This is a genomic window from Clostridium mobile (genome assembly GCF_018918285.1).
In the GTDB taxonomy this organism is placed as follows: domain Bacteria; phylum Bacillota; class Clostridia; order Clostridiales; family Clostridiaceae; genus Clostridium_AW; species Clostridium_AW mobile.
This window is the reverse complement of record NZ_JAHLQF010000004.1, coordinates 288,357-346,027: the sequence shown is the minus strand read 5'-3', so window position 1 is coordinate 346,027 and position 57,671 is coordinate 288,357. Positions and strand designations below refer to the sequence as shown.

At 28.2% G+C, this 57,671-nt stretch carries 62 protein-coding genes and 1 pseudogene (1 of these 63 only partly in view); 57 read left to right on the top strand and 6 right to left on the bottom strand.

Going from position 1 to position 57,671, the window contains the following annotated elements:
• Both KQI86_RS16890 and KQI86_RS16885 read right to left on the bottom strand, forming a co-directional pair.
• On the bottom strand, positions 1-597 hold the 5' portion of the coding sequence (locus KQI86_RS16890) for a GIY-YIG nuclease family protein (RefSeq protein WP_216440593.1). 492 nt of this gene lie to the left of the window's left edge; 597 of the gene's 1,089 nt are visible here — the first part of the coding sequence; the start codon lies at positions 595-597; its stop codon lies off the left edge, out of view.
• Positions 598-684: 87 nt separating this feature from the next.
• On the bottom strand, positions 685-1,548 hold the full coding sequence (locus KQI86_RS16885) for an AraC family transcriptional regulator (protein WP_216440592.1): 864 nt from the start codon (positions 1,546-1,548) through the stop codon (positions 685-687).
• Between the two features lie 143 nt (positions 1,549-1,691).
• On the opposite strand from KQI86_RS16885, the gene KQI86_RS16880 reads away from it, so the two are divergent.
• A complete protein-coding gene (locus tag KQI86_RS16880; protein ID WP_216440591.1) occupies positions 1,692-2,942 on the top strand; it encodes a dicarboxylate/amino acid:cation symporter in 1,251 nt (416 codons plus the stop codon).
• A 68-nt stretch (positions 2,943-3,010) separates the two neighbouring features.
• Here the strand turns inward: KQI86_RS16880 and KQI86_RS16875 are convergent, their stop codons facing one another.
• On the bottom strand, positions 3,011-3,688 hold the full coding sequence (locus KQI86_RS16875; RefSeq protein ID WP_216440590.1) for a GntR family transcriptional regulator: 678 nt from the start codon (positions 3,686-3,688) through the stop codon (positions 3,011-3,013).
• A 379-nt stretch (positions 3,689-4,067) separates the two neighbouring features.
• Between KQI86_RS16875 and KQI86_RS16870 the strand changes: the two genes are divergently transcribed.
• The 12 genes from KQI86_RS16870 to KQI86_RS16820 all read left to right on the top strand — a co-directional run bounded on the left by KQI86_RS16870 (position 4,068) and on the right by KQI86_RS16820 (position 16,029).
• Positions 4,068-5,075: a M42 family metallopeptidase gene (locus tag KQI86_RS16870; protein ID WP_246582867.1), complete on the top strand. Its 1,008-nt coding sequence runs from the start codon at positions 4,068-4,070 to the stop codon at positions 5,073-5,075.
• Positions 5,076-5,336: 261 nt separating this feature from the next.
• Entirely contained in the window at positions 5,337-5,468 is a 132-nt protein-coding gene (locus KQI86_RS20425) for a hypothetical protein (RefSeq protein ID WP_281417309.1), read from the top strand.
• A gap of 120 nt (positions 5,469-5,588) precedes the next feature.
• On the top strand, positions 5,589-6,860 hold the full coding sequence (locus KQI86_RS20540; RefSeq protein WP_216440589.1) for a sensor histidine kinase: 1,272 nt from the start codon (positions 5,589-5,591) through the stop codon (positions 6,858-6,860).
• A 36-nt stretch (positions 6,861-6,896) separates the two neighbouring features.
• Positions 6,897-7,472 (top strand): accessory gene regulator ArgB-like protein, encoded by a 576-nt coding sequence (locus tag KQI86_RS16860; protein ID WP_216440588.1) that lies wholly within the window; start codon positions 6,897-6,899, stop codon positions 7,470-7,472.
• Positions 7,473-7,657: 185 nt separating this feature from the next.
• On the top strand, positions 7,658-9,166 hold the full coding sequence (locus tag KQI86_RS16855) for a DUF1846 domain-containing protein (RefSeq protein ID WP_216440587.1): 1,509 nt from the start codon (positions 7,658-7,660) through the stop codon (positions 9,164-9,166).
• 116 nt (positions 9,167-9,282) lie between these two features.
• The gene (locus tag KQI86_RS16850) at positions 9,283-10,233 is read left to right on the top strand and encodes a tyrosine-type recombinase/integrase (protein WP_216440586.1); all 951 of its coding nucleotides are present in this window, start codon (positions 9,283-9,285) and stop codon (positions 10,231-10,233) included.
• A 2-nt stretch (positions 10,234-10,235) separates the two neighbouring features.
• Positions 10,236-10,718 (top strand): helix-turn-helix domain-containing protein, encoded by a 483-nt coding sequence (locus KQI86_RS16845; RefSeq protein WP_216440585.1) that lies wholly within the window; start codon positions 10,236-10,238, stop codon positions 10,716-10,718.
• A 585-nt stretch (positions 10,719-11,303) separates the two neighbouring features.
• Positions 11,304-13,004: a hypothetical protein gene (locus KQI86_RS16840; protein WP_216440584.1), complete on the top strand. Its 1,701-nt coding sequence runs from the start codon at positions 11,304-11,306 to the stop codon at positions 13,002-13,004.
• Between the two features lie 88 nt (positions 13,005-13,092).
• Positions 13,093-13,233, top strand: a complete 141-nt coding sequence (locus KQI86_RS16835) for a hypothetical protein (protein WP_216440583.1) — start codon at positions 13,093-13,095, stop codon at positions 13,231-13,233.
• 1 nt (position 13,234) lies between these two features.
• Positions 13,235-13,513, top strand: a complete 279-nt coding sequence (locus KQI86_RS16830) for a hypothetical protein (protein WP_216440858.1) — start codon at positions 13,235-13,237, stop codon at positions 13,511-13,513.
• Between the two features lie 354 nt (positions 13,514-13,867).
• Positions 13,868-14,188 carry a hypothetical protein gene (locus KQI86_RS16825; protein ID WP_246582866.1) on the top strand — a complete coding sequence of 107 codons (321 nt, stop codon included), beginning with the start codon at positions 13,868-13,870 and terminating at the stop codon, positions 14,186-14,188.
• A gap of 248 nt (positions 14,189-14,436) precedes the next feature.
• Positions 14,437-16,029 (top strand): hypothetical protein, encoded by a 1,593-nt coding sequence (locus KQI86_RS16820; RefSeq protein ID WP_216440582.1) that lies wholly within the window; start codon positions 14,437-14,439, stop codon positions 16,027-16,029.
• Between the two features lie 39 nt (positions 16,030-16,068).
• Here KQI86_RS16820 and KQI86_RS16815 read toward each other — a convergent pair whose 3' ends face one another.
• Positions 16,069-16,284, bottom strand: coding sequence for a helix-turn-helix domain-containing protein (locus tag KQI86_RS16815; protein ID WP_216440581.1), 216 nt, complete (start codon positions 16,282-16,284; stop codon positions 16,069-16,071).
• A gap of 370 nt (positions 16,285-16,654) precedes the next feature.
• Here KQI86_RS16815 and KQI86_RS16810 point away from each other — a divergent pair, with 370 nt between their 5' ends.
• The 31 genes from KQI86_RS16810 to KQI86_RS16660 all read left to right on the top strand — a co-directional run bounded on the left by KQI86_RS16810 (position 16,655) and on the right by KQI86_RS16660 (position 44,693).
• Positions 16,655-16,954 (top strand): hypothetical protein, encoded by a 300-nt coding sequence (locus tag KQI86_RS16810; RefSeq protein ID WP_216440580.1) that lies wholly within the window; start codon positions 16,655-16,657, stop codon positions 16,952-16,954.
• Between the two features lie 13 nt (positions 16,955-16,967).
• Positions 16,968-17,165, top strand: a complete 198-nt coding sequence (locus KQI86_RS16805; RefSeq protein ID WP_216440579.1) for a hypothetical protein — start codon at positions 16,968-16,970, stop codon at positions 17,163-17,165.
• A gap of 1,546 nt (positions 17,166-18,711) precedes the next feature.
• Entirely contained in the window at positions 18,712-21,987 is a 3,276-nt protein-coding gene (locus KQI86_RS16800) for an RNA dependent RNA polymerase (protein WP_216440578.1), read from the top strand.
• Between the two features lie 79 nt (positions 21,988-22,066).
• Complete coding sequence (locus KQI86_RS16795; RefSeq protein ID WP_216440577.1) at positions 22,067-22,261, top strand: hypothetical protein; 195 nt, start codon at positions 22,067-22,069, stop codon at positions 22,259-22,261.
• 8 nt (positions 22,262-22,269) lie between these two features.
• Positions 22,270-24,324, top strand: a complete 2,055-nt coding sequence (locus tag KQI86_RS16790; protein WP_216440576.1) for a hypothetical protein — start codon at positions 22,270-22,272, stop codon at positions 24,322-24,324.
• 446 nt (positions 24,325-24,770) lie between these two features.
• Positions 24,771-25,025 carry a hypothetical protein gene (locus tag KQI86_RS16785; RefSeq protein WP_246582865.1) on the top strand — a complete coding sequence of 85 codons (255 nt, stop codon included), beginning with the start codon at positions 24,771-24,773 and terminating at the stop codon, positions 25,023-25,025.
• Positions 25,026-25,096: 71 nt separating this feature from the next.
• A complete protein-coding gene (locus KQI86_RS16780) occupies positions 25,097-25,309 on the top strand; it encodes a hypothetical protein (RefSeq protein ID WP_216440575.1) in 213 nt (70 codons plus the stop codon).
• Between the two features lie 129 nt (positions 25,310-25,438).
• On the top strand, positions 25,439-26,029 hold the full coding sequence (locus tag KQI86_RS16775) for a hypothetical protein (protein WP_216440574.1): 591 nt from the start codon (positions 25,439-25,441) through the stop codon (positions 26,027-26,029).
• 64 nt (positions 26,030-26,093) lie between these two features.
• Positions 26,094-26,504 (top strand): YjcQ family protein, encoded by a 411-nt coding sequence (locus KQI86_RS16770; protein ID WP_216440573.1) that lies wholly within the window; start codon positions 26,094-26,096, stop codon positions 26,502-26,504.
• Between the two features lie 123 nt (positions 26,505-26,627).
• Entirely contained in the window at positions 26,628-27,194 is a 567-nt protein-coding gene (locus KQI86_RS16765; RefSeq protein ID WP_216440572.1) for a hypothetical protein, read from the top strand.
• Between the two features lie 136 nt (positions 27,195-27,330).
• Positions 27,331-28,281, top strand: a complete 951-nt coding sequence (locus KQI86_RS16760; RefSeq protein WP_216440571.1) for a hypothetical protein — start codon at positions 27,331-27,333, stop codon at positions 28,279-28,281.
• 141 nt (positions 28,282-28,422) lie between these two features.
• Positions 28,423-28,839: a helix-turn-helix domain-containing protein gene (locus tag KQI86_RS16755; RefSeq protein ID WP_216440570.1), complete on the top strand. Its 417-nt coding sequence runs from the start codon at positions 28,423-28,425 to the stop codon at positions 28,837-28,839.
• Between the two features lie 139 nt (positions 28,840-28,978).
• Positions 28,979-29,551: a tyrosine-type recombinase/integrase gene (locus tag KQI86_RS16750; RefSeq protein ID WP_216440569.1), complete on the top strand. Its 573-nt coding sequence runs from the start codon at positions 28,979-28,981 to the stop codon at positions 29,549-29,551.
• Positions 29,552-29,689: 138 nt separating this feature from the next.
• Entirely contained in the window at positions 29,690-31,423 is a 1,734-nt protein-coding gene (locus KQI86_RS16745) for a terminase (protein ID WP_216440568.1), read from the top strand.
• Between the two features lie 16 nt (positions 31,424-31,439).
• Positions 31,440-32,711, top strand: coding sequence for a phage portal protein (locus KQI86_RS16740; RefSeq protein ID WP_216440567.1), 1,272 nt, complete (start codon positions 31,440-31,442; stop codon positions 32,709-32,711).
• Positions 32,704-33,579 carry a minor capsid protein gene (locus tag KQI86_RS16735; protein ID WP_216440566.1) on the top strand — a complete coding sequence of 292 codons (876 nt, stop codon included), beginning with the start codon at positions 32,704-32,706 and terminating at the stop codon, positions 33,577-33,579. Before KQI86_RS16740 ends, KQI86_RS16735 begins: the two co-directional genes overlap by 8 nt.
• A gap of 77 nt (positions 33,580-33,656) precedes the next feature.
• A complete protein-coding gene (locus KQI86_RS16730; protein ID WP_216440565.1) occupies positions 33,657-34,274 on the top strand; it encodes a DUF4355 domain-containing protein in 618 nt (205 codons plus the stop codon).
• 90 nt (positions 34,275-34,364) lie between these two features.
• On the top strand, positions 34,365-35,174 hold the full coding sequence (locus KQI86_RS16725; RefSeq protein WP_216440564.1) for a phage capsid protein: 810 nt from the start codon (positions 34,365-34,367) through the stop codon (positions 35,172-35,174).
• A gap of 52 nt (positions 35,175-35,226) precedes the next feature.
• On the top strand, positions 35,227-35,544 hold the full coding sequence (locus KQI86_RS16720) for a phage head-tail connector protein (protein ID WP_216440563.1): 318 nt from the start codon (positions 35,227-35,229) through the stop codon (positions 35,542-35,544).
• Between the two features lie 4 nt (positions 35,545-35,548).
• A complete protein-coding gene (locus KQI86_RS16715) occupies positions 35,549-35,851 on the top strand; it encodes a phage head completion protein (protein WP_216440562.1) in 303 nt (100 codons plus the stop codon).
• The gene (locus KQI86_RS16710) at positions 35,841-36,164 is read left to right on the top strand and encodes an HK97-gp10 family putative phage morphogenesis protein (protein ID WP_216440561.1); all 324 of its coding nucleotides are present in this window, start codon (positions 35,841-35,843) and stop codon (positions 36,162-36,164) included. The genes KQI86_RS16715 and KQI86_RS16710 overlap by 11 nt, the downstream gene beginning before the upstream one ends.
• Positions 36,164-36,553 (top strand): hypothetical protein, encoded by a 390-nt coding sequence (locus KQI86_RS16705; RefSeq protein ID WP_216440560.1) that lies wholly within the window; start codon positions 36,164-36,166, stop codon positions 36,551-36,553. Before KQI86_RS16710 ends, KQI86_RS16705 begins: the two co-directional genes overlap by 1 nt.
• Positions 36,554-36,571: 18 nt before the next feature.
• Positions 36,572-37,159, top strand: coding sequence for a hypothetical protein (locus KQI86_RS16700; protein WP_216440559.1), 588 nt, complete (start codon positions 36,572-36,574; stop codon positions 37,157-37,159).
• Positions 37,160-37,219: 60 nt separating this feature from the next.
• A complete protein-coding gene (locus tag KQI86_RS16695; protein WP_216440558.1) occupies positions 37,220-37,552 on the top strand; it encodes a hypothetical protein in 333 nt (110 codons plus the stop codon).
• Positions 37,553-37,581: 29 nt separating this feature from the next.
• Positions 37,582-37,842, top strand: a complete 261-nt coding sequence (locus KQI86_RS16690; protein WP_216440557.1) for a hypothetical protein — start codon at positions 37,582-37,584, stop codon at positions 37,840-37,842.
• Between the two features lie 42 nt (positions 37,843-37,884).
• A complete protein-coding gene (locus KQI86_RS16685) occupies positions 37,885-39,753 on the top strand; it encodes a hypothetical protein (RefSeq protein WP_216440556.1) in 1,869 nt (622 codons plus the stop codon).
• Positions 39,754-39,764: 11 nt separating this feature from the next.
• Positions 39,765-40,592 (top strand): distal tail protein Dit, encoded by an 828-nt coding sequence (locus tag KQI86_RS16680; RefSeq protein WP_216440555.1) that lies wholly within the window; start codon positions 39,765-39,767, stop codon positions 40,590-40,592.
• A 57-nt stretch (positions 40,593-40,649) separates the two neighbouring features.
• A complete protein-coding gene (locus tag KQI86_RS16675; RefSeq protein ID WP_216440554.1) occupies positions 40,650-43,259 on the top strand; it encodes a phage tail spike protein in 2,610 nt (869 codons plus the stop codon).
• Positions 43,260-43,273: 14 nt separating this feature from the next.
• Positions 43,274-44,200, top strand: a complete 927-nt coding sequence (locus KQI86_RS16670) for a hypothetical protein (RefSeq protein ID WP_216440553.1) — start codon at positions 43,274-43,276, stop codon at positions 44,198-44,200.
• A gap of 18 nt (positions 44,201-44,218) precedes the next feature.
• A complete protein-coding gene (locus tag KQI86_RS16665; RefSeq protein WP_216440552.1) occupies positions 44,219-44,455 on the top strand; it encodes a hypothetical protein in 237 nt (78 codons plus the stop codon).
• Entirely contained in the window at positions 44,442-44,693 is a 252-nt protein-coding gene (locus tag KQI86_RS16660; protein WP_216440551.1) for a hypothetical protein, read from the top strand. Before KQI86_RS16665 ends, KQI86_RS16660 begins: the two co-directional genes overlap by 14 nt.
• A gap of 12 nt (positions 44,694-44,705) precedes the next feature.
• On the opposite strand, the gene KQI86_RS16655 is transcribed toward KQI86_RS16660, so the two are convergent.
• Entirely contained in the window at positions 44,706-45,674 is a 969-nt protein-coding gene (locus KQI86_RS16655) for a hypothetical protein (protein WP_216440550.1), read from the bottom strand.
• Between the two features lie 116 nt (positions 45,675-45,790).
• On the opposite strand from KQI86_RS16655, the gene KQI86_RS16650 reads away from it, so the two are divergent.
• The 13 genes and pseudogenes from KQI86_RS16650 (at position 45,791) to hydG (ending at position 56,760) form a co-directional block, all read left to right on the top strand.
• Positions 45,791-45,958 carry a hypothetical protein gene (locus tag KQI86_RS16650; RefSeq protein ID WP_216440549.1) on the top strand — a complete coding sequence of 56 codons (168 nt, stop codon included), beginning with the start codon at positions 45,791-45,793 and terminating at the stop codon, positions 45,956-45,958.
• Between the two features lie 150 nt (positions 45,959-46,108).
• Positions 46,109-46,267 (top strand): annotated as a pseudogene (locus tag KQI86_RS16645) (DUF1846 family C-terminal domain-containing protein); the annotation flags it as partial.
• Between the two features lie 308 nt (positions 46,268-46,575).
• Positions 46,576-47,127: a DUF5317 family protein gene (locus KQI86_RS16640; RefSeq protein ID WP_216440548.1), complete on the top strand. Its 552-nt coding sequence runs from the start codon at positions 46,576-46,578 to the stop codon at positions 47,125-47,127.
• A 112-nt stretch (positions 47,128-47,239) separates the two neighbouring features.
• The gene (locus KQI86_RS16635; protein ID WP_216440547.1) at positions 47,240-47,707 is read left to right on the top strand and encodes a hypothetical protein; all 468 of its coding nucleotides are present in this window, start codon (positions 47,240-47,242) and stop codon (positions 47,705-47,707) included.
• On the top strand, positions 47,700-48,350 hold the full coding sequence (locus KQI86_RS16630; protein WP_216440546.1) for an accessory gene regulator ArgB-like protein: 651 nt from the start codon (positions 47,700-47,702) through the stop codon (positions 48,348-48,350). Before KQI86_RS16635 ends, KQI86_RS16630 begins: the two co-directional genes overlap by 8 nt.
• 22 nt (positions 48,351-48,372) lie before the next feature.
• Positions 48,373-48,507: a cyclic lactone autoinducer peptide gene (locus KQI86_RS16625; protein ID WP_216440545.1), complete on the top strand. Its 135-nt coding sequence runs from the start codon at positions 48,373-48,375 to the stop codon at positions 48,505-48,507.
• 61 nt (positions 48,508-48,568) lie between these two features.
• Positions 48,569-50,263 carry a bifunctional diguanylate cyclase/phosphohydrolase gene (locus KQI86_RS16620; protein ID WP_216440544.1) on the top strand — a complete coding sequence of 565 codons (1,695 nt, stop codon included), beginning with the start codon at positions 48,569-48,571 and terminating at the stop codon, positions 50,261-50,263.
• 294 nt (positions 50,264-50,557) lie between these two features.
• Positions 50,558-51,067 carry a GNAT family N-acetyltransferase gene (locus KQI86_RS16615; RefSeq protein WP_216440543.1) on the top strand — a complete coding sequence of 170 codons (510 nt, stop codon included), beginning with the start codon at positions 50,558-50,560 and terminating at the stop codon, positions 51,065-51,067.
• Between the two features lie 181 nt (positions 51,068-51,248).
• Positions 51,249-51,740 (top strand): DsrE/DsrF/DrsH-like family protein, encoded by a 492-nt coding sequence (locus KQI86_RS16610; RefSeq protein ID WP_216440542.1) that lies wholly within the window; start codon positions 51,249-51,251, stop codon positions 51,738-51,740.
• Positions 51,741-52,060: 320 nt separating this feature from the next.
• Complete coding sequence (locus KQI86_RS16605) at positions 52,061-52,714, top strand: DedA family protein (protein ID WP_246582864.1); 654 nt, start codon at positions 52,061-52,063, stop codon at positions 52,712-52,714.
• A 380-nt stretch (positions 52,715-53,094) separates the two neighbouring features.
• A complete protein-coding gene (gene hydF, locus KQI86_RS16600) occupies positions 53,095-54,333 on the top strand; it encodes a [FeFe] hydrogenase H-cluster maturation GTPase HydF (protein WP_216440838.1) in 1,239 nt (412 codons plus the stop codon).
• Positions 54,333-55,382 carry a [FeFe] hydrogenase H-cluster radical SAM maturase HydE gene (gene hydE / locus KQI86_RS16595; RefSeq protein WP_216440541.1) on the top strand — a complete coding sequence of 350 codons (1,050 nt, stop codon included), beginning with the start codon at positions 54,333-54,335 and terminating at the stop codon, positions 55,380-55,382. Before hydF ends, hydE begins: the two co-directional genes overlap by 1 nt.
• Before the next feature lies 1 nt (position 55,383).
• Positions 55,384-56,760, top strand: coding sequence for a [FeFe] hydrogenase H-cluster radical SAM maturase HydG (gene hydG, locus KQI86_RS16590; protein ID WP_216440540.1), 1,377 nt, complete (start codon positions 55,384-55,386; stop codon positions 56,758-56,760).
• A gap of 216 nt (positions 56,761-56,976) precedes the next feature.
• On the opposite strand, the gene KQI86_RS16585 is transcribed toward hydG, so the two are convergent.
• Entirely contained in the window at positions 56,977-57,504 is a 528-nt protein-coding gene (locus tag KQI86_RS16585) for a hypothetical protein (RefSeq protein ID WP_216440539.1), read from the bottom strand.
• Between the last annotated feature and the right edge of the window lie 167 nt (positions 57,505-57,671).

The window sequence follows — 57,671 nt, the reverse complement described above, 5'->3', positions numbered from 1 at the left end:
TTTATCAGTACCATTAAACAAGTTTACTACTTTATTAAATATATCAAAATACTTTTCTTTTGAAGTTTTATCCAAACACATACCAATACACAAGCCTAAAGAATAGTTCAAGCAATAGGAGTCTTTTTGTGAATTATTAGTACATAGTATTTTGAAGTATTCTTTTATTCCTTGAATAGCTCTTTCTACTGTATTTTTATTTGTATATGGTCCAAAATAAACACCATCATCATCTTTGCTATATTCACTGGAAAGTTCAATGTAAGGATGTTTTTCCTTAAATTTTATCCTTATATAACAATAAGATTTAGGGCTTTTCATTAGTTTATTATATAAAGGTTTAATTTCTTTTATCAATTTACATTCTAGTATAAAGGCTTCGAATTCTGTATCAGTAGTTATATAGTCAAAGTCTTTTAGATTTTTAACTAATTTCACAACTTTAGGAGTATGTGACTTTGAGTTTTGAAAATATGAGGAAACTCTGTTTTTTAGATTTTTTGATTTTCCCACATAAATCACATTGTTAAGGGAATCTTTCATAAGATATACCCCTGGACAAGAAGGGAGCCCTTTAGCTTTTTCTTTTAAGTCCAAATTATCTCCTCCTAGAAATATAATATTTAAATTTTATCACCATTAGCTCCTTACCTCAATTGGTACATATATGAAAGGATATTTTAGCTATACATTGGATTTATAATACTGCTTAGGTGATAGTTGAAATTCCTTTTTAAAGGCTCGTACAAAACTAGAGTAATCTCCAAAGCCGCAAAGAGTGCAAACCTCTCCTAAAGACATACCACTTATTATAATATCTGAGGCTTTTAAGAGCCTCTTTTTTTGTATGTAGTTATATAAAGTGTAGCCGGTCTCTTTTTTAAATAAATGCATCAAATAATACTTATTTAGATAAACTTTTTCTGCAAGAATATCTATAGATAAATCCTTGTCTAGGTTTGAGTTTATAAAACTTAAAATAGTTTCTATTACAGGATTACATTTAATATCATTAATGTTTTTACTGATATCAATTCCAAGAAATAATCTATTTATTTTTATCATGAATTGAAGAAATAAAGTATTTCTTAATATGGTGCTTCCAAAATCAGTATCCTTCATTGCTTCTTCAAGATCAGCTAGGTTTTTCTTTAATAAATTTATATCTTTGCTGCTCAGTCTAATAAGGTTAAGCTTTCTTTCAGATGCTAACTGAAAACAACTTAGAAGATCGGAATTATCCCTATTATGCTTTTCTAAAAATAATGGATTTAGCCACAATATCATTCTTTCATAAGGCATAGTGGAGCTTATTATTGGTAGATGAAGATCGTTTTTGCCAACCAATAATACATCCCAAGGCTTCAGTTTATAAGATTTCCCTTCAATCATGTATGTCACTTCTCCTGATATGAAAATAATTATCTTATTAAAATCATGGTAATGAAATTCAATTTCATTTTTTCTCTGATCTTTTAGATTAAAAAAGAGAAAATCTTCCTTAAGATAGCCTCGTTTTGTTTTTTCTATAGAAACCTTATCATCCATATAGACACCTCAGTTATCAACTAATAATCTATTATATTATAGCACTTTATGCAATAAACTGAGCATTGAATACAATAAAAATAGCAAATGTAGCGAATATAATAGTTAATAAGAATAACTCATACATAGGGAGTTGATTATATATGAAAAATTTTTTTAAGAGCTATAAAATGTCTTTGATGCTACTTTTATCAATAGTACTAGGAGGAGTGATAGGGGTTATTTTAGGACCAAAGGCTATAGTGCTGGAACCTTTTGGAGAAATATTTTTAAACTTGATGTTTACTATAATAGTACCATTAGTGTTTTTCAGTGTAGCATCAGCTATAGCTAACATGAGTGGTATAAATAGATTGGGAAAAATAATGATAAATATTGCAACGGTTTTTGTAGCTACTGCATTGATAGCTGGCATATTAGGAATTATAGGTGCAATGATTTTTAATCCAACTACAGGTTTAGAGTGGGAATCTATTAAAGCTATTTTATCTCAAGGGGGAGTGGGAATTGGAGAGAAAGTTGAAAAGATATCACTATCAAAGCAGTTAGTAGGAACAATTACGGTAGGGGATTTTTCGGAATTATTTTCAAAAAATAATATGCTTCAAATAATTGTTTTCTCTGTGATATTTGGAATATCAACAGCATTAGCTGGGGAAAAGGCAATAATTATAAAAAAAATTTTAAATTCAGCTACAGTTGCAATGATGAAGATGGTAGAAATAATTATGTATTATGCTCCAATTGGATTAGGATGCTATTTTGCTTCTGTAATAGGGCAATTAGGGACACAAATATTACAAGGATACTTAAAGGTTTTTCTTTTATACTTAGGTTTGACAGCAATATATTATTTTATATTTTTTAGTATATATGCATATATATCCGCTGGGGAATTAGGTTTTAGAGGATTTTGGAGAAATGCAATCGCACCAACAGTAACAGCTTTAGCTACTTGTTCCAGTGCTGCATCAATTCCAGTTAATCTCGAAGCTGCTAAGAAAATAGGTGTACCAAAAGATATAGCAGAAACCGCAATTCCTCTAGGGGCTAACACACATAAGGATGGCTCTGTTATTGGTGGAGTGCTAAAAATAGTATTTTTATTTGGCTTGTTTGGTAAAGAAATTAACAATATTCCAGTAATTTTATCAATACTTTTAGTAAGCTTTCTAGTAGGTGCGGTTATGGGAGCAATACCAGGTGGCGGAATGATAGGAGAAATGCTAATAATAAGTGTTTATGGATTTCCACCTGAAGCACTTCCCATAATCGCTGTTATTAGTACGATTATAGATGCACCAGCTACTGTATTAAATTCAACAGGAAATATTGTTTCTTCGATGTTAGTTTCAAAGTTTGTTGATGGAAAGGAGTGGCTAAAGATTAGTTGAACTTAAAACTATTAAGTAGATGTAGTTTGTTAAATTATTAGTATGTAAAGAAAAGATATGCCTTTGATTTATAAAGGCATATCTTTATGTTCTATATTCCTAATATTATCTAATAAATAACTTTTGGCATGTTCAAAATGACTCTTCATAAGGGAAATTGTTTTATCAAAGTCTCTATTTACAATAGATGATGTAATATTTTTATGTTCTAGAAGAACCAGTGATTGTGCAACTGTAAAATTTTGATATATAGTTGTTAATATACTAAATTGACTTCTTATATTTTTTGAAGCGTTATATAATCTTGAGTTATCAGCATATTTAAAGAAAATATCATGAAAATTATCTGAGTGAAGTCTAAAGTCTTCTAGATTTCCTAATTCTAATGATTTTTCTTGTAATTCAATGCAATTATTAAGTTCACATATAATATCATCTATTTTTTTGCTCTTTAAAGCTAAATTTAATGCAGCTAAATCTAAATATAAGCAGAAATCATAAATCTCTTCAATATCTTTCTCTTTAATATCAATTACTTTCGCCCCAATATTTGTTACGTGTTCAATTAGTCCTTCCTGGCTTAATCTATTTAAAGCTTCTCTAATTGGAGTTGAACTTGTATTGAATTTTTCTTGTAGAATCTTTAAAGTTAGCTTTTCACCACATTTAATATTTTGATTGATAATATCTTCTCTTAAAATTGTATAAATTTGCTCTGCTAAAGTAATTTTAACCAAATTTCTCATTATTTTACCTCTTCAAATGTTAATAATATTTTATAATTAGCTTCATTTATTTTATTATAATTGTCCTTATATTAAAATACAATGATAATATTTTGCATTTTGCATTTTGCAAAATGCATATTGTCTAATACAAAGCCCTGTGTTAGTATTAGATTACAGGATAAATAGTGAAAATTAGAAGAGAAAAACAAACTCAAAACCTTTATGCTTTAATAGAAGTGATAGTAATGCATCCTGGTGAATATTGGTATTGTGGCTGCCGCGTTACGGAATGCCTATAGAAGGTGCTATAAGGCTTCGTCATCCATTGATGAATAAAGTACACTGGATTGGAAAAGAGAAATTAATAAACAAACATAATTATTAAAAGAGAGGGGTAATGGATGTGATTCTAAAAGAAATAACACAGGCATTTGGAGTAAGTGGATATGAAAGAGAAGTAAGAGATATTATAAAAAATGATATCGTAGATTATGCAGATGACATTTTAACTGATGCTTTAGGGAATTTAATTGTATATAAAAAAGGCTCAGGAGCAAATAAAAAGAATATAATGCTAGCAGCTCATATGGATGAAATAGGTATTCAAGTAACTAAAATTGAAGATAATGGAATGATTAAGGTAAAATCCTTAGGCTTTCTTTGGATTCCAACAACATATATGAGTAGAGTTAAATTCAGAAACGAAACCATAGGTATTGTTTCAAGCACAGTAAAAGTGGAGGATTTAAAGAATGATTTTACAAAGTTATATGTAGATATTGGAGTTAAATCAAAAGAAGAGGCTTTAAAGTATATAAAGGTGGGAGATGTAGCTTCCTATATTGGAGAATATGCGGAACTTAAAGATAATAATATTACTGCAAAAGCATTAGATAATAGAATAGGTTGCTATATTCTCATTGAGGCATTAAAGAAGATAGATGATCCTTATAATGATACTTATTTTGTATTTACAGTACAAGAAGAGGTTGGATGCAGAGGAGCTATAGTGGCTGCAGAAAGAATAAAACCAGATTTAGGAATAGCTGTTGATATTACACCAGCTCATGACTATCCTTGTGATTTGGAGGGAAGCAATAAGGTTGGAGAGGGGACAGCAATAAAGGTATCAGATACCTCAGTAATATGTGATGAATATCTTGTAGAGGAAATGGTAAAATGTTGTGAGGAATATAATATAAAATATCAAATGGATGTAATTTATGTTGGAGGAACCGATGCAAGCTCTATTAATAGATCTAATTTTGGAGTAAAAGCAGCAGGTATATCTGTTGTAACAAGGTATCCACATGGACCAAACGCAATAGTTAATATGAAGGATGTTGATGCTTCCATTGAATTGCTAACTAAATATATAGACAGAGATTTCAATTTTGAATATTAGTAAACAAAAGAAACCATATTTTAAAATTCGAGACCATATTAGAGAAAATCTAGTATGGTATTTTTTGTTATAAAAAATAGATGTTTTCTAAGATAAAACTGTCAAAAAATATCATAATCCAAAATAATAGACTAAAATTAAAAGATTTTATGAAAATATACTAATTGTTTGTATGTTATTTATAGAAGTGTGTTCCAAATATGCCATAATTATTATATAATTAAATTATACCAAATTACATAAAAAATGGAGGGGTTTATTATGAAAAAAATTTGTAAATTAATGGGAAAGGTTTTTTTAAGTATAGCAGCATTAATGGTTGTGGTGGCACCTGCATCTTTTGTTAGCGTAGGAGTAGAAGAAATGCCTGAATCCATGACTAAAACTCGTTAAACTTACAACTTATTATAAGAAATAAACTAAAAAACACAAAAGATAAAAGTTTAAAACACAAAAGATGAACTGTTTTTCTTTATTTATTTTTATCTAAATATATAGAAGGGACAGATTTTAGTGCTATTAAATATATGTGATATGCTAACCACAGGTTGCCAATCATTTTTATTTGTATTTACATGCAATAATATAGTATCTAAAGACAATAAAATTTCAAAACTTAAACTTGGTATTTTAATGGGAATTATTTTTATAATATCTATGATATTTACTCATAGTAATATTGATACTCCATATGCAAATTTGATGATGATAATTAGCACCTTGTCAATTATTATTTTGTTTTACAGAGGATCTATTTTAGATACTTTTCTTGGGTTTGGGATACTTTATTCAATATTTATATTGACATCATATTTTATAATTACATTTTATCAAAATTTAATAGTTAAATTGAATTTTAATATATCAATTGAATTGCAAACACTTATGTTCATTTATATACCGACTTGGCTGGTATATATTTTAGTATATAAATTCAGAAAGTATTTTTTTAATGCTATTATGGGTTTAAAAAGTCTAAGACCATCCTTAATTTTTGTTTTACTTTTAAACTATACCTTAATTCTAACAGATACTATGCGCATACATTGGCAAATAGAAGATATAGGAGATATATTTAAGTATAGCTTATATCTTATAAGTTTAATGGCTTTTATTTTTGCTATAATATATTTTGCAAAAATTAATGATAAATTACAAGAGGTAGAAATGCTAAATTCTGCGTTAAATGAAAAAATTACTGAACTGAAAAAGCTAAAGCATGATTATGGAAGTGAAATAAGCAGTCTTTATGGGCTTTACCAACTTGGAAAAATAGATAGGATTGGAGAATTATTAAAAAATATTGTTGAAAGATATCAATCTTTAAATACGACGATAAATATAAGTGTCCAAGCAACCCCAATAGTTGCTTCGATACTACATTCTGCTGTTGCAGCAAATATTGATGTAATTGTTTTCGATAGTGCGGACTATGAAAATTTAAACATTACAGATGGTGAGCTAATAAAAGTGTTATCTAATATTGTTAATAATTCCAGAGATGCGCTAAAAGATGTTAAGAATCCAATAATTAAGTTTAAAAGCTATAACGGTTACGATGGAGTTATTATTAATATAATTAATAATGGGCCAGAGATACCAAAAGAAATTAGAAATAAAATTTTTGAATCAGGATTTAGTACAAAGGAGAATTCAAGCGGTGATAGAGGGTATGGTCTTAATATTGTAAGTAATATTATTAGTCAATGCAATGGGAAAATTTCAGTTGAAAGTAATAACCAATGGACACAGTTTAAGATTGAAATTCCATATAAAGATTCTTAGAATCTTAGGTTTTTAAGTGATGTGGGGGTATTATATTTGAGGAAAGTAATTAAACTAATTGCTGGATATATCTCCAGAGTAAATAAATACACTAAAGATGAAGAAGAACAAATAGAATATGCATTAAGGATAATCGTTTTTGAGACCCTGAAAATTGCTGGTATAATAATTATATTTAGCTTAATGGGGTACCATATTGAGGCTATTATTGCCATGGGAACTATGGTTATGACTAAGCCATATATCGGTGGTTATCATGAGGATACTCAGATAAAATGTTTTACTGCTACTTTAATAATTATTGGCAGCATTATTTACTTAAGTGTTAATTTAAATATTGATTTTATATCTAAAGTAATTTTAAGTGCAGTATCTTTTTATTGCATTTTACATCAGGCACCAGTAATTAATCCAAGTATGCCCTTGACAAAACCTGAGCTTATTAAAAGAAATAGAGTGGTGGGAATCGTCAGTACTCTAGTATTTATTTTAATTTCTATAGTTTTCTATAAAAATAGTGTAATTTCCAATACAATACTATGGACTGTGGTTTTTCAAACATTATTGATGTTTAATAAAAGGAATATTAAATGGCAGGTGACAGACTCATAAGCGTTTGTCACCTATTTATATGGTTTTTTATAATTCTACATTATAGTTTAAAATAAATGTAATATTATTTACTTTAAATTAAAACTATGTAATAATAGAAAGTTGTAAAACTATATTTATGATTAGTATTTATAAAAATATGAAAATGATAAAATGGTTAATAATTCATATAGTGAGGAGTAAAAATGAAGATAGGATTTGATCATGAAAAATATTTAGAAGAACAATCGAAATACATTTTAGAAAGAGTCAATGATTATGACAAGTTGTACTTAGAATTTGGTGGGAAACTTCTATTTGATCTTCATGCAAAAAGAGTTTTACCAGGATTTGATGAAAACGCGAAAATTAAATTATTATACAAATTAAAAGAAAAAGTTGAGATAATTATCTGTGTATATGCAGGTGATATAGAAAGAAATAAAATACGAGGGGATTTTGGAATCACCTATGACATGGATGTTTTAAGGCTCATTGATGATTTAAGAGGTTATAATCTTGAAGTAAATAGTGTGGTAATTACTAGATATGAGGGACAGCCGGCCACAACTGTTTTTATAAATAAGCTTGAACGTAGAGGGATAAAAGTATATAAACATAAGGCAACTAAAGGATATCCTACAGATGTAGATACAATTGTAAGTGATGAGGGTTACGGTAAAAATCCATATATTGAAACAACAAAACCTATTGTTGTGGTGACAGCACCAGGACCAGGAAGTGGAAAGTTAGCAACTTGCCTTAGCCAGCTTTATCATGAATACAAGCAAGGTAGAGTAGCAGGGTATTCAAAGTTTGAAACTTTCCCTGTATGGAATGTTCCTTTAAAGCACCCTCTAAATATAGCCTATGAAGCTGCAACGGTAGATCTTCAAGACGTGAATATGATTGATCCATTTCATCTTGAAGTTTACAATGAAATGGCTGTAAATTATAACCGTGATATTGAAATGTTTCCTGTACTTAAAAGAATTATAGAGAAAATAACAGGAGAGAAATCTGTTTATGAATCTCCAACAGATATGGGGGTTAACAGAGTAGGTTTTGGTATAATTGACGATGAGGTTATTAAAGAAGCATCCAAACAAGAGATAATAAGAAGATATTTTAAAACAAGTTGTGAGTATAAAAAAGGATATGTAGATAAGGAAACTTTCCAGAGAGCAAAACTTATTATGGAAGAACTTAATCTAAAAGCAGAAGATAGAAAAGTTGTTATACCTGCAAGAGAGCGCTCAGCTAAATTAAAGGAAATATCTAATAAAAATGAAGTTTGTTCAGCTGTAGCGATAGAACTTCATAATGGTACAATACTTACTGGAAAAAGCTCAAATATAATGGATGCAACGGCTGCTGTAGTTTTAAATGCAGTTAAATATTTTGCCAATATATCTGATGAAATTCATCTTATTTCTCCAGTTATACTTGAACCAATCATAAATCTAAAGTTGAAGACATTAGGCAGTAAAAGTACAGCATTAAGTTGTGAAGAAGTGCTGATTGCGCTAAGTATTTGTGCTGCTACAAATCCAATGGCACAAGTGGCTATGGAAAAGTTAGTAATGCTAAAGGGATGTCAAGCTCATTCAACTACGATTTTAACTAGAAATGATGAACAGACTTTTGGAAAACTTGGCATAGATATAACATGTGATTCTGAATATCCTTCAGCTAGCCTTTACTATAATAATTAAACCTAGATAAATCAATGGCTACAAGAGATACTCAGAATATATGTAAACATGATAATTTTAAAAAGTATATATGATACCTTCAATATTTAAATCAAAATATTGGGGGTATTTTTTATATGTCTAGAAAATGGATGTCTACAAAAGTAATGGATAATACTAAAAAAATTAGTACAGCATTGGAAGAGTTCGCAGAAAAGATGAAGTTGGAAAATAAAAGTAAATATACTATTTATACTTATAAGGAAATAATTAATAGATTTATTAAAGTTATAGGAGATAAAGAAATTAGTAAAGTTAATAGTAAAGATATTGATAAACTAGTAAAGTATCTATCTCCTACGAATAGAAATACATCTATTAATACTAATCTAATACATATAAATGTTTTTATTAATAACTTTGCTAAAAGCAGAAGTTACAATAAAGGGTTTAAGATACAAAGACTAAAAGCAGAACAATGTAAAAAAGAAGTTTATAGCAAAGAAGAAATTGTAAGATTATTAACACCAAACCCAAAAGAAACATTTATGCAGATGCAAATGAGGGTAATAATAGCTACATTTTGTAGCACTGCGTTAAGAGTTAGCGAACTAATAAGTTTGCAAGTAAAAGATGTAGATATAAAAGAGGGAATTATATATACAAGGCATACAAAAACAAATAAGCCTAGAATAACACCAATCTCTAAATCTTTAAGTCCACTAATGCAGGAATGGCTACAAAAAAGACAATATTTAACTGAAGAGGACACTTTATTTTGTAATGTATTTGGAGAGCCATTAAAAAGGAGCGTTTTACAAACTGGATATTATAGATATGCAAAAAGAAAAGGACTTGAACAAACAGGACTACATAAATTCAGGAGAACTTTTATAACGCATAGTGTAAATAATAATATAGATATTATTAGATTAGCTAGAATCACAGGGCATACACAGTTAAAAACTTTAAGCGAATATTATGTTTCTAGCAAGAAAGAGGTTAAGAAATTAGCAGATAAAGTAAGTATACTAGAGGACTTAGAAAAGCCTAGAAAAGCAATTAAAAAAGATGGAGGAGGTAGATAGAAATGACTAAGAAAAAGTGGTATGAACACGTAAAGCCATACATAAAAGACCTATTTTTAAGAAAAATACTACAAGTTAATCTATCACCTCAAGCTATAAAACTTTTGTTAATATTAAAGGGGCATAAGAATAGTTCAACAAAGCTTTGTAATCCTTCACAGGCACTTTTGGCTATAGAGATGGGTAAATCTATTAGAAGCATTCAACGTTACTTAAAAGAGCTTATAGAGGCTGGAATAGTAGCAGTAGAACGTATGGGGAGAATGATGAGCAACAGATACCATTTACTTATTGATGATGATTTGGAGCAGTTTAAAAAGCAATATGCAGAATCAAAAGAAGTAGCTACTAATATCAAAGATAAATGCAACAAGTACATAAATAAGAACAGAGGTAACGAGCTACAAAAAGGAACGTGGGATTATACTGGTAGGGGAACAGATTATTATACTAATCTAGCAAATAAGCTTTTAGGACTAACCTAAGCAAAAAAGGGAAAAAGCACTTGCAGAACGGGCATTCTGAACAAGTGCAAACAACTTAATATCACAAACTTTTACACTTACTATTATATCAAACTTTTTTAAAAATATAAACAGAGTAAGTGTATTTGGCGTATAAAAATTTAATAAGAAAATTATTATTAATTAATATTTGTATTTTATTATAAGTGTTTTATGTTTTCAGGAAGTATTTTTTAGATGCGAACTACTAAAACATTTATAAAAGAATACAATTCATTTCCATTTGTATCCAATTTTACAAAGTGAGACGACATTCATGCTATACGGATGCGACAAACTTATCTAAAAGTGATATGACAAGGATGTGCCGGAAATATATATACTTCTTTTAATATAATATAATTTAATAGTCGCTATAAAATAGAGGAATTTAAAATATCATATAAAATTAAAGTTAACTCTTAATTCAAAAATAGATATATATTGATAATAAATATTAAAAGCAATAAAATGTGATTAATTTTGCATCTATATGGGGATTTCTATATAGGTTTCTTTTTTGAATTATACTATAATTTATATAGATGGAGGTGTAGTATATTGAGCATGAGTGAATTAAATATGGGTAAAGTAAATAGTGGATATCTAGATATTTATAGAGCATATAAAATATGTGAATCTGACGATAGCTCAAAATATATTGAAAAAGTTAAGAAAATGCGTTGTGTAATATCTGACTATGAAGTTGAGGACAAAAATGTAATATACTTTCTAAAAAAAGACTTCGAAAGAGAGATTGATAATGGAGTTAATGAGATTTCTAGAAGGATTGAAAATGATATAAAAAATTTTGAAAATATAAGAATATCTGATAAAGAAATAGCTGCAACAAAAGAAAATCAAGACAAAATAGAGCTTCAAGATATTTTAATTAATATATATGAAAAAGATAAAAATTTGCAAATACAAATTTCGAGTAATTATAAAAACTTTTTATATGATAATTTAATGAATATGTGTAATGTAATGGAACATAACACTATTTATTTAGGAAAGCCAATTAGATTGTTTACGGAAACACATTTATGCCAACCTATTTATATAAAATATAATAATACATTTAAAATAGTTAATGTGAAAATAATATTCTATAGTTGTGGGACAATCATAATACAATATAGTATACCTATAGATGGTTATGAATTCTTTCATTTAATTAATTCACCAGAGGAAAGAATTATATTATTTGATAAGATATATATTCCAGAATATATAGAAGATAATAATAGTAGTTATAATTATATTAATAAAAATTATAAAAATTTCAATGAAGCTATTTTAGCATATGATACATATATACTTAAAGAATTAAAAAAATTAGACTCACAACTTACATTTTTTAAAAATTATACATTAATAGACTATGATGATATACCTCCTAACTTCAATGCTGCTAATGGAAATTTAAAGAAGAAAACATTTTGGATTCTCAATCATCCTTTTGGATATTTTAATGATCAGGAAAATAATATATATAAGGATTTTTGGGAAGAAGAGGGTTTTAACGCTAATAAATACCTTAGAATTTTTTGTTCAAGCACAGGTAGAACAGCCTTGTTATTTAGCTCCGATGTTTTTGACATACCTATAAATAAAAATGATAAAATAAAAATGACTACAGAACAATTATATAAAGCTGCAATGACATATATATCTGCATCTTTAGAAAATGTCATTATACAAAAAAGTTATTATACAGAATTTATAATTAGAGAACTGGATATAAATGAACCGTTAAAGAAAATAAGAGAACGAAAGGCTAAGATAATAGAAATAACTGATCTTTCTTTCTTTATTTCATACGGCGGATATGGATCTGTAAAAAGGTTGCAAGAATATTTAAATTCAAAACTTATAGATTTTTTGCCAAAAGAATTATTGGAAAAAAGGTTAGCTTCATATGAAGAGATTATTAATTTAAAACAATCAAATTTAAGTAATAAATATAATTCTTTTATGGCATTTATAGCAATGTTAGTTCCGATAGTATTTGGATTAAATCCTATCAATGATATGTTAAGTATAGTTGAATCTAAATTTGGATTGCTAAAAGATCTTCAGTTAAATCAATACTCCATTCATATATGGATTTTACTAATTATAATTGTGCTTATTAGTATTATATTTTTATATATTGAAAGTATAAAAAGGTTTTCTATAAATGCTACTAAAACTATTACTTATATTATAAAAAACATAATTAGTATTAAAGATATGGATGAAACAAAGATAGATAAGAAGCACTAATATTGTTTTTCTATATTGTAGAATATTAAAATTATCTATAAATTAATTATATAGTGTATGCATAATAAACATAAAGAGGGGGCAGAAGATGAGTGAGAGTGAAAAGAATTTATTAGATAGACTTAGCAATAAGTTACCTCTGAATACAGGTAAAGACAGAATGATAAAGTTAGATAAAAACAATTCTGATGATGTAGAATGGTATGAAAAAGACGTGCCGAGGTGCTGATATGAATAAAATTAAGCCACTTAGCCTAGGTATTTTACAAAATAAGAAATCTACTATAATTTCAACAGAAGAGTCTTTAAAAGATGTTGTTCCCATGAATTGGAGCGAAGAAGTATTATCAGTGGAAAAGAAGGTTTTGATAGACTGTACTCCTGTTGAATCCATAGAAAAAAGCCTCAAAGAAATAAAAGAATTTAAAGATGGAAAAAGAAAATTTAAAACATTAGAGGAATCTCAGAAGATGTGGGCTGATTGGATTGAGGATATGGAAGATGAGTAAAAGGGTACACGCTGAATGTATACCCTTAATAAAATTACTAGATAACACTGCTGAAGGTCAATAAATGGCTTACTATAGAATCAGTGGTCAACAAAAAGCTTATGTATTTATAAAAGGTCAATGATTGGCTTGTTTTTAACTGTTTAAACAAAACAAAACCTGAAATCATATTAATATGCAAGCCGTTTATTGACCTTTGATATAAAAATATAAGCCATTTATTGACCTTTATGTAAATGATAAAATAACATTGTACTAAAAGTAAAAATAAAAATGTAGACTTATATACTGATTGATTTAGTATATAAGTCTACATTTTTTATTGTTTAAATAGGCAATGTAAATCCTATGAAAATGGCTAAATGTATTAAAGAATTGGAAAGAATTTATGGAATAAAACAGGGAAATAATCAATTTAATGGTTCGGAAATTATTTCCGAAGCTAATAAAACTCAATCTGACTTAGCAGAACAGATAGGAATAGACCAAAGGCAATTACAAAACTATAAAAAACTCAACGACCTAATACCAGAACTACAGTCATTAGTTGAAAATGGTACTTTAAAAGCAACTACAGCATATAAAATATGGGCTAAAATGCCACCAGAAGAACAAGAAATGTTTTTTAATGATATTGGTCAAGAGAAGATAAAAAAGCTAACTTATTACCAATAGGATATAGCTTGGTTAAGTATATCTGTGAAAATGAATTAAAGGCAGATAAAATCTATATCCATATAGATAGTAGTATTAAGATTTATAATTATCCGTTTGTTAAAAATAAATATTCTGAATGGTAATAATGTAGACTTATATACGAATCAATTTAGTGTATATAGTGTCTACATTTTTTTATTGTTTAAATAGATAAAACTTGGAAATCATATATAGTAACATTATATATTATATGGGAGTATTGAGAAATGGATATTTTAAGCATTAGTTCAAAAGAGTTGAAAAGTTATAGAGATTTTGACAATATAAATACAGAAGTTGATAATTTGAATATTTTAAAATATAATTTTAAATATAGTTATGATAAAGAATATTTCAATAATATTGTAGAAGAAAATATAAAAACTATTAAAAGTGAATTATTTATTGATAGCAAGGAAATAATTGAGGAAATAATTCAAGTAATCCCTATTTTAAATTCTACACCAACTAAAGAAATTAATCCTAATTTTCAATACCTAGATGATAATATAAAAAATAAAATTGTTAGTTATATATATTGGAAATATAAAAATGAAAATAGTAGTGAAAAAGCTAATATTCAAAATCTAAAAAGATTATTAGGACTAAAAAAAGGGAAAGAAGAGTATATAATACCAGTTAAGTATAGGATAAAGTGTCCTAAATGTGATGGAGATGGAATTATATATATTTATAATTATGAGCTAGATTGTACCAAATATGAATGTTTAACCTGTAGTCATAAAGAAGAAAGGGATAGTTATGATTATAATTATGGTATTTTATTAAAATGTTGTTGTAAAAATTGCATGGATATTAAAGAAAGATTATATCATGCTATAAAATTTAATTTAAAAAATTTAGTAGATGAAATAAAATGTAGATTTATAGATGAATATTTTAAATTAGAAGATAGCACTACTCCGAGCATACAGAGAATGAAAGATGACTTTAAGGCATATTCAAGTATATTAACTAAAGATGAAGACGAAATATTATCATTTAATCCTAAGACAATAAATGAAGTTGTAAAGATAATTAAACAGATTAAAATTAGGGATTCTAAGTATTCGAGGAGAAATATTGCCTTACAAGAATTTTTGGAACATGGAGTTATATATCATACAAAAAGCAAATTAAATGAAAATCAAATTAGCGCTATTTTAAATGAAATAATAATTAATAAATTTCTATCGTTTAGGATAAATAATAATAATAAATTAGATATTAATGATAAAATTAAATTTTTAAATGAGTTATATGATTATTTAGAAAGAGCATCTTTTGACGATTTTTATAAGATATATAAAGGTGAAATTTCTTTTAAAATAGGAGATATATATATTGATTATGAAAATATAATATGTTGTCATAGATATTTAAATATTGAATTGAATAATAATTATTTCATTGAAGATTTTGTAATGAATACTTATTATACAAAGAAAGAAATAATTAATAGTTCTAATGAATTATTAATTAAAAATAAAATTATCAAGAGTATATTTAAATCTAGAGCAGAAATTACTAGAAATATTATATCTAGAAACACGAATGATGGTCGGTTTGTGTTACCTAATTATGAAATGAATAAATTAATTAACCTGGAATGTATTAAACAATTGTTAAGCGAAAAAGAATATAAATATTTAAAGGGTTGTGAAGTAGATTTTTTTATATGTGATATGGAAGGATATATTCTAAAAGCGATAGAAGTACAAAAAGGTGAACATCATAATGAGTCAGAATGGATATGGAAAGATAATTGTAAAAAGAAAGTGTTTAGAATCTTAGGTATTGAGTTCGAGGAATATTATTAAATTTTTATATATTAAAGAAGGTAGTAGGATTTTATTCCTCTACCTTTTTTCTTCTTGTTTTATTATCTGTAAAATATCCGATATATCCACTTCTAGCACGTCACAGACTGCTTCTATTACATTATAACTTACAGCAGTAGTGTTATTGTTAGCAAAATTATAAAGCGTGCTATAACTTATATTACACTTTTTAGCTAGCCAATTTAAATTTCTTTCTTTAGATTCCAATATATCATTTAATTTAACCTTAATCAATTTATCACCTCCTACTATAAATATTATAACACATATAATATAAAAAATATAGTGTATGTGACTATAAATAGTCATTATAAAAATAATAATTATAGTGTTGACAATATAAAAAGTATAGTGTAATATAAAACTATAGTAAATAAAGTGAGGTGTAAGAAGTGGATGTGAAAATATTAAAAGAATTTATATTAATAGCAGAAGCTTTAAATGTAGAATTAACATTTAGTAACCTTAACAAGTTTAAAACTGCAATAAGTAAATTTTAAATACGGTTTATTCGTAATTAGATTTTAACTGTATCTAATTAAACATAATTGCATTAAGGAGAAGAGTTAAATAAAACAAAAATAAAAAGATGGAGGAATTTAAGATGAATAAAAATTTAACTACATTAGTTAAAGGAATAGAAAACGAGGTAAAGGACTTCTTTACAGACTTACGAGGGAAGGCAATAGTAATAGACTACGTTGCAGGCATCCAAAATATAGACTTTATAAATAACTGTTTTATTACAGAAACAGAATCTGAAATCATATTTGAAGACGAATATACTGAAAGATCTCCTATAGTTTTTAGCAAAGATATTATAGATAACATAGAAGTAGATGTTTTAGTTGGACAGGCATACATAAGCATGGGTAACATAGAGGTGATGATATATGCTGCATAAAGGGGGCTACAATATGTATAAGAGTAATGTACTAGAAGTCAAAAGGAATAAATTAGAGAATAAAATAGCAGAAATTTGTGATTGGGATACAAAACAAGGAGAAGATCCAAAATATCCTCATGTTTTTGAAGTGTACATGAATGGAGAAGTTCCTATTTTAATTAAAAGTAAAGTAGATAAAAAAGAATTTGATAAGCTATGCGGATGCTAGTGTCGGAACGACGGCAGGCAAAATAATAATATCAACGCTTCGACAACAAGTTGGCGAAAGATGATTTTCCTCACAAGTGGGGAAAGAGTTATTCGTTTCAAAACCAAATACTCAAAAATCACAAAAAGACTACAAATAATTACCTTTTAAAAGAAATGTAAAGATAATTAACCGTAATCGGATTATTTGGTAAAATATGACGTTGTTTGAAAATTGATGAATAATATTTAAAATGATACAATGAAATAATAGGGCTAATTATGTCTATTTGTTGACCCTAAAATTAAATAGTTGCATGTGGAGGTAGTTGGTAGCTATCTCTACATATCTTAGTATTGCCTTTTTTAAACTATTTATTCATTTGCTTAATAATTTTCATTTACATAGATTTTACCACTTAAAGCCTTGAAAGTCAATGAAAATTAGTACAGTAAATATAAATTTACCACACTAATTGCTAATTCTGACTGTGCCGAATTTGACATGGTTTAAAAACTAATAGGTGTCTTAGATCTGCGATTCCTTGAAATTGTGGTTTCCATCTGAAACCGAGTTAGTAGGAGTCTCAAAGTAAATTGGATCACTCCTTGTGATTGAGTTAGTAGGTTGTAAATCACAACTTACTAAACTGGGTCGTTTAAATCGATTGAGTTAGTAGGTAAAATATTTTTACTTACTGAAGGACACTTAGTAACGTAGTTGCCACTTTCGGCAATTTGTTTCCGAAGGTTAGTTAGGTAATTCTAACTGTTCATCTTGAACAATTAAAAAATTAAACGTAATGTTCTAAAAGAACAGAATGTAAAAACCACTAAATATCAAGGAGAATTTTGAAATTCCTTTAAGAAAATTCAAAAGTACAAGATTTCGTTCTACCACTTTAGTATAGCAGATTTTAATATGTAACTGTGACATGTTGTCACTATTGGATTTTTATTCCCACCCTTGGGAATTTCTCGCTTGACAGTTTTGTCAAACGTGTCGCTGAGAAAGTCACCTAAACGTTAAATTTGACGCTCAGCTAACGTTGCGAACGTTAAGACTATAACCATTGATATCACAAGGTTTCTCAAAAAAAAGAAAGGCACTTGAACATTTTAAACGTGAAGATGATAGCAACACGATCATTGATTTTACTAGATTTTGACAACAAACTGTCAAAGCTGTCGGTCACACCGATAACATTAATGTCTAATCGTTTCTTAAAAATGGGTATCGATAGTATCGAGAGCAAAGAAAAGAATCATTAGTGTCCCCTAAAAGGACAGTATAAAGAGAAGTATTGAAGATATTAATATTTTAAAATTGTGGTCACTCTCTGTGACCTCTTTTAAAGAGAGTATAACTACTTTTAAGATTAATATTGACCTAAAATCTCTAATCGGTCAAGATGACGGAATTAAATAAAGGTACTGCCTTAAATGGGCGTCCCCATAGTGGGGATTATTATATATAAAATTAGGTTAACTGAGTAAATTAAAGTAAACGCCTACCGCACCTACGGCGCAATAGGCTACATGTGAAGATCGTGTTTACTCGATTAAGAATGATTAGAAGAAAGGATGATGAATTTATGATAAAAGCAAACATGTATAAAATTTATTCGATTCCAAGTGGTGATTTAGAGAAAAAAGAATTTACGGAAGATGAGTTATTTGAGAGGGAAATAACATTATCAGAAAACAATTTAATAAGAAAATATTTGATTTTCAAAGGTATTAAAAGAGGGAATATACATTTAAATAATATTATTAAAATTTCTTTGCCAGATGATAAAGAAAATAACAAAGCGTTAGGAATGTTGAATAATGGTATAACATTTATGGGTAAAAAATTCATACCATTAGTATCCTCCCCATCCATGATGAAAAAAGAGGGGGAAGATGACTATTATGAGGAAGATTTTAAATGTGAATATCTATTTATAGCAGAAGAAGATAAAAAATTTATAGAGATATTTGAAGACATAACATCACTAGGAAAATTAACAGTAAAGCGTGTAAATGAAGAAAAAATGGCTTTAAATAAAGATGTTATAGCTAGATTATCCTTAAACACCTCTAGTAGCTATGAAATTAAATATAGTCCCAATATAGTTATATTGCCAAGCACTACTTATACATATGTTTCAGATTATTGTTATTTTAAAGATAAAGATTACAGCAAATTAGAATATATAGAAGAACAGAAAAAAGAATTTGAATTCCAAGATGGATGTGGATTAATGAGCTTTAAAATGGCTGAAATAATCCAGAAGAATTTAGGAGTTGATTATCATATAGATTGGGCTGGTATTAGGTTAGATAAAGGGTTAGCTGTAAAAGGATTATTAGTTAAAGTTGATTTTAATTCTTATTTTAAAGAAATGTATAAAGAAGATATAAAAAATGTTTTTGAGAAAAGAAAAGATGGATTTTATACGCTGGACTTTTGGGGAAATATGGTTAATATATCTAACGCAGATATTATTATAAATACGAATATGGCTAAATGGGCTAAATGGTGGGATTCTGAAGAAGAGTTATACAAAGAACTTCAAAAAGAAAAATATGATGAACATAGATACGTTTTAACTAATTTATATGTTACTAAATTTAATAAAAAGCAGCCTAAAGAATATTCTCGAACAAATTATCAACTTATCTCCAATTTGGCACTAACTCCTAAAGAATTAGAAGAATTAAGTCAAGCGACATTTGACATGTATAAAAAGGTACTAAGTATGGATATTAACTATGTAAATCTATTATTAGGAGACATAGTATCAGAGGAGTCCTTGGAACTAAATGCTCTTGATAAAGCCCATTATCTATTACAATCTACAGAAGATGCACTCACAATACCACCTATTAGAAAAACAATTATTAACATGATAAATAAGAAAATTAGAGAATTGGCTGAAGGTAAATTTTATGTAAAAGGTAATTACAAAGTTGCTTCCACTTGCCCTATAACCTTTATGGACTGGATTATGACCAGAAAATTTAGTGATAACGGACTTAAAGAAAATGAGTTTTATATACCTAATGAAATAGGTGAGAGAGTTATGAGTCGAAACCCACTCAATAGTTTTTCTGAAATACACAAATTTACTATAGCTAAAAATGAACTATTAGAAAAGTATTGCGGAGATTTAACAAGTGAAATTATATTTTTTAATCAAAAGGACAACAGAGCGATGCTTAATTCTGGCGAAGACTTTGATACTGATACAAATTTTGTAATAGAGAATGAGATTATATATAATTCGGTGGTATCAGCAGAGGACGGATATAATTTCTTAAATACAGAAGATAATAAAAAAGCTATAGAAATGCCTTATACAAAAGAAAATGAATACTATTGTGTATTAAAAGCGTCTGGAAATGCAATCGGGAGTATTGCGAATATAGGTATGAAAATATGTACTTTAGCTACGGAAATTGGATATTATTTTCCGATGAACAATAAAAGCTACGGATATAAAGAGTTACGAGATATATTCTTTGAATCTAAACAAGAACAGTTTGAAGAAAACGTAACAGAGATTAAAGAGCTTCAGGGAATAGGTGGAAGAATAGATAATATAAAGGATACTCTAAAGAATTTTAAATATACTTTAAACCAGGAAGAAGTATATGAACAGGAATGGGAATTAGATAATCTTAACAGAGAGTATTCAAAAAAAAATTGGGAAGTAGATAGAATTAAAAAGGAGTATTTTAAACAAGCGTTGGAAGAAAAGATTAACAAGAATGAATTAATTCCGATTGAAAACTTAGAGGAATGTAAAATAAAAGAAATATTAACTAAACAATTTTATAAATATAAAAAGCAATCTTATTTATCACTGCAATTGCAAATGCTTGCAATAGATATGCCAAAAACTCTAAAAGAAGTAGATAAAAGCATAATAAGAGATCTAATGAAAGAAATTACTGAAAAAGAGAATCCAATTTTTAGAAAGTATACAACAAGATATGATGATAGAAAAGATAGGAATGGAAGAGAAAAAAGATATAGTAATACACATTCAGTTTTAAATCTACATGCAAAAAAAATTGCTAAAACATTGATGCAAGAGTGGTATGAAAAAAATGAAGACATTAAAAAATATGCAAAGAGCGATAGAGTTGGTTGTGTACATACTATACTAAATAACGCTAAAGTAACAGAGCATACCACAGAAGTTACGAATTTAGTTAAAGCAATTTTTAATAGTTGGAGCAATAATGCCGAAAGAATTAGAAGTACATGGAAAGATAATATAAGTAAAAGAAATGAGGAGTTAAAGAAAAATAATCTACAAATAAGCCGATCTATAATAGTTTTAACAGAAAAATATGACATAGATACAATGGCTACAGCTTTGTTACATATGTCTAGAAATAAAAACAGTGCAATAAGAACGAAATTTATTATAGATTGTTGTTTTAATGTAGTGCAAAGTTTATTAGATACTTATTTTAATGATATCTATGCCTATAAAGAAGATTTAGATGGTGAATACAATTGGATGTTTAAAAATTATAAAAAAATAAAAACAGTTAGGAAAGAACAGGATATGCAAGCTATAGAAAATAAACAAAATGAAATTACAATAGGAGAAATTATATTAATTAAGTTTAGACCAATAGATATGGATAACAACTTTATTGTTAGTAAAAATGAAGACAAGTTTTATATTGACAATGAAATGATCTATAACAATAAAGTTAAGGGAATGAAAAAATGCACTTATGATTTATTAGCAGATTTATTATCAGATAAAACAGAATTAGAAGTATCTCTAAAAGATATTGAAATCAAGACAACTTACATTAGTGCAAGTATTATATGTTAAAGTATACGCCTGTATGGGATTACATCCCTACAGGCTACATGTGGAAAGGTAAAATACCTAACCATATTAAATAGGAAGGATGATGAAAATGATATTAAATAATGAAAGTATTAAAATTATAAGAAACTACAATGATGCTAATTTACTACTAGATAGAGGACATAAAATTGTACAAGTAGATAGAGATAGAAGAGATAGGAAATATATGATTTTTATTTTTGAGAAGAATGAACAGTTATTGAAAGATCTAGAAGAAATTACTCCTAAAAAATAAAAAACGGAATGATGAAAGGATGGGATGGTTTGAAAGTTAATGATTTAATTAAAAACTTAAATTCAATATATAGCTTTGATACATCACAAGACGCTTTAAATATTGAAAATATAGTGAAACTTAATAATAAGACTGAAATGTTAGTTAATAAGACAATAAAATTATTTAAGAAAACCATGAAAGAGTATGGTATAGACATTAATAATCAACAAAAAGACTTTGCTTATAAAATTTCTAAATTAATTTTTGGCGAAATAATAAACAAAAAAGTAAATCTAGTTCCAGCAAAATGTGGTTTTGGTAAATCAGTTTTAATTAAATGTGCTATGAAAACACTGGCTGACAATTTAATAACTGAATTTAGTACACATCATAATGAGGGAGCTATAATTATAACTGATAAAATTACCAAATTAGAAGAATTTAAAATATTTATAGATGGTACAATTGAAAATAAAAAAGGTCACAAAGCATATTTATTAAAATATACTGAAAGATTACCATACGAAACAGAAGAAGAATATTATTTAAATATTTATAAGCAAAGAAAAGAACAAAAAAATTGTCCTATATTATTACTGTCTTCTCAGAGGCTTTCTATTCTAAATGAAAAGATAGAAAAGTATGAAACGTGGAATAATGAAAATGATAAAAAAGAGTATAAAAGAGCTGTAAAAATAATAGATGAAAAGCCTGAAATATTTGACATAGTAGATATTGACAATAATTTTATGGCAAGTATTATTGACTCTATTGAAAATATAAAAATCAAAGATATTGAAAAAGACAATATAAACAAGAGTTATTTAAGAATGGAAATAAATGAAATAAATTCAATGATAATTAAGTTATCTAATAGTATGTGTGAAAGACAGCTTGATATTTATTACCCTGAAAAAGGCTCTACATTAACTAAAAATGATATTAAATTCTTTCAATTGTGCAATACTTATTTAAGTGAATATACAAATAATAAGATAAATTATTTAAAGAAATTATTAGTTGATGAAGGTGGATTATATTCTAATAATATAGATCAAAAGGGCAAAAATAAAAGATATTTTAAAACTTTAGGGCTTAAGAAAATAGAAAGCGAAGTTAAGACAATAATATTTGATGCTACAAGTTACTATGATATGAGTTATTTTAATTATAATAGATATCAATTTATAAATATAAACGATGAAAGAAAATTTGATAATTTATTTATACATAATATACCGATAAACATGGCTAAATGGGCTATTACAAAGGATGGATGTAAAAAATTAATAACTTGTGCAAATTACTTGAAAGGTAGTTTTGGTAATAGAGAGGATATATTTTTAGTAACCTATAAATCTATAAAAGATATATTAGATAAGCAATTAGGAAACGAATTAAATTTAGTCAAGTATGAAGGGAATATTCCAAGTTTTGGAATGACAAAAGGAAAAAATAATTGGAATGAATGTACTACAATGATTCATTTAGGCTTTAATAGGATGAGAGAAATTGAATATATAGCAAGATATTTAAGTCTTATGCTTGAAGAAGATGTTAAAGAATTTTTTGAACAAATGCAAAATCTAAAGAAAAAAGAGAAAATGTTAGATAAGCTTAAATTGGAAAGAGGTAGTTTTAAATCTGATAGCTTACAAAAATATCTGATTTTAAGTCTATTAGTTGACTTTGAACAAGAAATCTTCAGAACTAAAATAAGAGATTTTAATAATACAACTACACCAGTACATATTTATGTTTTTAACATGTATTATGATATGATAACTAGGGTTGAACGTAGATTTGGTATAGAGATTATCCAAGAGGAGAAACCCATTGAATTTATAGAAAGTGAAATTATAGATAGAAGAACAAAGGATGGAAAGGAAACTAATCCACAAAAAATTATAAATTGGATAAATAATACATGGAATGGTGAGAAAATAAAAACAAAAGATATGTTAAATGAAATAGGTATAAGTCAAAGGCAATTTGATAAATCCAAAGAAAATAACAACGATTTAAAAGGTTTATTAAGTAAATATATGATTAAAAGAGGTATCTATAAAAAAGTCTCTTAAATTCTTACCCCCCGAATTACTATAATATATATATAGAAAATAGGGGGGTAAAAAATAATTATATTATAAAAACTATATAAAAATAAATATAACATACAATGGGGTTGGGTTTGGGAGGGGAAATGTAAAGAATGTTGAGGTACGAAACATTCCTTTCCCCTATCCCAATATAATCTTGGAAAAGTTATGTTACAAGGATGATAAAGCTTTAGAGAAATAATCTAAGGCTTTTTTTATTTTTAATTTAATACTGAGTAGATCGTGCTGTAGTAACCTTATATATGAAATCAATTAAAGGAGAGATGTGTTTAGAGAAGTGACATTAAAAAGGAGATGCATTTATATATTGCAATCAGCTTTTAGTTTTAAAGAAAGTTAATTGGAGTATATAACTCTAAAAATTAAGGTTATGCTTAATCCTAAAAGCACCGAGGAGGAAAAGTATTATGGAATATAAAGAAATTAAAGTAGTTAATAGAGGTAAGATAGCATATTTGCATACATACGGAGTTTTTGAGGAAAGAATAGATAAAATAATTAGGAATGAGCAAGAGATGTATGCATTTGTATATTTAGTTACTAATACAGTTAGGGATTTGTTAAAAAGATATGATGAAGATGATTTTCTTAAAAAATATAATTCTAGCTTCAAGCAAATAGCTTATGCGATTAAAAAGGAGAGAAGTAGGGAAATAAATTAGAAGGATTTTACATTATTTTGTGGAATATTGGACGTAAAGAGAAATATATTAAATGTTTAGGGGGAATGGAAATGGGTATTGTTTTACATTTAAAAAATGGAGAAAAGATAATTCAAAATACTTTAGATAGTAGGGTAGTGAATAATTTATCAGAGTTTTGTAAAGAAAAATTAATAAATGATCAACTTAATTTAGGGAAAGAAGTCACAATTACTTATGATAAGGATAAGGAAAGAACAATAAAGCTAAATGATTTAAAATCTATAGAAATTGAACTAATATAATAGCTTATTTAAAGGCATCCACTTTGGGTTCTCTTATTATTTTACATAAATAGATAATTTTAGAAGGAAAATTGAAACTCCTGTCGAATAAATATTACTTGTATATCATAATTTGACAGGAGTGGTAATGTGAAATTTAGAATGTTAAATGTTCAAAAGTATAAGTTTGATAAATATTGTAAGATGTTTAGTGAATGGTTTAATGATGAAAAGCCGACATTTGAAAAAATTAATTATAATAAACTAATAGATATGATTTTTAAAAAATATATTGATATGGATTTAAAACAGAGAAAAGTAGAAGAGCTATTGTTGAATGATAGAATAAATGAATATAATTTTATAAAAGGCAATTTTGATATTTTTATAACTATTATATTAACTCTTATTATATCTATGGTTGTAGAGAGTTTATCGAAAGTGTTTGGTGAAGAAGGATATGCTTATTATGGAGTATTCAATAAATTAATGTTAGTTTTTATGGGAGCTATAACATATTTTCTAATATTAGAGAGTCGTTCTAAAATTAGAGAGACAATTAATAAAGGGTTTTATACTTTGTGCTTAAATATTTTACACGATGTCATGAAGGAAGACTCAGAGAATAAACAGGAATATTTAAAAGAAATAACTGCTACTAATGAAGATGATATGAAATCAAAAGTTGATGACATAAATCAAGATATAAAAAACATTAAGAAACATATTGGTATTAAGTAATTAATTAAGACATAATTTTATTGCAAGTTTAGTGTTATAATTATATGTAAGACTTTATGAGAGGATGAAAATAAAAGTGAAATTAGATGCTAAACAAAGAGTTCTTATTGCAATCTATACTGAGTATCAAAAAGATATACCTAATATGCAGGAAACAATAACTGGGGAAAACTTAGAATTAGATGAAGAGGTATTTGTTATGGCTTTGAGAAAGCTCGAAAACGAAGGATTAATTCAAAACATTGAATTCTTTTGGGCTGAAGGTGAGGTTCAATATTTTGGATTTGGTGATATGTTGATTTCATCTTATGGCATAGATTATGTTGAGCAGAAGCTAGGTATAGATAAAACACTAAGTGGTTTAGACAAAGTGAAATATATTGTTACAAAATCAGGTGAATGGGGAATAGAACAGATTAAAGACTTTGGTGCAAAAGTAATATCTGAAATTATTAAATCAAATATAGGAAAATAGAACACTTGCTTTTGTTGAGTGTTCTATTGTTTTACAAATATATGTACTACTTGAAGGGAATTTAAAGCTTCTGTCGAATATAATTGTTTGGATATTATAATTTGATAGGAGCAATATTTATTTATGGGGAAAGATGCCAGAAAATATACAGAAAATTATTATGAATCTTTAATAAATAACTTTAAAGAGGATAAAAAATATCAATATGAGTTAGGGAATATAAAAAAAGCATATCTAGAAATAAAAAAATATTATAAAGAAATATTTATAAACAATAAAGATGATATTAAATATGAAAAAATACGATTAGAAAAGAAATTAGGAAAGCATCATGGAATTAGGATTTCTAATAATTTTGCTTTAGATATTGCAATTATAGGAGTTTTTATATCTATATTTTTTTCATATATTATAAAACCTTTTGAGCATTTAGACTTAAGCTTAATATTAAATATTTCTTGTGCATTTTTTCTTATATTTATTTTTAGAGCTATTAAAAATAGTGATGAAATATTAGCAGAGCATTTAAGAATTTATATGTCTCTGAAAATATTGGATGAACTTGAAAAAGAATTAAGTACAAATAATGTATGCGAAAAAATAGATGTTACTAATGAAAATATTGATGTAAAGATTGATACCCTAGTTGAAGATGTAAAAAGCATTAAGAGATATATTGGTATTAAGTAAAAATTAAAATCTTACCTTATTACAAAATAGTTTTGACTGATTTAGCTATAGATTATTTCTGATCTGTTGATGACATTTTGATAAATTTCAATATATGTTACAATACCCTTATAAGTAAAATTATGGAGGTGTTTTTGTGAATGAAATAAAAAGTATTTCTCAAGGTATAAAATTTACAAAAAGAACTATAAAAATAGGCTCACTAGATGAAATTCCAAAACAGGGTTTAAATAGTTCAAGTCAGGAAAGTATTAAGGAATGTAGTGCTAAATTAGCTAGTGTTGTTAAAATTATTCAATCTATGATCACTGGAGTGAATTACGAATTTCTAAAATATAGGAGACCAATGGATGAATTTATTTCTAATAAAGATAAAATAGCTAAGATTTTAGCAGAAGCACCTGAAAAAACTAGAAAAATTCATAATGAGTTTTCAAAGTTTGGTTGGTATTTTTATAATTTAATGGATTATACTATCAGAGGATTAGGAGATATATATGATTTGATAAATTCAGATTTGAAAAATAATAAGGAAGAATATATAGAAACTATTGATGATTTTATGAATGAAGTTGTTGAAGAAAATTCTGAGAAGATAATTAATAACTTAATAGATGTATTTCCAGAACGTTTTGAGATAATTCAAGATGCGTATAATGCTCATAAGCAAAAACTATATACACTTAGTATACCAACTATGTTGACACAAATAGAAGGTATTAGTAGAGAAATATTAGGAGAAAGTATTTATTCGAAAATCAGAAGGAAAAGTGAGCCAAAAACTAAACAATCGTTAGAAAAAATATTTAAAGAGAATAATATTGATAAAAATAAAGAAGATCTATGGTACGCAATTAATTATTATCCTTTAGAAATATTACATTCATTAGTAATTAACACTGATAATATAAATTGTTATTATGAAAAAAATAAAATTTATTCAACGTTCAATAGGCATGGAGTCATACATGGATTAGATATTAAGTATAATAATAAGACTAATAGTAATAAATGTATAGCAATTTTAGGTTATTTATATAATCTAAAAGAAGTACTTGACTATGATATTGAAAATACAACTAAATAAATGAAGAATAAAGAATGCTTGAATATAAAACTAAGCATTTTTATTTTTTAAAGGTCAAAGAAAGTTAAATATTAATAATATGTAGTGTAAAGTAAAAATACTTGAAGTAATGTGAGGTTGTTAAGAGAGGAAGTGAGGAGATTGGCATTAAATGATAGACAATTAAAGGTTATAGATTTATATGCTCAAGGTGAGACGGTTACTAATATTGCTAAGGTATGTGGTGTTAGTAGAAATACAATATATGCAGATTTAGATAGTAAGGATGTAAAGGCTGGCATTAACAAATGCTTAACAGAGATGAAAAGTCAGGCTGAAAAGAAGTTAACTCAATCCGTAGATATTTTAGTAGAAGAAATAAAGAAATTAGCATTAACAAGTAAATCTGAAAAGATAAGAAGTGAGAATCTGCAATATCTGTTGAATAGGATATACGGTACACCAACAAGCAAGGTTGCGGATGTAACAGAGGATAAGGAAAAAGAAGAAAAATTTGATTTAGATGAAACAATTTTAGAATTTAATAATGTTATAGAATTAGATACAAAAGCTAAATAGTTAATGAAATAAAGATTTTAATGTGAATAATACCCTTTTATACTTGAGTTTTATATATCTATCATGTATACTATAAATATAAGTGAATAATACCCTAAAATACATATTATAGGGTAAAAAGTATAAAGAGGTGTTATTTATGGGTAAAAGAAAAATACCTGAGTTTTTAACAAGTGAAGAACAAAAACAACTAGTAAATGTATTTAATATAAGATATTTTAATAGTTATAGAAATAAAGTAATGATACAATTATTTTTAAATACTGGATTAAGATTATCCGAAATGATTAATCTTAAATGGAAGGATATTAATTTAACTACAGGACAATTAAAAGTAGTACAAGGAAAGGGCGGTAAGGATAGAATAGTATGGATAGGTGAGGATATACTTGAAATATTAAGGGAGTATAGAATTAAACAGGCTGATAAATTAGATATATGTGAATATGTATTTGTAACTAATACTAAGAAACAATTAGATGATAGAGGTATTAGGAGAATGATAGACACATATGCAACTAAAGCTGGTATAACTAAGAGTATAAGTCCACACACACTACGTCATACATATGCTACAGATTTATTAAGAGCTACGAAGAATATAAGATTGGTACAGAAGGCTTTGGGGCACAGTGATTTAAGTACAACAATGATATATACGCATATCGTAGATGATGAATATGAAGATGCATTAAAGAATTTTAGAAGGTAGTAATTAAACTATCTTCTTTTTTTTATGTCTATAAATAAGCCGCCTACCTTCTAAAAATGAAAAATGAAAAAGAGGGGCGATAAGCTATAAAAAATTATATTATATTTTTAACTTTCAAAAATGGGGGTGATAATAAAATTGGTTTATATTGATAACTTACAATTAAGCGAAAAGCAATACAATACATATATATTAAAAAAATACCTATCAAAACACTATGGAGAAACAGCGGCAATAAACACTATAAAAAATAATTCTACAAAATTATCACAAATTGCAAGAGCTTTAGGAGAAAAAGATATTGCCTTCTTCTGTTTATATTACCTCCAAGATATTTTTGTAGTTAAAGATACAAATGAAGCAAGAGAATTAAGTAAAGATCATTACGGTTTATGGGATATAGCAAATGATACTTTTGTAAATGATATACATGATAAGGTTAATATAATTTGTCCAAGAGGTTTTGCAAAAACAACTATATTTGATCTAGCAATTAGTATATGGCTAATTGCATATAAAAAATCTAAATTTACTCTTATAGGAGCTAAAAAAGACGATGATGCTACTCAATTTGTAGACTCCATAAAAAAAGTATTTAAAGAAAATAAAATAATAATTGATAATTTTGGTCAACTCATGGATAATAAGAAATTTAAAGTTAATGCCAATGAAATTGAATTTACAAATGGTATGTATATAAGAGCAGTTGGTTCAGCATCTTCCGTTAGAGGTGCTAACTTTAAGGGAGTAAGACCTACAGTTGTAATTGCGGATGATTACCAGGATGAAAAAGATATATTAACAGAAGATGCAAGAGATAAGAAATATAATAGATGGACTAAGGAAATTGAACAAGTAGGAGATAAAGCAGTTTTTAGAAATGGTAAAAAAATAAAATCTGCTACTAAAATTATTAACATTGGAACAGTATTACATAAAGATTGCTTAGTTAGTAGATTAAGTAGGAATAATGATTACTGCACTATTTTAAAAAGGGCGATTATTTTAAATCCAGAACAAACTGTAGATGATATTTTTGAATCTGATCTATGGCTAAAATGTAAGAAAATCTATTTTGATGATAAAGTTGATAATCCTAAAGAAGAAGCTAAGCAATTCTATGGGGAACATTATGAAGAAATGAAATTCCCTGTTTTGTGGGAAGAAAAATGGGATTGCTTTAATGATTTAGCTATTCCTTATTGGGAAAATAGAGTTTCCTTTATGTCTGAGCTGATGAATGATGCGACTTCTATAGGTGAAAAATGGTTTAAATCTAATAGGACAGAAACTACAGAAGAAATAGAAGAGCATGATTTTACCAAGACTATATTAAATGTAGACCCTGCTGGAATAAAAAATAAGAAAAAGGGTGACTATTTTGCATTTGTAGTAGAAAGCCTAGCAGATAATAATTTTAAATATGTAAGAAAAGGTGAAATATTACACTTTATCAGCTTTGAAGAGTATATAAATCACATATGTGATATATTAAAGGACTTTGATGATATAACTCATATAGTTATAGAAAAAAATACTTATATGGGATTAGATTTAGACAAGTTAAAAGAAGAAATATCCAAAGATGAAGAATTAAGAAATAGACAATTTGAGTTTATAAATGAAATGCAAAAGAAAAATAAAGATGAAAAAATATCTACAGTAGTTGATGCTATTAATAACGGAAGAATTATCTTTGATAAAGAGAGAGTTATGAAAGAAGCTATCGAGCAGATGATGGATTTCCAAGGTCAATTATATACTTTACATGATGATTTTATAGACTGTGTAGCAGAGGCTAGTAATAGGCTTGATACTATAGAAGTGACAGGTAAATTACAAATATTCGATATAAGAAAATTAGGATTATAGGGAAGTAGGTGAGTTTTTGAATATAGGATTATTAAAAAAGTGCTATGATGACTTTAAATTAAACAAAGGTAAATATGATAAAATGTATCAATATTATGTAGGTGACTCTGATGTTATAAGAAAGTATAGTGCCATGGAATATCAAGAGAGCCATAAAATGAATTTTAACTATCTCAAAAAATTTTTAAAAGAAGAGGTTGCCTATTCTGTGGGAACACCACTAAGTTATGTAAGTAAAACAAATGACAATAATATTGTTCAAGAGATAGAATACTATATGTATCACTGGGATAAAAACCATGATGCTCAATTAATGAAAAATATGCTTTTGTATGGTACCGTATATGAATTGTACTACATCGGTAAAGATGGTCAATTTAATAGTAAAGTAATAACACCTCGCAATGGTTATGTTTATTCAGATGACTTTGGGAACATATTATACTTTATGCATATATACAACTTAAAATTTGATAATAATACATATATTGATATCTATACAGAGAATCAAATATTACATTTTAACTCTGATTTTAAAGAAATAAAAAAAGCTGATACTCATATTTTTGGACAAGTGCCTGTATCAATAGGTATACTATCCGAAGAATTGGAAAAAGATACACTTTTCAATGATATAATTGATATACAAAATGGATTTTCTATTATTAGTTCAGATGGAGTAAATGAGATAACCAATACTAGAGCGGCAATATTAAAAGGCAAGGGCTTTCAACTTGATGCAGAACAGATAGAAAAACTAAAAAAGTATAGATTCGCTAATTTACCTAATTCAAAAGATGCTGACTTAAATTGGCTATTAAAAAATCTTAATGCAGAATACCAAAAATTAATGCTTGAAACACTTGAAGATAAAATGTATCAATTAAGTTTCCATATTAATAATCAAGAGCGTATGCAGAGTAATACTTCAAGTTTAGCTTTAAGAAGTAGATTAATTAACCTTGAGCAAAAAACTAAACTTAACAATAAAGCACTTATGAATGTAATAGTTAGCAGAATTAAATTCTTATTTATGTATTTAAAGATATTAAAAAATAAGGATTATAACTATAGAAGCATTGCTATAAAGTTCAATAGCGTAATTCCAAGCGACGATCTAATGATGAGTCAAATAATTAGCCAACTTGGAGATAAAATATCACTCAGAACAGCATTATCTCAACTATCCTTTATAGAAAATAGTGATGCTGAAATAAAGCAACTTAAATCTGAACAAGAGGAATTATTACAAGGACAATCCTTATTGGATGGTGTTGTAAATGGATAAGTTATACGAACAGCTAAACCTACAATTTACCGAAGAGGGATTCAATAAAGCTGACGAAAAATCTAAGGAAGCTTATAAAATACAGGTAAAACATAGAGAAGAATTATTGTCTAAGATAGGTCAGGTCTTATTAGTTTATACAATTTTAGATAGTAAATTATTTCTTAAAGGTGCTGAAAAATTAAAGCTTAGAAGTGATTTTAGTAAGCTAATATCTAATATAGCCATAGATGAATTTAAAAAAGAAAAAACTATTATAAATAACATACTTGAGGAAGCTACTGAAGATAAATATTATTCTAGCACGTATATACTTAACATTGGATTGGATTTTAAGCTTCAAAAAATAACTGATAAGCAGATAAAGAGCATAGTTGATACGGCTATTGATGGAGAGTTATGGTCTGATAGGCTTTGGACTAATAAAAAAGACTTAGAAAAGACCTTAAACCTTGAAATTGAGAGGTTTCTTCAAGGTAAAACTAATGTAAATAAAATTAATAATGTAATTAAGGATAGATTCAATCAAAATGCTTTTAATACAAGAAGGTTAGTACAAACTGAAACTGCAAGATGCCAAAATCAGGTTAACGATGTTTTTGCTGAAGATCATAGTATTGAAGAACAAATGTATACTTCAACCTTAGATAATGCTACAAGTAAGTTCTGTAGGGAGCATGATGGGAAAAGATATAAAATTAATGACCCTAATAAACCTAGTTTACCAGCACATCCTTTTTGTAGGAGTTGTTATATAAACATTCCTTTTAAGGGTTGGAAACCAAAGGTTAGAAAAGATAATATTACAAAAGAATATATCCCTTATATAAATTATAAGGAATGGTTAGAACAACAAGACATTAAATAGATGTCTTTTTTTATTGTTAAAATTAAACCGCGTCTCTAGTCACTAAGGTTAGAGGGGCTGACAGGAGGTAAATATTAATGAATTTAGAAGAGATTAAAAAATGGTTAGAAGAAAATAAAGAAAATGTAGAAGTTAGAACATATTTAAATAGTTTTAAGGTTGAACCAACTTTAGAGGTATTTAAAGAAAAGTTAACCAACGATAAGGATTTTACAGCTTTTTTAGATAGTGAGAAAGATAAGCATTTAGCTAAAGGAATTGATACTTTTAAAACAAATAATCTTGAAAAGTTGATAAATGAAGAGATCGAAAAGAGATTTCCACAGCAAGATCCAAAAGATACAGAGTTAGCTAAATTAAAAGTTGAAATAGAGAAAATGCAAAAGGAGAGTCTTAGAAAAGATTTAACCAACAAGGCTATTAAAATAGCAACGGATAAAAAGTTACCTATTGAATTGATTGATTATTTAATAGGAGAGAATGAAGAAAGTACGATTGAAAATATTGAAAAGTTGGAAAGTGTGTTTAATACTTCTATGGAAACTTTGGTTGCAGAAAGATTAAAAGGTAACTCATATACTCCACCAAATAATGGAGGGGGAAATGATGTAACAACATACGAAGATCTACTTAAAAATGCAGATAATATGACTTCAACACAAATAGCTGAAGCATTTTCAAAGATAGCTAAATAGCCTATCTTGTTTTATTGTATTAAAAATAATGTCTTTAGACTTAGACATTAAAGAAAGTACTATAATATTAAAAAAGTGAGGTAATTATATATGGCAGTAGCAAATTTTAAGAAAACTTTATGGGAAGGAGCTTTATTATCTAATTTTCACTCTGTATCTGTAGCAGATACAATAACTACTAAACCTTCAGATAAAAATGGAGATAAAATTATATTTAACAGAGTAGGAGCAGGAAGTCTAAAAGATTATACAGGTACAATTGCATGGGATGAAATTACAACAACACCAGTTGAAATGACTTTTGGACAGAAAAAGTATTTTGCATTTAGTTTAGATGATGTAGACAAGGCTCAATTAGTTGCAGATGTAATGACTTCTACAACTAGTGAACATGGTGCAGTGCTATCAGAAACTATAGATGGATATGTGCTAGGGAAAGCAGTTGCTGGAGTTAAAACAGGTAACTACCCAACGAAAACAACAGCAAAATCTATTGCAAAGGTATCTGAAGCCTATGACTGCATAGTTGACCTAGGAACTTTGCTAGGAAAAAACAAAGTGCCAATGAATGATAGATATGTAGTAATAAATAATGATTTCTTAAATCTATTACAAAAAGATGATAGATTTACTAGGAATCCAGAGGTATTAGCTAATGGTATAGTAAATAACGCAAAAATTAATGGTATGACAGTTATTATATCTGAAGAAGTACCTACAAATAAAGTAGTAGCTTTACATAAGAGTGCTACAGGTTATGCAAAGCAAATTGATGAATTAGAGGCTATGAGGTTGCAAACTGCTTTTGCTGATGGTATAAGAGGTTTAGCAGTTTATGACTCTGTAGTTTTAAGACCAGAGGCTATAGCAGTATTAAATTATACAATAGCACTAGCCTAATCAAAGAGGGATTAATTTCCCTCTTAACTTAATTAAAGGAGGGAACAATTAAATGTTAGAAGATATAAAAACATTATTAAATATACAAGATAACTCTAAAGATTCAAACTTAAATATATATATAAGGAAAGCAATAACTCTAATACAAAACTATCTTAATAATTCTGCTTTTACTGTAGAGTATATCCAAACCAATTTTTCAGATGCGATAATTGATATAGTAGTAAATGGTTATAATTTCAAAGATAATAAAAATATAAAATCCATGACACAAGGTGCTAGAAGTGTAGCATATGCAGATAATACTGCTTTTATTATTACCGATAGTGTGGCTAATTTACTACCCACACCATATATAAGGATGTGGTAACAATATGTTTTATAATAAGGAAATTGAAATATGGAGAAGGAGTGTATCTAACAAAAATAATATAGGGCAAATTATAGAAGCTAAACCAGTACTAATTAAAACTACTATGGTAGATATACAACCATATTCTAGTGAAGAAGCTAAAAAAGACTATGGATTTACTATTAATTGCACCAAGAGAATGTTTATGGATTTAGAAGATATAAATATTAATACTAATTTTATTAAATACAAAAACAAGTCATATGACATAGTAAAAATAATTGAATGGGATGATTATATTGAGGTGATGTTAAATGAAATTTGAAAAGAAATTTGATAAAGCTAAAGAATCCATAAATAATAACTTAATTAAGGCATTAGAGGAAATAGGTAAACTTGTAACAGCAGAATCGCAGATGAATACACCAGTAGATACGGGTAATTTAAGAAGGTCGCAAGGGTATAAAGTTAATAAAGATAGAGTAGAAATTGGTAGTAATATTGATTATGCCTCTTTTGTGCATGAAGGTACAAGCAAACAGAAAGCACAGCCGTTTTTAAAGGATGCAGTAATGGAAAATATAGAAGAAATAAGAGAAATTGCAAAAGAACACTTATCTAAAGTGGGTGATAAATAATGGAAGAGTTAATGAGCTGGATTTATTTAAAACTTTCTTCACTTGGAGATACTTTTTTTGAGGATTTAGAGAGGGATGAAGAAGGTAAAACAGTTATAGATAATATAAAAATAGTTTATAATCTCTACAATATTTTACAATTAACTGATAATAAGGTTAGAAAAGATATTCCATTAAGCATAGATATTTGGGGGATAAAAGATCAAGTTTTAGAGATAGAAGATTTAGCAGAAGAAATAGACAAGGCGATAAGTGATGAAGTGTATAGAAATAATACGCTTTTTTTTATTGTTCAGAAGGCTAATTTATGGACTTTAAGCTTAAAAGATGAAGACAAAAATATAAGACGAAAACAACTAAATTATATAATTAGATTTTATAAAAAATAGAAAGTGAGGTAGTTAAATATGGGAAAAACTATAAGTGGATTTACGGAAGAAACTACACAAAATTTATTACTAGATACAGGTGCTTTTTATGTTAATTTTGAAATAGACACAGACACATTAGAAACTGCAAGCACAAAACTTTTAGGAGCAACATCTGGTGGAGGAAATTTTGAAGCGAAACCTAATTTTAGAGATATAAAAGTGGATGGTGTAAAGGGTAAAGCAAAAGGGCTTAAAATTTTAGAATCTTGGAGTGTTACTATGGGTGCGAGTTTACTGGAACTAAAAAAAGAAGTATTGCAAAAAGCATTAGCAGTTACAACTACAACAACTACTACGGTAAATACTAAAAATTACAGTAAAATAGAGGGTAAAAACGTTATAGAGAATACAGATTATATAGATAACATTACCTGGATAGGTAGTTTAAGTGGAAGTGGAGAGCCAGTAATTATACAGGTCTTCAATTGTTTAAATACGGAAGGACTAAAACTTAATCCAAAAGACAGTGAGGATATTGTAGCAGAACTTAATTTTGAAGGACATTATAGTGTAGATAATTTGGATAATCCTCCATTTGCAATATATTATCCTACTATAGTGTAATAGGGACTCTTAAAAGTCCTTTTCATATTATAAAAAAATAAAATTTTGGAGTTGATATAAATGAGATTTAAAACAGAGCTAATGTTTAAATTGTTAAAAGTAGTTAAAAAAATAGGTATATTAGATGAAGTAAAAGGTATGTTTAAAACAGTAAAAGGCAAAACAGAAGAAGAAATATCTCAAATGCAAGAAGAGTTGGGCATGGATATAGTATTAAAAATGGTAATGGGACTTACAGAAGCAGAGGACGAGTTTTACGAAGTAATTGCATCAATAAAAGAGATAGACCAAAAACAAGCTAGAGAATTAGACTTTGAAGAAACAATAGAAATATTAAAAGAACTCTTTAGAAGTGAGGTATTTAAGGGTTTTTTGTCCTTACTCAGCAAGTAGAAAGTGAATTTGAAGTATATGACTTGTTGATGAAAAGATATAGCAACATAGAATATATATTAAATATGGATATTGAAGAGGGTATTGAGTTAATTAAAACAGCCTTTAAAAACGACACTAAAGATAAGTTGTACCAAATGTATATTGTTAAAAGTATCTTTATGTCAAAAGATAACTATATATCTTTTGATGATTATTTTAAGCAATGCACAGCAGTTATTAAAATTGAAAGTAAAGAAGAGGTTTATAATAAAGTAAATAGCATTTTAAAACAAGTGTGTAGGAGTTAATCTTATGCACTTTTATTTTTGTAGAGAGGAGGTTAGAAGAGTATGGAAATTTTCAGATTGTTTGGGTCTGTTTTTATAAAAGATGATGCAAGCAAGACTTTGGACAATATAGAAAAGAAGGGCGAAAGTAGTTTAAATAAGCTATCAGGAACTTTTAAAAAGGTTGGAGCAGTTATTGCAGGTGCTTTTGCAGTAAATAAAATTGTAGACTTTGGTAAAAGTATGGTTGAGACAACGGCTAAAGTTCAAGCGTTAAATTCTCAATTTGAGCAAACATTTAAAAATGACCAATCGAAAGCAATGGAATTAATAACAAAACAAGCACAAGATCAAGGAATACATGTTGATAGACTTAGAGGAGCATGGAGTAGTTTCTATGGTACTTTTAGAGGTAATGGTGCAGATGCTAATCAGTCATTAGAATTAACTAATAAATATATGCAATTGGCGGCAGATGGTGCGGCATACTATGATACAAGCTTAGAAGATGTAACAAGTAGATTAAAGTCTTTAGTTATGGGGAATTTTGAAGCTGGAGATGCTATTGGAATTAATATAAATGCAACCAAAATGGACATAAAAGCCAAGCAAGAATACAACAAGTCGTGGAAAGACCTGACTGATACACAAAAAGAATATTTACTTATAGATACGGTAGGAAAAATATATGAAAATAATGGTGCATTAGGGCAGGGTGCTAGAGAAGCTAATAACTTAGAAAATGTTATGGGAAATTTAAAAGCTACTTGGGCAAATTTTTTAAGCATTGTCGGTTCGCCTGTTTTAAGTGGAGTAATAGTAGTCATACAAGGTATTATAAATGGAATAATGGGACTGACTACATTTATACAAGAAAATTACCCAATATTTATAACTATAGGAATTGCTATTGGTACAATTACAACTGCTATTATAGCTTATAACATAGCACAAAATGCTAGTGCGATTGCAACTGCTATATCTACTACGGCAACCACTGCATGGGGTTCTGCTGTAGCATTTGCTACTTCGCCAGTAACTTTAATAGTATTAGCTATAGGTGCATTTGTAGGGGCTTTATACTTGCTTTACCAAAACAGCGAAACTGTTAGAAATGCTATCAATGAGTTAGGAGATAAATTTAAGGTTATTTTTCCTCTTATAAAAGAATTAGCAGGGGCTGCAATTAACTTTATAATTGCTAGATTTAAAGATTTTATAACTTTTATAAGTTCTATTTTAATGCCTTTTATAAATGGTATAGAATCTTTTGTAAAAAATAATTTAGAAACTATAAAGGCTATTATATCAGGAGTACTTAATGCAATTACAGGAATACTTAACGTTTTTATAGGACTCTTTACAGGAAATTGGAAAAGAGCGTGGGACGGTGTAAAGCAAATAACCTCTGGTGCTTTAGGAGCGGTCAAGAATACAATTTCACTTGGTTTAAATGCTATAAAAAATATATGGGATAAGGTAACAGATATTTTGTTTTACCCTATAAAATTCGCATGGGATAAGATAACAGGAATAATAGATAAAATCAAAGATGGTTTTAGTAACATATTTCCTGTAGATATTAAATTACCACACTTTAATATAAGTGGTTCTATGAATCCTGTAGATTGGTTAAAAAATGGAGTGCCCAAGTTGGGCGTAGAATGGTATGCAGAGGGTGGAATCCTTACACAACCAACAGTTTTTGGAGTAAATAGTGCAACAGGAAAGGCAATGGTAGGTGGAGAAGATGGTGCTGAAGCAGTACTACCTATAAAAAAACTAGAAATTTTTATATATAACGCATTTATGAAAGCTATTAACGATAGTGGAATGGGTAATATACAACTTTTAATGAATAATAGAGAAGTAGGAAGAGCAGTAGCAAGCGTTGTAAGTGAAGAATTAGTCTATAAAAATAAAAAATATTAGGAGGTGCATGGTTGTTGATTAGCTTTACATTTAAAAATAGAAGTGAAATAGAATATAATTCTTTATTGGATTTTGGAATATATTTAGTTGAACGCCCTGCACTTCCAAGAGCTGAAAGAAATTTTAAATACATAGATGTTGAAGGCAGAGATGGAACGTTAGTAGAAGATATAGGTACATATAAAAATGTAGAAGTTAGATTAAATTGTGTAATGCTAGATAAAGATATAACTAATGCGGCAATGGAGAAATTAAATAGCTGGCTAAATGGAGAAGGTGGAGAATTAACTTTATCTTATTATGCTGATAGATACTTTAAAGTTAAAGAAGTTAAGAGTTTCGCTATAAAGGAGAGTTCAGGAATTTTAGGAGAATTTGAAGTTGCCTTTATATGTGAATCATTTAAATATAAATTAGATGATTTAGATTTATTCAGAATTTGTGAAGTCAAGGTTGCTAGATCAGGGTTAGCCATAAATCCTTTAGAATCTTATAATTACACTATAGGTAAAGTATATCAAGAAAATGAGCCGATTTTAATTAATCATACAAGAGATTTTATAATTTACAACAATGGAACTATAGAGGCAAAGCCTATTTTAAAACTTTATGGAAGTGGAGACATTACAATAACAATAAATAATAACAACATTACGATTAAGAATTTAGATGAATATGTTGTAATAGATTCTGAAATGATGAATTGTTACAAAGGAACAGAGTTGAGAAATAATAAGATGATAGGAGATTTTCCTGTCCTAAAAGTTGGAGAAAATAACTTCAGTTATTTAGGAAATTTAACAGCATTTGAAATACAACATAATACTAGATTTTTGTGATAGAGAGGTAAATATAATTATGCCTCTCTTTTTGATTTTAAGAAGAGAGGTGAAAACGTGATAAAAATATATGATAGTAGGGAAATGGATTTTACACATAATGGTATATGTATTTTAGAGCCTTCATATTGCGTTGTTGAAGAAGAATTGAATGGTATTTATGAACTAGAACTAGAGCATTCCATAGATACAAATGACAGATGGCAATACTTAGTTGAAGGTAATATTATTAAAGCTTCAACTCCACAAGGAGATCAGTTATTCAGAATCTGTAGAAAGCAAAAGACTATGAATAATGTTTTTGTAAATGCAAGACATATATTTTATGATTTAGTTGATAACTTTTTAGAAGATGTTAGACCTACCAATTTGAATGGAGCAGGAGCGTTAGAGTGGATTTTAAGTAATACTCAATACCATCATAATTTTAAAAGCACAAGCGATATTGAAACTCTTAATACTGCTTATTTCATAAGGAAAAACCCTGTAGAAGCCATAAATACTGTTATAGAAAAATGGAGTGGAGAGTTAGTAAGAGACAATTATATTATTAAGTTACTAACTCAAAGAGGGGAAGACAGGGGAGTAACTATTAGATATGGTAAAAATCTTATAGGAATTGAAGAACAATTAGACTTAGATAGTGTAATTACAAAATTAGTTCCTCAAGGATTCAATGGTTTACTTCTACCAGAACGTTACATAGATAGTCCACTAATTAATAACTATCCACATCCTAAAATTTGTAAATTTGAATTCAGTAATGTAAAAATTGATGAGGAAAACGGTATAACAGAAGAAAAAGCAGTGACTGAACTGAGAAAAGTAGCTACAGATTGGATGGACAAAAATAAAATTGATATTCCAAAAGTAAACTATACAGTAAATTTTGTTGAATTATCCAAAACTGAGAAATATAAAGATTATGCAGTTTTAGAGAGAGTTTATTTGGGAGATATAGTAACAGTTAAGCATGAAAAGTTAGGTTTTGATTTAAAATCTAAGGTAATCAAATATAGATGGGATTCTATAAGAGAAAAATATATAGAAATAGAGTTGGGAAACTTTAAAGAAAATATAGCTGATAGTTTTAGAGATATAGATAAAACATTAAATGAAATATCTGATGCTATGGAAATAGGTAAAAGCGATTTAAGCAAGGCTATAGATAATGCTACGGATTTATTAACCACAGCAATGAGCGGATATGTTTTAAAAAGAGAAAATGAAATTTTAATAATGGACACTAAGGATGTAATGACAGCTCAAAAGGTTTGGAGATGGAATGTAAATGGGCTTGGCTATAGCAATACAGGTTATAATGGTAACTTTGAATTAGCAATGACTATGGATGGAGCTATAGTTGCAGATTTTATTACTACAGGAGTATTGAATGCTAATTTAATAAAGGCAGGACTTTTGAAAAGTAAAAAGGGTAATACATGGATCAATATGGATGATGGCACTTTTAATTTTGCTGATAGAGTAAAGTTTGATGGTAATACTTTTGATATTAATATTTCTGGCACTAAAACAGAAAAAGAAATTAATGATAAAGTTGCAGAGACAGAGAAAAATGCTAAAGAATATACAGACACTAATATTGATAATGTTAATGCAGAGATGGAAAAAGTAACTGAAAAGATCTCTAATGTAGAACTAAAAGTAACACCAGATGCTATTGTTGGTACTGTTACTGAAAGTAATAAATTTCTAAAGCATACATTAACCCCGAAATCATCTAAATTAACCGTTGAAAGAGCGGGATTATCTCTCAATCCATTGGAATCTTATAACTATACAGGAGGAACAGTATATCAAGTAAATGAGCCAATAACTATAAAATCGTCAGAAATCATATATAATTATCTTTCAGAAGTACAAGTTAACGATACAGATATTTATAGTTATGATAATGCTCAAAATGTGTATAAAGAAATAAAAACTGAAATAAAGCAAACTTCTGACAAAATTAGTTTAGTAGTTAAAGAAGACAATTCTATCAATGGAGATAGTCTTGTAGGTGCTATAAATTTAAGTTCCAAGAAAATAGAAATGAAGTCCCTAAACATAGATCTAGCTGGATATGTTACTTTTAATAGCTTATCTCAAAGTGGGAAAACAACCATCAATGGAGATAACATAAGAACTGGCAAAGTGGCAAGCTTGAACGGATATAGTTATTTTGACTTAGCTAATAATAGATTTAGGATAGGAAATAGCTCAAATTATTCAATGTATTTTGATGGCAATAATTTAAATTTTGGAAGTAATGTAAGTTTGTCATGGGGAAACTTACCTAGTAGTGTTGCATCAACTAGTGATATTGTTTCCGAAAATAGAGTTACTCAGATAACATATAATGCAATTTCAACAGCTAGTATATCCGCAGACCAAATAACAACTGGCACACTTGCTACTGAAATGTTATTAGGAAATGTACTTAATTTTAATAATGGTCATTCAATAGATAATCGTAATAATGCTTTTAGATTTAGATACTCAGACTATTCATATATGTTAATTAATGGAGATACAACATCTTTTTATATTAATGGAGGCTTGAGAGCAGAAGTAAGACAAGATGGTTTTTACAATGTAAGAAATGGTGTAGGTTATAAACTTTCAGAAGCAGGTGGTACATCGTTAATTCCTAAGTTTGGATAAGAAAGGGTGATATTATGGGATATATAAGCATAGATGGTGGAGGTTATGCAGATTGGGGCGGTAGACCTGCTTTAAATTTAATTATTAGAGATTACTCTCCTGATATAGTCCGTTGCTTTGGTTATGTAGATGGAGAGACTAATGCATCATGGGCGTTTGATACGGAAGGTTATTATAGTAGTTTATATAAAGGTTGTAATCAGGTTATTACAAGTAGAAACGGTGGTTATACATTTACTGTTGGTGCTACCTATAAAATAGAGGTAAAAGCATACTATAAATCTGGTGGTACATATTACGTGTCGGCATGGAGCAATACCATATACGTTACAATAAGTAGACCGAAATGTCCACCTCCACAAATTGTTGCTTTATCACAAGATAATAATTACGTATGGTGTCAGGCGATGCCTCCGTCACAGGAGTTTGACGTTTATGTAATGTATCGAGTAAATAATCAAGGAGCTTGGCGTGGTGGTGCATTAGTACCTAAATCGGAAGTTTCAATAGGAGATTGGATTTATTTCGCTGCATGTACTGAAAGGGATGGATATGACGACTCAGACTTTATTTATCCTAATCCGATTAAAGTTTTAGGTAGACCTTCAAACTTCACAGGATTCAATGTGAATAGCGGGGATGCTATGAACTACCGTGTGGTGGGAGATAAAACTGTTTATGCATATCCAGTAACTGCTACCGAATGGAAGTCATTCTGTAACAAAGTCAATGATTTTCGAGAGTGGAAAACGTGGAATCGTAGGACATTCTACATTCCTACAAAGGATGATGACTTTACGGCAGTTATCTATAATAGTGTAGTAGATGCTATCAATGACATTTCGGGAACTGGCAATCAAATTCCATTCGTAGGAAATGATACCTATATAAATGCTTATCATTTTGTCCGAATGAAAGAAACTTTAAATTCAATAAGTTAAAATAAGGGAGGAGATACCATGATAAATTCTTCAAGTAATAATAATATTTATGCAACAATAGTAGAGGAAGATAAGGCTATTGTATCTATAAATTCCAATTACAATGAAACAGGCACAAATTTAACGGTTAGCTTTAATATTTTAGATAAAGAATATGTAGAAAAAAATCCAGCAATAATTCAAGACCAACTGAATCAATTTTTAGAGGAATTAAGAGACAAGCTAAAGGGAGTTGGTTACGATGTTACAATATGATGGAGAGAGTAATGAACCTAAGATAAATAATATAGAAAAAGGATTCAATCTTAAAGTGATAGATTTTAGAAAAAACCTATCGGATGTTATAGATAATTGTAATTTACCAGCAATAGTTATTCGAATGGTTTTGCAGGAATTTACACAGGAAGTAAACATACAAACACAGCAAATAATTCAAAGGGAGCAAAATGAATATAATAAATTAAAAGATAAGGATGTCAATAACACCAAATAAAAGAAGTATCGATTAAGATACTTCGTCAATACTTCTTGTTACATTCTTTTTCCAATTTTTTGAATGAGGTATTCTGATAATATCTTTTGTTTCTATTTGTTGAAGTTCTATTTTACTCATTCTGCTTAACTCATGCCAATTCTTCTTAAATATATATATTGCATTGCCATATTTTATATTTTCAAATATAGCAAAATCGTTTTTAAGAACAGCTCCAAAGTATCTATTAAAATTATTAGTTCCTAATATTTTATGTTTGACTTCAAGAGTATTAAAGAATTCTAATCTCTCCTTTAAGTCTTCAATTGTTTCTGGAGATGTGGTTTTAATTTTCTTTAGAATAATATCAAAAAACTCAGAATCTTTTACTCCTTCGGGTAGAAGTTCCCAATTAACATATAAGGTATTTATGTATTGTTGATTTGCAGCATCTTCTTCAAATATGTTACAAGCACCTGTGTTTTCCTGAATTAAATTGCAATAAAAAAGCAAGTCTTCAAAAAAGTTTTTGGCGTTTTTAAATAGTGGTAATTCAATAAAGAATTTAAAAATATAGGAGGCTTCTCCTTTTTGTAATAAGGATATGTTAATGGACAATTCTCTAGGTAAAATAATTTGTTTTTGCCATACTTTTTTAGTCCAAGTTACTTCAGTATAACCTTTTGAAGAATCTCCATAAATAGGAGCTTCAACAGTAAAATCTTTATCTACTTTAGGCAAATGTTTTAATGGAATTACCCTACCGAAAAGATTGTATTTGGAATATCTTCCAGAATTAATATTAGGTATTATTTGAGAAGGAAATTGAATATTCGAATCCCTAACAGTTATATTAAGATGATTATATGTTCCATTAATAATATCTTGAATAGGAATTTCTTTTATAGAGCCCACAATTACACATTCTGAATTAATATTATCTAGCTTGGATAATATTTCTGAAGGAACTTTAAAAAAGTTTTTTTTCCAAGGATGCTTCATAATAAGACCTCCTTTATACTTCTCTATAAATACAATTGTACACTATAAAATAAATATTGCAATAAATGTTTTAAAAATACAAAATATAAAATATTATGTAGTAAATAATAAAAAGAATGTTACAAATAAAAAAGTTAATAGCATTGCTTACAACTATAGTGTTTTGTATTTTGAGTCTTAGAGGAGTATTATCTAGTACAGAATTTTTGAGTGTATTTACATTGGTTATAGGTTTTTACTTTGGACAGAGTTCAGCAAGACAGGCTATAAAAGAATATATATAATATGTAGGAATTTTTTAAATTGAGGTTGATTCTTTCGGATAATAACATAAATTATTAAACTATATATGCTATAAATCCGCCTTCAATTAGTGTGAAATATGTGTTATAATGAATACGAAAATATTGAAGGTATGATTATATTGTGAATTTTCACAAGTGGCTATGGAAAAGTTAGTAATGCTAAAGGGATGTCAAGCTCATTCAACTACGATTTTAACTAGAAATGATGAACAGACTTTTGGAAAACTTGGCATAGATATAACATGTGATTCTGAATATCCTTCAGCTAGCCTTTACTATAATAATTAATTATTGCATATTTAATAATATAAAAAATAACAGACTAGCCGGTTGCTATCCTTTGATAACAACCGGATTTTTATTTACCAAACTTATAGACGATATAATAGTATTAGATTGTTAGTGAGTTTTATAGTTTAGAGATAAAGGGTAAATTTGTTAAAAGGATAGCAACAAAGAGGAAAAAATAGTATAATAAAATTCAAAGGATAAAGAAAATTCTTAAATAAAGACCTTTGTTAATATTAATTCAGAATTCTAAGCAAAGATCATAATACAAAAATATTTAAGCTGAAGAAAATAAGTGAGGACAATATATGTTAGAAACTATATTATTGGCGTTAGTTATTGCAAAAATAAAAGGATATAAGATAAAATCATTATTCAAGTCATGGACAATATATCCTATATTAGTATTTGAATTAATATATTTATTTGTGCAAGCAAATATTTTTAAAGAAAATTATAGTTTTATAAAATATGCAAATGTATTGGAAACTCTTTACTTCTGCTCATATCTAGCCCTGATTATTAAATATGAACAATACATAAGTGCCATTATAGGATCAGCATGTATTTTTATTGGTACAATTTTAAATAAAATAGCAATATCAGCAAACAATGGTAAAATGCCTGTATTTCCAACATTATCATATTCAACAGGCTATGCAAAACCCGATGCTTTTATGAAGGTTAATGATATACACATTCTAGGAAATTCATCAACTAAATTAAAGTTTTTAACAGATGTAATTGATGTAGGTTATAGTATTTTGAGTATTGGAGATATATTTATAAGATTATTCGTTTTTATTATAATTTTTAATACTATAAAGCATATGAATAAAGTTGAATATAGTAATATTTAGCTATATAGTTGGTAAATGTTATAAGTAATAGTATTTTATTTATATAATGTTAATGTTATAATTATAAAGAGAAACATAGATGTTTACGTAGTTGTTAGAGAGGAAGCAAAATATGATTGAAGTATCATTAATAGAGTTGTTTGGAAGAGCTATTCCAGAAGGTTTCTTATTTATTTTTGCATTATATGTATTTTCAGGCCATGCTATAAATAAACGAGATTATTTAATATCTAGTATATTAATGAGTATTATAACTTTTACAGTTAGATTACTTCCAATTCATTATGGCGTACATACTATACTTAACATTATTGGTCTTATTGTTTTGAATGTGAGTATAAATAAAATAGATATAGTTAAATCTATACAAGCAGTTATAATTACAGTAATTCTTCAATTCATATGTGAAGGAATTAATGTTTTTATTATACAGTATATTTTTAAAACAGATATGAATTATGTATTTGGCGATTCTAAATTAAAAATATTATATGGAATTCCATCATTATTAATTTTCACAGGTATATTAACTTTGTATTATATTAGATTATTAAAAAGAAAAGAGTTGAACCATGTTTAATATAGAGAGTATATCTAATAATATTGCCACTAAGTTGGCATCAGAATTAAATTTTGATAAGGACAAAAGAGAAGTAATAGCCTATGGAACCTTTGCTTTTTTGCAAATGATTTTCTCTATAGCTCTTGTAATTATATTTGGCTGGATATTTCATGTTGAAATTGAGGCTTTAGTAATATCATTTGTAGCAAGTATACTTAGAAAGTATTCGGGGGGAGCTCATGCAAGTTCTCCAAGTAGATGTGCTTTAATAGGAACTATTGTATGCATTGGACAAGCAGTCTTATTCAAGTTTGCATTAGCCCATAAATTAAATTTCAATATGGTTTTGTTATTGGGGATTATGATTTTTGTGTGGTCGTACTATATGATTTACAAACTAGCTCCTGTAGATAGCCCTGCAAAACCTATAAGGAAAAAAGAAAAAAGAATCAGGCTAAAGAAAAGTTCTATCATAATTTTAAGTGCTTATTTAATTATTACAGTATTTATACTTATGTTATATAAGAAAACAGGGGGACAAAGTTTACTTATATATACACTATGTATATATGGCGGTACAGTGTGGCAAGTGTTTACTCTTACCGAAGGTGGACACTTAATATTAGGTAAAATAGATACTTTTTTAAAGCATATATATTAAATATTATAGGGGGTGAAAAGATATGAAAAAACTAAATACAAAAGTATTAATGTTAATTGCAACATTAACTACTCTTCTTGCATCTACAGTGGCTTCATCAGCGTGTTATTGGATGACATATCAACCAGAAGAACCGAAGTGCCTAAGAGAAGAATAAAATAAAGATCGGTTTAACCGGTCTTTATTATTTGGTAAATTGGATTACGAGGTAATAGAGTATGAATAACATAGAAGATAATAAACGCAACCAAATAAATGATATAGTATCAGCAGTAAAACTATCTTCATTATTGTTTGCAGGAATAGGGATATTTAAATGTTTTTCTATTGAAAGCAGTAAGATAGTGCAGAATATGATTCCTATGTATATGATTATTAGTGCTATTTTAGTTTTAGCGTTGATATATTTCATATGGGCATTTTCAACAACTAAAAAATTTAATTTAAAACGTATTAAACGTATACAACTAATTGAAAATTCTATTTTTATTATAATATTTTCTATTATAATATTTAGGTCAGGGGCTTACGCCAGTGAATACAAATTTTTGTTTTTATTTATAATTATAACCACCACAATACAGTCGGGTATGAAGCATGGAATAATAATAGCCACTATTTCTTCAGCTATTATTTTAACTATGGACATTGTATATGCGCCTAAGGCACCCATTAATCAATATTTTGAAAATGATTTAATATTAGTTGGGGTTTTTCTGCTCACAGCATGGCCATTAGGGTTTTATGTAAAAGTAGAAAGTGATTATATTAAAAAGCTTCAGAGTTTGGTTAATGAGGATGGATTAACAGGTGTATATAACCACAGGTTTTTTCATGATTCATTAAGAGAGAAAATAATATCATGTGAAGAGGAGAACAAGCCTATTTCTATGATATTTATTGATATAGATTATTTTAAATACTATAATGACCTTTATGGACATCAACAGGGTGATGAAGTTCTCAAAACTATAGGAACTATATTGAAAAACAGTGTAAATAAAGAAGATATAGTAGCTAGATATGGTGGGGAAGAATTTGCAGTGATATTGCCTGATACTAATGAAGAAGATGCGGTTAACATAGCGGAAAGCATAAGGAGTAAAATAGAATCTACTTATTTTAAGGGAGAGGAAAATCAGCCAAATGGAAAATTAACTGTTTCCATAGGAATATCCATTTACCCTGATAAGGCTAAGAGTGATATAGAACTTATCAAGAGTGCTGACGACGCCCTCTATAGAGCTAAGTTTTTTAATAAAAACAGAGTAGAAACCTATACATCTATTTTAGATGAGCTAAAAAATGACATTGATGAAAAACATATAGACTTGGTTACATCAATAAAAACATTAATAAGCGTTATTAATGCAAAGGATAGATATACATATGGCCATGTTGAGAGAGTAGTAACCTACAGCAGATTATTGGCAGATAAGCTTAAATTAAATGAAAGAGACAAAAAAGATCTTATATATGGAGCTTACATGCATGATATTGGGAAAATTAATATTTCGAAGGAAATATTAAATAAAAAAATGCCTTTAAGCAATGAAGAATGGGAGATATTAAAACAACACCCATTAAATGGAGTGGAGATAATAAAGCCTGTAAAATCACTCCAAAATATCTCTCATTTAATACTACATCATCATGAAAGATATGATGGGAAGGGTTACCCTGATAACTTGAAAGGTGAAGATATACCCTTTCTTGCTAGAGTGTTAACAGTAGTAGATAGTTTTGATGCTATGACTTCTAATAGACCTTATAACAAAAGAAAAACTTATGAGGAAGCTATTGAAGAATTAAGGGCATGCAGCGGTACTCAATTTGATCCAGCTATCGCAGAGACATTTATAGAAGTTATTATGGAGAGCAAAGATAGATTTGATAAAAAATACTTTTATTAGCACAAAAATATTTCAGAAAATACTATAAAATATTTTAGTAAATACTATAAGTTATATTAAAACCTGGTACAAGATATAATCTCATGTACCGAATATGGAGATTTATCAAGGAATAGTCTTCTTTTGACCAATATCCTACTCTAAACTTTAGTAAAGCCATGTAAACTCATTTACAGCATTTGACCTAAATGGGGCAGGATGGTACTATATCTATGTATTTAAAAAAGCCTATTATTTTGCGCCCAAAAGCGTGAATAATGGGGCTTTTTATTATTTTATGGAGGATTAGTACTGATGGAGGACAATAGTATAACACTGCGTCAAGAAGTTTTTAAGTCTGACGCTTGGAAAATTATTGATTGGCTAGAGGATAATGAAGTAACAGAGTACTTAAATGAACGACAGAATGTTAGCAAAAGCATTAAGCAAATAATATATAGAGTTAATATGCCTATTCTTACCCATTTGTTTAATCAAGATGGAAGTTTTTTCATGTTAACAACAAATGACGAAGAACCTGTAGGATTTTTAAGGCTTGTTCCTAAAGGTAAAGGAGCAGAAATGGTTATAGTCATTGGTGACAGAGAAAAGTGGGGAAAAGGATTAGGTTCTAATGCGATTTTTGAAGGTTTAAAACAAGCTTTTTTTACATGGAGAGCCGAAGAAGTAATTGCAAAAATTAATTTTAAAAATGAACGTTCAAAAAGAGCTTTTAAAAAAGTAGGTTTCACAAAGGACAAGGATTTAGCGAAAGAAATACAATATTCTATGTCTATAGAACAGTTTTTAAAATTAGCAGCCTAGTCATAAGCTTAAACTTAAGACTACATTAAGAACAAATCTTAATGTAGTCTTTTTTATTGTTTGAATAATTTTATGCCTTGAATAAAAATTTGTTATTTACCTAAAATAACTTTGAATAGAGAAATTAATAATTTTTACTATGTTAATATTCTAAAAGAATAATTGAAAGGGTGTTTGTTATATGAATGAGGATTATAGTAATAAAAAAGCTAGCATCGTATTGTTTAGTGGGGAATATGATAAGGCACTAGCTGCACTGATAATGGCCAATGCTGCAAGACAGATAGGTGCTGAGGTAAGAATGTTCTTTGCTTTTTGGGGACTGTTTTTATTAAGAGATCCTAATAAGCTTTCAGAGGAAGATAAAAGCGCATATGAAAAAATGTTTTCAATGATGACGCCTAAAGGACCTGATGAGTTGCCTCTATCTAAAATGAATTTTAGTGGATTAGGAAAGTCAATGCTATTAGAAATGATGAAGGATGATGAAGCACCAGAGTTAATAGACTTTCTTAATGGAGCAAGAAAAAAAGGTGTGAAATTCTACGGATGTAAGTTATCAGTAGATGTAATGGGATTTAAAAAGGATGAGCTAATACCTGAATTAGAGATTGTAGATGCAAATGAATATATGAGGTATGCGCTAAATGCAGATATGCAATTATTTATATAGAAGGAAAAATAATAAGGAATTAGATATGTAATAATGATTTAACAATTTAAATATAATAAATTTATTATGGAGAGTTGACATAGTTTTTGACTAATGTTAGCATAATACATATAAGTTTATATGTATTTGAAAGTAATCTTCATAGAGGGAGTAACTACCTGTAAATTAACAGGATTCAAAGTCGTCATTGCGGATTTAATCCCGGCTTTGATAGCTTTTAAAGTTTTGTGAGACTCTATAGCTAGAATGTGTTTTGGCTATAGGGTCTTTTTAAATTTTCGCTTCAAAGTAATAAGAGAAATCGTTTAAATAAGAAAGGAATGAGCATTATATATTTTTTAGATATTATAATTAACAATTTAATGCAAATAATCGGCCAAATAGGTTATTTAGGTATAGTAATAATTATTGGATTAGAGTATGCATGTTTTCCAATGCCTAGTGAAGTTGTATTACCTTTCATTGGAATGACGGCAACACAAAATAACATTACATATTTAGGGGCTCTATTAGCTAGTATAATTGGTGGATTGCTTGGCTCTTCACTATGTTATGCAGTTGGATATTATGGAGGAAGTCCCCTTATTGAAAAAATAGAAAAAAAATTTCCTAAAACAAAGAAGAGTATTGATGCTATAAATAAATGGTTTGAGAAATATGGTAAAGCATCTGTGTTTTTAGCTAGGTTATTGCCTCTTACACGTACCTATATTTCAATTGTAGCGGGAGCAGTAAAGCTAAATATTTCAACATATCTCATATATTCAGTAGCGGGAATAGTAATTTGGAATTCAATTCTAATTTCTTTAGGATACTTTATAGGTGATAATTGGGACTATATTCAGTTATTTATGAAACAATATAGTATTATAGCATCAATTATTTTAATAGCAATAGTCATTGCTGCTATATATATAAGAAAAAAGAATATTAAGGCCAATAAGGATAAATCCTATACATCAAGTGATTCTTAGTTTTGGATTTGAGCTTATTTATAAGAAATTCTTAATTAAGCTGGAGTTCAGAGAAACTTGATAATATTATATATAAATGTAGCTATTTATTTTAGAAAGATTGTTGAAAAAATAGTAGATGAGTGATTCATATTAAAATTGAATTTTCCATATAAATATAGTATCATTTTATTATATGATTAGTATAGTTTCAGGTAAATTGGGAGAAGTCCGGATTTACTTGTACTTAAAAAATAATAACCTAACAGAAAGGAAAAATCTAATCTGAAGGGAAATTAGATATAATAAATGACTAGGGTATTACCGTATATTAGTATACCTATGTTTTTGCTATCTAACTTTTCTCTTCGGAGGAAAGTTTTTTTATTTAAGAGGAGGTAATAAACTTGAATGATACTCCACGTTCAGTAAGAGTTCATATATCCTTATTTGGAAAGAGGAATGCAGGAAAATCTAGTGTTATAAATGCAATTACTAATCAAGAAATAGCAATAGTGTCACCGGTTAAAGGGACTACCACAGATCCAGTTTTTAAATCCATGGAAATATTGCCTATAGGTCCTTGTGTTCTTATTGACACAGCGGGTATTGATGATGAAGGGGATTTAGGGCAGCTTAGAATAAAGAAAACCTTAGAAATTTTAGATAAGACTGATGTAGCGTTACTTGTTATTGATGCTAAAGTTGGATTAACTAAAGAAGATATGTTAGTCTCTCAAAGAATAAAAGAGAAGAAAATTCCCTTGATTATAGTTTTAAATAAAATTGATACTGAGGACTGGTCGCAAATAAAAATAGAAAAGCTAAAAACTGAATTAAACAGTCCTATAGTTGTAGTTTCTGCTTTAAATAAAATCGGCATTGAGAAATTAAAAAATGAGATAATCAAGGTTATTCCAAAAGATGAAGAAAGTTTAAAGATAGTTGGAGATCTAATAAACCCTGGGGATGTTGCAATATTAGTTACTCCGATAGATAAGGCTGCGCCAAAGGGTAGGCTTATACTTCCTCAACAACAGACTATTAGAGATATTTTAGAAAGCAATGCAATAGCTGTAGTAACTAAAGAAAATAAATTGCAGGAAACCTTAAATAGCTTAGCTAAAAATCCTAAGATTGTTATAACAGATTCTCAAGCTTTTGATAAAGTAGCTAAGGATACCCCAGAAGATGTTTTAATGACGTCATTTTCAATACTTTTTGCTAGGTATAAAGGAGACTTATCAGAACTTGTTAAGGGGGCGAAGGCCATTGAAAACCTTAAAGACGGAGATAGGATTTTAATAGCAGAAGGGTGTACTCATCATAAACAGGAAGATGATCTTGGAACAGTAAAAATTCCAAGATGGATAAGGGAAAAGACAGGTAAGAATGTTGAATTTCAGTTTACTTCTGGAACTACTTTTACAGATGAAATTAAAGAATACGCTCTAATAGTTCATTGTGGAGGATGCATGATAAATAGAACGGGTATGATCAGTAGAATAGAGGGAGCGAAAAATTACAATGTACCTATTGTAAACTACGGCATATTAATTGCCTGTGTTTTGGGAATTCTCCCAAGGGCTCTTAAGCCTTTTCCGGAGGCATTAAAAATTTGGGAAGAAGGTGAAGTGTAATGAAAGAGTTAATAGATAAATTATATAGAAATAACAATTTATCCAAGGAAGAGCTGATTTATATAATTGAAAATATAGATGAGGAATCTAAAGAATATCTAATAGAAAAAGCTAATGAAACCCGACATAAATATTACTCAAATAAGGTATTTTTGAGAGGACTTATAGAGTTTACAAATTACTGCAAGAATGATTGTTATTATTGCGGAATAAGAAAAAGCAATAGCAATATAGAAAGATATAGACTCTCTCTTCAAGAAATAATGGATTGCTGTGAATTGGGCTATAACTTAGGTTATAGAACTTATGTATTACAAGGAGGAGAAGACGGTTATTTTACTGACGATAGAATTGTTCAAATGATAAAAGCTATTAAAAATAAGTATACTGATTGTGCTATAACCCTATCTGTGGGAGAAAAATCTTATGAATCCTATAAAAAATATTATGAAGCTGGAGCGGACAGGTATTTACTTAGACATGAAACAGCAGATGAGGAGCACTATAGTAAGCTTCATCCTAAAGAGTTAAGTTTTTCCAATAGGAAGAAATGCTTATATGATTTAAAGGAAATTGGTTTCCAGATAGGTGCAGGATTTATGGTGGGTTCCCCCTATCAAACTTCAGAGAACTTAGCTAATGATTTGTTATTTTTAAAAGAATTAAATCCCCATATGGTAGGGAATGGTCCTTTTATCCCTCAAAAGGATACTCAATTTAATAAGAAAAAACAAGGAACACTAGAAAGCTCAATAATTATGACAGCTTTAACAAGGCTCCTACTTCCTAAAGCATTAATCCCTGTTACTACTGCTCTTGGAACAATTCATCCATTAGGAAGGGAAATGGGACTTAAGGCAGGTGCTAATGTAGTCATGCCTAATCTATCTCCTAGAGATGTAAGAGAAAAGTACTTATTGTATGACAATAAAATATGCACTGGTGATGAAGCGGCTGAATGTAGATTTTGTATACAAAATAGAATTGAAAATGCTGGATTTAAAATAGATCTCTCTAGAGGTGATAATATTGAATGGAGGCGCTTATAATATGTTTATTGATCATGAGTATATTGAAAATTTATTAGAAGAAGGTAAAAAAGCAACAAAAGAGGATATACAAAGTGTATTAGATAAAGCTAGATGTAGAAAGGGATTAGAGCATAAGGATATAGCTATACTTTTACAGACAGAGGATAAAGATCAGCTAAAAGAGCTTTTTGAAATTTCTGGAGAGATTAAAAAAGATATTTATGGTAATAGAGTGGTGGTGTTTGCACCTCTTTATGTATCAGATTACTGTGTAAATAAGTGTGTTTACTGTGGATATAATAGATGTAATGAATTTAAAAGAAGGAAGCTTACTCGTGAAGAAATACAAGAAGAGGTAAGAATTCTAGAAAAAATGGGGCATAAAAGACTTGCTCTTGAAGCAGGAGAAGATCCTGTAAATTGCCCTATAGAATATATATTAGATGCCTTAGACGCAATTTATACAACAAAAAATGAAAATGGAGCAATTAGAAGAGTAAATGTAAATATTGCAGCTACCACTGTAGAAAACTATAGAAAATTAAAAGAGAAGGGTATAGGAACCTATATATTATTTCAAGAAACTTATCACAAGCCAACTTATGAAAAAATGCATCCCAAATCTTTAAAGGGAGATTTTGAATATCATTTAACTGCTTTCGATAGAGCTATGGAAGGTGGAGTAGATGATGTAGGGGCAGGAGTATTATTTGGATTACATGATGCTAAATTTGAAGTTTTAGCATTAATGCTACACAATGAGCATTTGGAAAAGAAGTTTGGTGTAGGATTTCATACAATATCTGTTCCGAGATTGAAAAAAGCTGAAGGTATGGATTTGAGTATGTTTCCACATATGGTAGATGATGAAATGTTTAAGAAGATAGTGGCCATCATCAGAATTGCGGTACCTTTTACAGGAATAATATTGTCTACTCGTGAAAGTGCTGATATTAGAAAGGAGGCATTAAGTTATGGAGTATCTCAGATAAGCGCAGGCTCTTGTACTGGAGTTGGTGGATATAGGGAAGGAGAAACAGGAAGAAAGGTTGATCAGTTTCAAGTAGAAGACCAGAGAAGTCCATTGGAAATATTAAAGGAACTTTTAAGAGATGGATACATTCCTTCTTACTGTACCGCTTGCTATAGAAAGGGAAGAACCGGAGATAGATTTATGCAACTTGCAAAGTCTGGGCAGATTCATAATGTATGTACTCCAAATGCATTGATGACATTGATGGAGTTTATATTAGATTATGGAGATGAGGAACTTTACGAAAGCGGCGAGAAAATTATATTACAAGAGATTGAAAAAATAGAAAGACAAGATATAAAAGACATCGCAATAAAAAACATTGAAAGATTAAAAAAAGGTGAAAGGGATCTATATTTATAACTTTTACCTAATTGATATAAAGTTCAATTTAGCTTCATTTGTAGTTTGTATTCTAACTGAAGCTAAGTTGAACTTATCCATGACGTTAGTTGGCGTTATCTCTCATTTGAAGGGTATAAGAGATGACGGCAGCCACGTCATGAAATAAAAGATGCAATTATAAAAAAATAATAAGATTTTAAGAAATATGAATTTACATGAAAAGAAAATGCTATATTAGCGATGAATTTGTCTATGCGGTGATTTGATTTTTTCTCGTGACAGCATGTCCTCCATAATTTCCATATATTCTTTAGATACTTCAGGGCATGCTTTTAATATATTGTCTATAACATAGTCTATATTGCTATCATCTACTTTTTTTGCACTAATACCAGAATCCATTATTATATTATCAGTATTTAGAGAATCATAAATAGTATTCACAACTGGAGACTCCATTACTTCATCATTTTCTATACACTTTTCTGAAAAATATAGCACTCCATCAACTACCACAAATTGACCATAATTGTATTCTTTCTGGTGTTTACTTGATCCATTATTTAAATTAGAAGGACAATCATATTTAGTATGTTCTACATGTTTTATATCAAGTATATTATAGTCTTCCTCTCTTGTTAAAACTGTTCTCACTTCTAGATCTAACAATCTATCCTTTATATTATCAGAGAAACTTTCTCCTAGTTCTGAAATAAAACGTTTTACTGATATTGTTTTTTGCATTCTATAATTTTTTTTCACTTTAATTATTCTCCTTTTTAGTTTTTTAAGATATTTTACGTACTGATAGGAACTTCCTATGTAGTAATATGAGCTACTTATTCAATAGATATAATATAAATACCACCTTTACAAAGGTGGTATTTCACGTGATGTCTATATATCAAATTTTTAGTGCATCATCATAA

Excerpts from the sequence above, each read along its gene's own strand:
- KQI86_RS16885 (WP_216440592.1), bottom strand. The coding sequence starts at position 1,548 with ATGGATGATAAGGTTTCTATAGAAAAAACAAAACGAGGCTATCTTAAG.
- KQI86_RS16880 (WP_216440591.1), top strand. The coding sequence starts at position 1,692 with ATGAAAAATTTTTTTAAGAGCTATAAAATGTCTTTGATGCTACTTTTA.
- KQI86_RS16875 (WP_216440590.1), bottom strand. The coding sequence starts at position 3,688 with ATGAGAAATTTGGTTAAAATTACTTTAGCAGAGCAAATTTATACAATT.
- KQI86_RS16870 (WP_246582867.1), top strand. The coding sequence starts at position 4,068 with ATGGATGTGATTCTAAAAGAAATAACACAGGCATTTGGAGTAAGTGGA.
- KQI86_RS20425 (WP_281417309.1), top strand. The coding sequence starts at position 5,337 with ATGAAAAAAATTTGTAAATTAATGGGAAAGGTTTTTTTAAGTATAGCA.
- KQI86_RS16855 (WP_216440587.1), top strand. The coding sequence starts at position 7,658 with ATGAAGATAGGATTTGATCATGAAAAATATTTAGAAGAACAATCGAAA.
- KQI86_RS16850 (WP_216440586.1), top strand. The coding sequence starts at position 9,283 with ATGTCTAGAAAATGGATGTCTACAAAAGTAATGGATAATACTAAAAAA.
- KQI86_RS16845 (WP_216440585.1), top strand. The coding sequence starts at position 10,236 with ATGACTAAGAAAAAGTGGTATGAACACGTAAAGCCATACATAAAAGAC.
- KQI86_RS16840 (WP_216440584.1), top strand. The coding sequence starts at position 11,304 with ATGAGTGAATTAAATATGGGTAAAGTAAATAGTGGATATCTAGATATT.
- KQI86_RS16835 (WP_216440583.1), top strand. The coding sequence starts at position 13,093 with ATGAGTGAGAGTGAAAAGAATTTATTAGATAGACTTAGCAATAAGTTA.
- KQI86_RS16830 (WP_216440858.1), top strand. The coding sequence starts at position 13,235 with ATGAATAAAATTAAGCCACTTAGCCTAGGTATTTTACAAAATAAGAAA.
- KQI86_RS16825 (WP_246582866.1), top strand. The coding sequence starts at position 13,868 with ATGGCTAAATGTATTAAAGAATTGGAAAGAATTTATGGAATAAAACAG.
- KQI86_RS16820 (WP_216440582.1), top strand. The coding sequence starts at position 14,437 with ATGGATATTTTAAGCATTAGTTCAAAAGAGTTGAAAAGTTATAGAGAT.
- KQI86_RS16810 (WP_216440580.1), top strand. The coding sequence starts at position 16,655 with ATGAATAAAAATTTAACTACATTAGTTAAAGGAATAGAAAACGAGGTA.
- KQI86_RS16805 (WP_216440579.1), top strand. The coding sequence starts at position 16,968 with ATGTATAAGAGTAATGTACTAGAAGTCAAAAGGAATAAATTAGAGAAT.
- KQI86_RS16800 (WP_216440578.1), top strand. The coding sequence starts at position 18,712 with ATGATTAGAAGAAAGGATGATGAATTTATGATAAAAGCAAACATGTAT.
- KQI86_RS16795 (WP_216440577.1), top strand. The coding sequence starts at position 22,067 with ATGATGAAAATGATATTAAATAATGAAAGTATTAAAATTATAAGAAAC.
- KQI86_RS16790 (WP_216440576.1), top strand. The coding sequence starts at position 22,270 with ATGATGAAAGGATGGGATGGTTTGAAAGTTAATGATTTAATTAAAAAC.
- KQI86_RS16785 (WP_246582865.1), top strand. The coding sequence starts at position 24,771 with ATGGAATATAAAGAAATTAAAGTAGTTAATAGAGGTAAGATAGCATAT.
- KQI86_RS16780 (WP_216440575.1), top strand. The coding sequence starts at position 25,097 with ATGGGTATTGTTTTACATTTAAAAAATGGAGAAAAGATAATTCAAAAT.
- KQI86_RS16770 (WP_216440573.1), top strand. The coding sequence starts at position 26,094 with ATGAAAATAAAAGTGAAATTAGATGCTAAACAAAGAGTTCTTATTGCA.
- KQI86_RS16765 (WP_216440572.1), top strand. The coding sequence starts at position 26,628 with ATGGGGAAAGATGCCAGAAAATATACAGAAAATTATTATGAATCTTTA.
- KQI86_RS16750 (WP_216440569.1), top strand. The coding sequence starts at position 28,979 with ATGGGTAAAAGAAAAATACCTGAGTTTTTAACAAGTGAAGAACAAAAA.
- KQI86_RS16735 (WP_216440566.1), top strand. The coding sequence starts at position 32,704 with ATGGATAAGTTATACGAACAGCTAAACCTACAATTTACCGAAGAGGGA.
- KQI86_RS16730 (WP_216440565.1), top strand. The coding sequence starts at position 33,657 with ATGAATTTAGAAGAGATTAAAAAATGGTTAGAAGAAAATAAAGAAAAT.
- KQI86_RS16725 (WP_216440564.1), top strand. The coding sequence starts at position 34,365 with ATGGCAGTAGCAAATTTTAAGAAAACTTTATGGGAAGGAGCTTTATTA.
- KQI86_RS16720 (WP_216440563.1), top strand. The coding sequence starts at position 35,227 with ATGTTAGAAGATATAAAAACATTATTAAATATACAAGATAACTCTAAA.
- KQI86_RS16715 (WP_216440562.1), top strand. The coding sequence starts at position 35,549 with ATGTTTTATAATAAGGAAATTGAAATATGGAGAAGGAGTGTATCTAAC.
- KQI86_RS16710 (WP_216440561.1), top strand. The coding sequence starts at position 35,841 with ATGAAATTTGAAAAGAAATTTGATAAAGCTAAAGAATCCATAAATAAT.
- KQI86_RS16705 (WP_216440560.1), top strand. The coding sequence starts at position 36,164 with ATGGAAGAGTTAATGAGCTGGATTTATTTAAAACTTTCTTCACTTGGA.
- KQI86_RS16700 (WP_216440559.1), top strand. The coding sequence starts at position 36,572 with ATGGGAAAAACTATAAGTGGATTTACGGAAGAAACTACACAAAATTTA.
- KQI86_RS16695 (WP_216440558.1), top strand. The coding sequence starts at position 37,220 with ATGAGATTTAAAACAGAGCTAATGTTTAAATTGTTAAAAGTAGTTAAA.
- KQI86_RS16690 (WP_216440557.1), top strand. The coding sequence starts at position 37,582 with ATGAAAAGATATAGCAACATAGAATATATATTAAATATGGATATTGAA.
- KQI86_RS16685 (WP_216440556.1), top strand. The coding sequence starts at position 37,885 with ATGGAAATTTTCAGATTGTTTGGGTCTGTTTTTATAAAAGATGATGCA.
- KQI86_RS16670 (WP_216440553.1), top strand. The coding sequence starts at position 43,274 with ATGGGATATATAAGCATAGATGGTGGAGGTTATGCAGATTGGGGCGGT.
- KQI86_RS16665 (WP_216440552.1), top strand. The coding sequence starts at position 44,219 with ATGATAAATTCTTCAAGTAATAATAATATTTATGCAACAATAGTAGAG.
- KQI86_RS16660 (WP_216440551.1), top strand. The coding sequence starts at position 44,442 with ATGTTACAATATGATGGAGAGAGTAATGAACCTAAGATAAATAATATA.
- KQI86_RS16655 (WP_216440550.1), bottom strand. The coding sequence starts at position 45,674 with ATGAAGCATCCTTGGAAAAAAAACTTTTTTAAAGTTCCTTCAGAAATA.
- KQI86_RS16650 (WP_216440549.1), top strand. The coding sequence starts at position 45,791 with ATGTTACAAATAAAAAAGTTAATAGCATTGCTTACAACTATAGTGTTT.
- KQI86_RS16640 (WP_216440548.1), top strand. The coding sequence starts at position 46,576 with ATGTTAGAAACTATATTATTGGCGTTAGTTATTGCAAAAATAAAAGGA.
- KQI86_RS16635 (WP_216440547.1), top strand. The coding sequence starts at position 47,240 with ATGATTGAAGTATCATTAATAGAGTTGTTTGGAAGAGCTATTCCAGAA.
- KQI86_RS16630 (WP_216440546.1), top strand. The coding sequence starts at position 47,700 with ATGTTTAATATAGAGAGTATATCTAATAATATTGCCACTAAGTTGGCA.
- KQI86_RS16625 (WP_216440545.1), top strand. The coding sequence starts at position 48,373 with ATGAAAAAACTAAATACAAAAGTATTAATGTTAATTGCAACATTAACT.
- KQI86_RS16620 (WP_216440544.1), top strand. The coding sequence starts at position 48,569 with ATGAATAACATAGAAGATAATAAACGCAACCAAATAAATGATATAGTA.
- KQI86_RS16615 (WP_216440543.1), top strand. The coding sequence starts at position 50,558 with ATGGAGGACAATAGTATAACACTGCGTCAAGAAGTTTTTAAGTCTGAC.
- KQI86_RS16610 (WP_216440542.1), top strand. The coding sequence starts at position 51,249 with ATGAATGAGGATTATAGTAATAAAAAAGCTAGCATCGTATTGTTTAGT.
- KQI86_RS16605 (WP_246582864.1), top strand. The coding sequence starts at position 52,061 with ATGAGCATTATATATTTTTTAGATATTATAATTAACAATTTAATGCAA.
- hydE (WP_216440541.1), top strand. The coding sequence starts at position 54,333 with ATGAAAGAGTTAATAGATAAATTATATAGAAATAACAATTTATCCAAG.
- hydG (WP_216440540.1), top strand. The coding sequence starts at position 55,384 with ATGTTTATTGATCATGAGTATATTGAAAATTTATTAGAAGAAGGTAAA.